Genomic DNA, 56,521 nt, shown 5'->3' with positions numbered 1-56,521 from the left:
TCACACGGTAAGCAGCTATTAACTCTGTCAGTTCCCGCCCATTAAGCAAATTATGGCTGTTGTGCAGCGCCAGCGGATAGTGGCCAAATACCACCACGTTTTCCCCTTGCTGCTGCGCATCCTGCAACTGCTGTTCAATCCACGTCAGCTGCTGCTGCCCTACCGCACCATTCCAGGGGTTGGCCTGCGGCTGTTGCCGTTCAATGAGGTCAGCAAGCATCCTCTCCGCCTGCGCGCGATCGTCACCGTTCAGCGCGTTGCAATAGAGGCTGATATCGTTGCCGTCATAAACAATGAAACGCCAGCCCTGCAGCCCAAAGGCGTAATAGCTTTTCGGCAGCGCGGCGGCGGCGTTGAGGTGCTGGGTGAGAGTCTGTGCATCGTGATTGCCCAGCACCACCGCATGCGGATGTCGAAGGCGTTCGTAAACCGGCAGGATCGCCGCGAAGCTTTCCCAATGACGATCGACCAAATCCCCCAGCGTGACGACAAAATCCAGCGGCTGCGAGTTAAGTGCCTCAATCGCCTGCGACAATTTTTGTAGTGCATGGCGATAGTACAGATTATTGGCGATATCGGCTTCAATGTCGGCATATTGCGGATCGGCAACTAAACCAAACCGTAAAGAGCTGTTGAGCGGGGCTGAACGCACATTGGGCAATGCATATAGCCTGGCAACGTCTCCTAACAGTTCTCGCTGTAACGGGTTCAACGAATACGGATAAGACACCACAAGCACTCCCTTAGCGAATTCCGGCACGCATAAACGATTGAATAAACTGACGCTGAAAAATCAGAAACAGCACCAGCAGCGGTAAAGTTGTCATCAGGGTGGCGGCGCTGACCAGCGCCCATTGCACTCCCTGCTCTGGCGCGGAAAAAAGCTGCAGGCCGACGGTCAGCGGCCGCACGTTTACGGAGTCTGTAATCACCAGCGGCCAGAGGAAATCATTCCAGTGAAAGCTGATTGACACCAGTGTAAAGGCGACATAAATCGGCCTTGCCAGCGGGATGTAAATCTTCCTAAGAATATAAAAGCGGCTGGCACCCTCAACAATTGCCGCCTCTTCCAGCACCAGCGGGATACTTTTAAAGGTTTGTCGCAGCAGAAAAATGGCGAACGCCGAGGAGAAATAGGGCAGCGCGATGCCGGTCAGCGTGTCACGTAACCCCAATGCGCCGATGGTTTTATAATTATTCAGGATCAGCACATCCGGACTTATCATCAACTGCAACAGGATCAGCGCAAAGATCACACCGGCGAATTTCAGGCGAAAACGCACCAGCGCGTAAGCCGCCATCGTCGCCAGCACCAGCTGCACAACCACAATCATTAGCACCAGCAGACCAGTATTAAGAAAATAGCGGGCAAACGGCGCGGCGTGCCAGGCATCCACGAAGTTCTGCAGCGTTAACGGAGGAAGCAATGAAAAACTGGCCTGTTCCGACGCCGGATGAATGGCTACCCAAAACGCCACCAAAATCGGTAAAAACCATAGCAATGCAGCGAAGACAATTACCGTATTCAGGCATATACGACCAAATGAGATTGTCGGCGTCATTGGTAATGGGCTCGCTTGTCCAGCAGGTTGAATTTCAGCAATGCAATAGCGGCCAGGATCACCAGCAGCACCACCGTCATCGCGGCTGCGGCAGGCATATTCCAGAAGCTGAAGGCGGTGCGATAGATATAAAACAGCAGCAAACTACTGCTGTTATTCGGGCCTCCGTTGGTCATGGCGATCACCTGATCCACAATGCGGAATGCATTCATTGAGGCATTGATCAGTACAAACAGCGTGGTCGGCATCAGCAGCGGCCACTGTACCCGACGGAAGAAATAGCGGCGCGAGGCCCCTTCTATCGCCGCAGCTTCACCGAGTCGCGGATCGATTTGCTGCAACGCGGCAAGATAAAAAATCATAAAGAAACCCGCTTCGCGCCATACCGAAACCACCATCAGACAGTAGAGCGCGCTTTGCGGTTCGCCGAGCCAGTTAACTGCCGGCAGCGAAAACAGCGCCAGTAGCTTATTCAGCAAACCGAGCTGCGGCGTGTAGAAAAACAGCCACAGGTTGGCGATGGCGATCATCGGCAGCAGGGAGGGAATAAAGAAGGCGGTGCGAACCAGCGCAGTGGTGCGCATCTGCCGGTTGACCGCCAGCGCCATTAACAGCGCCAGCGTGACCGCTAGCGGAATGGTGATCAGCGCATACAGCAGATTATTACGCAGCGATTTGATAAAAATGTCGTCGTCCAGCAGCCCAAGGTAGTTATCCAGCCCGACAAACTGGGCTGGATGACCGTTGCGCGCCGCGCTGAACAGGCTTTCCCACACTGTCGCTACCGCCGGATAATGGGTGAACAGCAGCAAAAAGCTGAGTGCTGGTAAGATCAGCAGATAGCCATACAGTTGCATCGTCCATAACCGGGGACGGTGAACCGGTGCGACGGTCAGTATAGTGCTCATAATTATTGGTATGACTTGAGCAGACGATCGGCTTGCTTCTGTGCGTCGGCCAGTGCGTCGACTGGCGTTTTCGCCTGTGTCACCGCCGCTTCCACCGCGTGATTCAGCGCATCCTGAATCTGCACGCTGTTATAGGTCGACAGTTCTGGCTGGGCATACTTCAGCTGTTCACGCGCCACTAAGGCCTGCGGAACGACCTTAACGTACTCCTTCATCATCTGAGTATCCCACGCCGCCGCCGAGGTGGCGACATAACCGGTGGCGATACTCCATCGTGCAGCCTGCTCTGGCGATGTTACCCAACGGATGAATTCCATTGCGGCTTTTTGCTGTTCTGGTGAGGTATTTTTAAAGACATACAGATTGCCGCCGCCGGTTGGGCTGCCACGCTGGGTTTTCTCAGGCAGCATAGCCACGCCAAACGGGAACTTAGCATTATCACGCACGTTGGTCAGGTTGCCGGTGGTGGTCACCATCATCGCGGTTTTACCGCTAATGAAGTCCTGCGGCGTCGTGCCCCATGCAATCGCTCCCTTCGGGGAAACCTGTTCTTTTTGCCCCAGATCGGTCAGCCATTGCAGCGTTTCAACGTTGCCCGGCGTATTGAAGTAAACCGCGGTGCCCTTGCCGTTATCCAGATGTCCGCCGTTGGTAGCCGACAGACCCTGGAAGTTCCAGTAACCGTTTGGCGTGGACGGGATCTCGATACCCCACTGGCTGACGCCATTAGCATCTTTGAGGGTCAGTTTCTTACTGAATTCTACCACCTGCTGCCAGTTAGCGGGCGGCGTATCGGCGTTCAGACCGGCTTTCTCAAATGCCTGCTTGTTCCAGTACATCACCACGGTTGAACGCTGGAACGGCACGCCCCACACCTTACCGTCAATGTGACGAAGAAAGGCGGGATAGAAACCGTCGATCCATTTTTTGCCTTCCTCGCCCTGTGCCAAATCACTGGCCGCGACAATCGCTCCGGCATCAATCAGTGAATACGCCTCAATATCGCCAATCACAGCCATTTGTGGTGCGTTACCGCCACGAAAAGCGGTCAGCGCTTTAGTGACAGTCGTCGCATAGTCACCGGTATACACAGGCTGAATACTCACTTCCGGGTGCGCTTTTTCGAAGTCCGCCACCAGCGTATCGACGGTATGGCTAACTTTTCCACCTACCGCAATCGGATAATACATTTGCAGCTTGACCGGATCGGCAGCGAACGCTGAGGTGGCCATAGAGAGCAAGACGACTGAGGACAGACGTGAGTAACGAGTTGCAGACATGATTTTCCCTTGGGCAAATGACAACGGTTAAATGGCGTATTTTTTCTGTGAGTCAAACATCTGTTGTTCGGCGTGTTCGCAGCGCTTACCGCTTTCGCGGTGAAAGAGGTATTGCCGCGCGGCGGACCACTGCAATCCCACTTCGCTGCCCTCGGCAAAGCGTTGCATACCGGGGACCTTGACCGTTAGCGACACATCGAGGCCCGCAAGCCTGCACACCAGTAAGGTATCGGCACCCATATATTCGGCGCTCTCCACGCGCGCGGTCAGTGCAGCCTGTTCTGCGGAGACCAGCTGGATATCTTCGGCACGCAATCCCAGACTGAGCATCGCATCAGGGTATTCGACCACTGGCTGCGTCAGAGGCAGGAGGTAATGATGGGGGCCTTTGTATTGCAGCGGCAGGATATTCATCGGCGGCGCGCCAATAAACTGAGCGGCGAACACACTGGCGGGATGGTTATAGAGCTCATCCGGCGTGCCATGCTGCTCAATATGGCCATTGTTAAGCAGAATAATGTTGTCCGCCATGCTCATGGCTTCAGTTTGATCATGGGTCACGTACAGCATGGTCAGGCCGAGTTTCTTCTGCAGCGCGCGGATTTCACGACGCATGCTTTGCCGCAGCTTAGCGTCCAGATTCGACAGCGGCTCATCCATAAGGCACAACGTGTTGTTGGCGATCACCGCCCTGCCCAACGCCACGCGTTGCTGCTGCCCGCCGGAGAGCTGCGACGGCAGCCGATCCAGCAGCGAATCCAGCTCCATCAACTTACTGACATCCGCCAGGCGCTGAGCAAACGACTGCGGTTCTTCGCCCCGTGCTTTTAAGCCAAAAAGCAGATTTTCCCGCACGTTGAGGTGAGGAAACAGCGCATACGATTGAAACACCATCGACAGCTTACGCTGCGACGGTGGCAGATGGGTTATGTCGGCATGATTGAACTGGATGGCGCCGCGATCGGTGGTTTCCAGCCCGGCGATGGTGCGCAATAAGGTCGATTTTCCACAGCCAGAGGGTCCCAGCAACGCAACAAAACTGCCCTGTTCCGCCTCAAAACTGATGTCATTCAGGGCGATTTTTTCGCCCCAGGCTTTATGAATATGGTGAAGCGAGAGGTGGCTCATGTATCCGCAATCCGACAATCTGAATGGCGGTACGCTAGCGGAAAGGAATGAAGGATTTATGGCGCTGCGATGACGGTTGGGTGATGAAGCTGAAGCGATTGTTCACAATACTGAACGGGGTTCACATCAGCTCAATACCAAAGCGGCGAAGTAAAAGCACATACCTCCGCAACCGGAGTATGCAGTGGCACAATATCCAAGTGACCACACAATACGGCTCTGGCCTCAGAAAGAGGCTTCGATACTTGTCAGATGATACGGGCGGTGAAGTGTATACAGTGGCCCCTTACCATTGTGCAGGTCTGATAAACGCTCTGAAATCCGTGCATAGGGGCTTTCACCACACAAAAAACGCCAGGCGCCACACCTTTTCCGACTGTGATATCCGCAACGCCTTCTTGATGCAGGGCCCCCCGTCAGTCCGTAACCGGAAAATATCAGAAAGGGCTTTGAGTTCTGCATTGGGGCCATGCATGCCGGCAACGTCAATGCGCAGACCTGTCGCGTTCGCAAGCGCCACCCTTTCCCCCATGGTTTTAGTGCCATCCACAAACTCTGTCAGTACCCGCGGGTTCATCCCCGGCCGCCCCTGTGTATACCACGCCATTTTGCCGCGCAAGATTTTGCAGATAGCGCCCTACCGTCACGTCTGTTTCAACGTTTAGTATCACGATATGCTTACGGGCGGAAATTGACTTTGTTGCAATCACTGCTCCCGATTCCGGGTGTCCTGTTGCGTCGATCACTACTTCAACGTCGTCATCCGTAAGCAGAAGATTGATATCATTACTGATCGCAAATTTAATGTGTCGGCGTGCATCGACATAGTGCGCAGGGGTGCTGACGACACGCCAGTATTCTTCTGTGTATCCGGCAACCCGGAGCGCTTCAAAACATTTTTCAAAATCTGAGCGTACAGTAATTGCAACCAGCGACATGGCCGTCATCTGCTGTAGTTGCACGATAAGGTCAGTACCCATCTGTCCGGCCCCAGCAAGCAGGACCCCCACGGATTTAAGTGCCTCAGCCCGCTTTTTAAAGCTTCTAAGAAGGGTATATCATAGAGATGTTACATTAATTGAAAACATTGATTTGATGATTCTTCTTCATAAATGTAATAAATTCGTCAACAGGTAATGGTCTGGAGTAATGAAAGCCCTGCAGGATAACATTCCCCATGTTAAATAAGATCTGTGCGACCTCTTCAGTTTCAACCCCCTCTACGACAACGCTCATTCCAGATTTTTCTGCCATTTCAATTACGTTCTCTATAATTATAATGTTCTTTACATTATTCAGTCCATTTTTCAAAAGCGCTCTGTCTATTTTGACTTCATCGAATGGCATTTCGTTCAAAACATTGAGTGAGGCATAACCAGAACCGAGATCATCAAGAGACCATGACACTCCTTTTTTTGAAAGATCATTCATAATGATGGCTAATTTTTTCTTATCGTAAAGAAAGGTACTTTCAGTGATTTCCAGAGTGATATCTTTGAATGATATTAATTCTTTGCCAAGTATACTTTGGGCATTATAAGTAAAACCTGGCTCCATTAACTGTAAAGGGCTTAAATTAACAGATACTTTAATATCTATGTTATGACTATTCATTGCCCGCATATCTCTGCAGACCTGTTCCAGAACCCAGTACCCTAAAGGTATAATAAGCCCTGAAGCTTCAGCTACGGGGATGAAACTATCAGGCGGTATAAAACCTTTAGTCGGGTGCTTCCATCTCAGTAGCGCTTCTGCTGATCGAATATGTCCGTTATTATCTATCTGTGGCTGATAGCAGACAAATAATTCTTTCCTTATCATTGCCTTAGTAAGCGCGAACTCAATGTATTTCTCATTAGTATAATCACTACGATATATAACAAGAATACCAAATATCAGAAGAAGGCAAAGAGCATAGTTAACATATACGCCATTGATCATTATCGACACGGGAGGATGAAACTTTTCAGAGGTAAAGCTAATATCAGAGACGGAAAAGGTGAAATAAAGCAACAGGCTGAATAGTGGAATAACGTTTTTAAAATAAGCAGATTCATTCCTGAGAAATAACACCCCACCTATTGAATAAACCAGCAAATATGTATGAGATGAACGCGGGATATCAACTAGTGGATAATCAGTAAGGGAGATAATTATGCAGATGAAAAGAATAAGATGGCAGAATATAGAGACATCTCTTTTCCGGAGCCCCTTAAATGCTGTATATAATGAATAAATTCCCAGCATGACAACAGATGAACATATTGCGGCCAGATATAGTTTATCATTATAAATATAAGCGCCAGACCAACCAACCCCACCAACGCAACAAATGATACCGGTAAGAAAAAGCAGGAAACATTGACGTCTTTTATGATTCTCGTGTGGAAGTTGATGAATATATGATTCCACAAAAGATGTCGCATTTTGAATTTTTCCCTGCATAAAAACTCCCTTAACCAGATACTTATTTGATTCAGTTTACAACTATAACTGAATTTCGCGATCAATTAAATTGACCCGCTCCACGTGGATTAACAGACTGCTATGTCTGCAATGACAACACTTGTTTTGAGCGAAACACCTGACTTCGGCTTTTCGCTTATTGCAGACCTTAGACTGTCGTCAGTCTGCTCAGTGCCAGAAGCCCATATCAATAGCCTGCCCAACGCTATCTCGTGCTGATAGCAAGTTTAGCCGCGAAGCATAAAAATAAGCCGCCTGTTGCTCTGTCCATGACTCTGACAACGCGACTTTTCTTCAATACGCCTGACGCAAAATGCGTGGATAAAATAAGGGTGACTGACCACAAAGTCCCCAATGCAACGTGGATGCTGACAAGGATAAAAGTCCATATAAAAGGAGAGTGACCGGCAGGTATAAACTGGGGCAAAAAAGAGACATAGAAAATGCCCACTTTGGGGTTGAGCACATTTCCCAGCATTCCCCTGATGAACCAGTTTCCCTGAGAACCGTTGTTCTCTTCGCCTTCACTGAATGATGATCGCGGGCGTATCAGCAGTTGTAAGCCCAGCCAGCTCAGGTAGAGCGCGCCACACACTTTAAGCACCGTGTAAGCCATCTCTGAAACTGCCAGCAGAGCACCGAGACCTAACGCGACCAGCGCGCCCCATATAAAACAGCCCGCATCAATGCCAAGTGCAGCGTGAAACGCCTTTTTTCCGCCCTCAGCACAGGCGGTGCGCAGAATAAGTGCCGTATCAAGGCCGGGAGTCAGGGTGAGTAACAGCGCTGCGAGGGAGAATGCCAGAAGGGAATCGTTAACAGTCATTTTCTTTCTCCGAAAGAACCGATGCTAATCATTTAGCGCCCTTCAATCAATCCATCAAATATTACTTTTTTCAAACCTCCGCCTGATGCCTGTTAAACCTCTCCGGCTGAAAAGCAGCCTCTTCCCGCACCACTTTTTGCCTTCCAGGCACCTGATAACGTTCACCCTGAGCCATCTCATTAACATCATGTCACGTTTGACACGAGGAAAATTTCAGGGAAATTTAAAAAACCGCCGGGAGCTGCCGATAACCTCAGGTATCGAAACTCTGTACGCAGGAAAAAAAATCCATGTCACCATCCGACATCCATAATAAGCATCAGGAAATTGGCGAAATCACGGCGCGTGCTGGCTTCATCCTGCGGCAGCTTCGCGACAGTCTGCAACAGCTGGGGCTGGATAAAACCATTGCCGATGTGGCGGGAAGTATCCCGAACGCCCGCGAAAGGCTGGGTTATGTCGTCACAATGACCCGCGAAGCAGCAGAAGGCGTTATCAACAGCGTGGAAATTACGCAACCTCTGCAAACCGAACTGGAAGAAAAAGCGGAGAAGCTTACGCAACGCTGGGATGCCACATCCGGGACGTCTTTAGACAAAGAACAGACCCAGGCATTAGCGGCAGATACCGTCGCTTTGCTGGATGACGTGCCCCGAATTACGGGTCTGACACAACAGCAGTTGCACGCAATTATGATGTCACAGGGCTTCCAGGATCTCACCGGGCAGATTGTGCAGGCTATGATGGCCGTGCTGAATCAGGCTGAGCAGCAGCTGATACAGGTCATCCGCGATAACACCGGCTCACATAGCACCGCCGATCGCGCTGCGCCGTCTAAACCCGCTTCCGCATCAGAAACCCCTGCCAGTCAGGATGATGTGGACGACCTGCTCGCCAGCCTGGGCATGTAAGCGACAGGAAGAAAGGCATACTCATGATCAATAAGCATGGAGTCTGCGCCGGGGGAACCCGCAAACCGTTTATTCAGCGTCCGCTTTATGCCAGAAGCGGACACTGCAAATCACAGTGATATAACGACTTAACGCAGACCAGCAAAATACCCCGCTCATTTTCTGAACATTCATACCCGCCTGCCGATAATAAATTAGCGGTATGCCACCAGGTTATTTTCCGCAGAATTCTTTCAACACAATATAAAAATAGTTTCCTGATATATAAGGGTAAATATGTTTCCTGCACGTATTGCTACAAAAATGACATTGGGTGGCGTCCTGTTGTTAGGCGTGACTACCGCGATTGTCTGTCTTGTACTGTTGTTACGTGGGCAACCACGCATTATTGAAGCCAGCAATAAGTTAATTGAGCAAGCCGGTGGAAACCTGGTCAGCAAGCTGGATCAGCAGCTGGCCGGAATTCAGGGAGAGGCGGTCAGCATGGCGCGTCTGGCAGAAGTTCTGCCACACGATGTCTCGCTGTGGCAAAGCAGTTTTCCACAGATGATTGACAGTAACGGCAATCATACTATCGCCGGGGGCGGCATCTGGCCTGAGCCGGAGGCTTTTGTTGCAGGCACTGCACGGCGCAGCTTTTTCTGGGCGCGTGAAGAGAACGGCAAACTGGCCTACTCAGACGGATATAACCAGCCCGCGACCAGCGATTACCACCAGGAAAGCTGGTATACCCAGGCACGCAATGCGCCACGCGATCGCTGTACCTGGTCTGATGTTTATCAGGATCCGGTTTCAGGCGTCAAAATGGTGACCTGCAGCGTGCCCTACTATATCGGGGACCGTATCGCGGGCGTTGCTACACTGGATGTGATGCTGAATAACCTGGCACAGTTTGTGAAAACACAAGGCAATGTAACGGGCGGTTATGCCTTTGCGGCAGACAAAACCGGTACGCTGCTCTACTTCCCTGGCGTGGATAATAAGGTGCTGAATACCCTGTCCTCGGTCGCCCAGAAAGACAGCTGGCTGCAGCCTGTGGTGTCAAAATTAAAAAGCCTCGGGCCTGATGCAACCCTGGCCCGACTCAACGGTGTTAATGATATACATCTGAATCAATCCGCACAGTTCACCCTGTTCCGCATGCCGGGAACCGGCTGGATCATAGGTCTGGTGACACCGGAGAAAGTGGTCGGTGGCATGGCCCGCACGATCATGTGGGATATTTTCATATTCCTTGTGCCTGCCATGATCATTCTGCTTATTCTTACCTGGTGGTTTACCCAACGTATTGGCCAGCGCCTGCGTCATACCTATGATGCCCTGAATGAAATTGCGACAGGAGATGGCGATTTGACGCGCCGCCTTGAGCGTAATGGCCGCGACGAACTTGCCGATATTGCCGGAGCGTTCAACGTTTTCGTTGACAGGATTGCGGGTGTCATCACCCGTGTACAAAGCAGTAGCGAAACGGTAGCAATCAATGCATCAGGCCTGGCCCGCAGCAATCAGTCGTTTTCAGACAAGATTGCAGAGCAGGCAGCCGCACTTGAACAGAGTGCTGCCGCGATGGAAGAGCTGAACGCAACAGTACAGCAGAATGCTGAAAACACCCGGCTGGCTGATACGGTCGCGGAAAACACCTCACAGATAGCACAGACCAGTTCAGGAACCATGGATGAAATGATGCTCACTATGGAAGCCATCCAGAACTCCTCAAAACGCGTAGCCGAAATCCTGGGACTCATCGACAGCATTGCTTTCCAGACCAATATTCTGGCGCTGAATGCCGCTGTTGAGGCCGCTCGTGCAGGTGAACAGGGCAGAGGATTTGCCGTCGTCGCAGCGGAAGTGCGTGCCCTGGCGCAGCGCAGCGCAAGTGCCGCGCAGGAAATTAAAGTGCTCATTTCCGATTCCGACAGTACGGTGATTGCTGGCAGCAAGCTGGTGAAAGGCGCTGGCGAGCAGTTAAACCAACTGGTTAACGACGTGCATCGCGTCAGGCAGGTTGTGGGGGAAATGCGGGTCGCCGGTGACGAGCAGAGTAAAGGTATTTCTGAAATGACGCTGGCTGTCTCACAGATGGAGCGCGGTATTCAGCAAAACCTGTCGCTGATTAATCAGACGGCAGAAAACACCCAGGTTCTGCGTGACGAGGCAGCGCAACTCGCTCAGGAAATATCCGTCTTTAAAGTGGTTAACGGATAGTGCAACGAGCCGTCTTTATCACAGAGCGTATCGGTGATCAGAGTTTGACAGCGATACGCCCGTAAACAGATCTCACGTTAATGCCCGGCCCTGTTATCGGGTGCCGGGCGATTCAGGAACCTGTAGTCATTGCTGCACGTGAAAACACTGTGTTACGGGGATCCGAAGCATTAATTTTTTAAAGTATTTCCCCGGTTTCTTCACTCATCGGCATTTTTTAATCCTCCGTATTTTTCCCCACCTTTAGCTATGCCTGCGCTGCGATCCCGTATCAACCAGCAAGGCCACCGAAAAAAATCTACCTAACAACTGTTAGACAGGTATTGACGCAGGTCGATTTGCCCGCTAAGGTTTGTCTACCTAACGTTAGTTAGGTATTCCAGCCACCCACCTACAGGATCGACCATGACTGCTAAACTTCAGCTTTTTACATCACCTTCGGCCTTTCCTAACCCACAGCGTCTGCGACTTTTCATGCATGAAAAGGGCATCGCTGACCAGTTTGCCGAGACCATCTATGACATGACCCCTGGCGGAGAACAGCGTGGCTGGCGTCATTTGAATATGAATCCGTGGGGCGAAACGCCTACCCTTCAACTGGCTGACGGGAGTTACATTTCCGAAACGGCTGCCATCGTCCGTTATCTCGACCAGACGTATCCCGGTCGCAGGATTATGGGAGAGACCGCACTGGAACAGGGCCTGGATAATATGTGGGATAACCGGGTGTGGGTGCATATCCTGTACCGCATCGTGACAGCGTTCCACGTGTTGCACACCGGCCTCGGCTTCAAGCTGGAATTGACCAAAAACGAGGCCTGGGGCGAACACTGCCGTAAAGAAGCTCTGGCACACGCCGCGCTGGTCAATCGTCATCTGTCAGACGGCCGCGAATGGCTGCTCGGCGGCGATGCCCCGACCTTCTCGGACATTACTCTGGCAACCGCGATCGCCTTCTCAAAATTCCCGGTCAATGCCACTCCACTGGACGAGCGTTTTGAGTTTCTGGATGTGTACTGGCAGCGCTGGACAAAACGTCCTGCCTTCCAGGCGGCCTACGCCGATCGCAACAGCGGCATTCCTGAGCTGGATTCACCAGCCCGGTAATAGCCTCTCAATGGTCACTCCGGTAAGCCGGGATCGTTATCCACTGACTTTCCCGGTAACCAGAGTGATCATGATAGCGTCGGATATTGATGGCGCCACGCTGCCTGAGCATCCTGGATGCGTTGAACTCACTGACAATCTATCTGTCACCCGGTAAGCGTTTGCTGTAAATTAACGTTCCCTGTTTTAGAGATCATCCCAATACCAAAGGCATCAAGATGAGCGCCAACTCCAAAGAAGCCATTCTGCTGGCGGCCCGGAAAATTGCCCAATCGCAGGGCTACAACGGTTTGAATTTCCGCGACCTGGCGCAGGATGTGGGTATTAAAGCGGCGAGTATTTACTACTATTTCCCGGGCAAAGCTGAGCTGGGTATAGCCGTTGCCAGACGATACTGGGAGGACGGTGCGCTCGCGCTCGAAATGATCGAATCAGAAAGCCCTTCCCCCATTGACGCGCTGCGTCGCTTTCCTGAAATCTTCCGACGATCACTTGAGGCCGACAATCGTCTTTGTCTGGGCAGTTTCCTGGGGGCTGAAAAAGACACCTTGCCCCCGGAAATGAATGCAGAAATACAGAAGTTTGCTGATGTGAATATTGCCTGGCTGAACAGGCTTCTGGTGGCTGCGAAGCTATGCGAATCAGGTGAGAGTGAATCCAGAGCACGCGCCATTTTCACGGCCATTGCCGGTGCCCAGCTTATTGCCAGAAGTCGCTCAGATATCTCGCTTTTCGATACACTGGTGGATTCATACCGCGCCTTCGGCCCTCTGCCGGCAGAGTAACTGCCCGCGATCCGGTTCAACGAAGGGGCAACCTTCTGCCTGCATGACGAGCCATGAAAAATGTATTACGTCATGCAGGCATGGTGATTACGCTGGCGCTGGTGGCAGTCATTGTCAGTAACTGGCAAAACGAGCTGATCCCTGTAGATAAAAATTGTTATTCATAACCAGCGGATAAAATAGATCTCATTGCAGGACATCGATGTTATTGAAACCTTAACTGGCCTTAATAAATTTCAGGGACTTCAGTCATAAATTAAATTTTCTGACATGTATTTATTGTTAAAATTTATAAATTAAATTCTTATTCTAAATAAATTACTCACAATGAAAAAAGATAATAAATGTCTATAAATGGTAATAGATCTATCCTGCAGAGACAAATACCAGCATAATGATTTAGCAGGTTAAGAAGAGGATGAATATATTAAAAATGTTAACGTAAATTATTCAAACTATAGTCTGCAAACCTGAAAATAGTCACTTAAATAAAATCGTAAACCACCGATAATTTTAGATGGTAATTTATTTTAAAACAGGAAACTGCATTTATGTCACCGGAAAATTCCAGAAATGAAAATGATATTCATATACTGACCGTTCGCTCATGTGAGATTCTGCGCAACCTCAGAAACAGTCTCAGGCAGCTCGGATTAGATAAAGCGATCGAAGAACTGGCCGGGGACATCCCTGGAGCACGTGAAAGATTGGGTCATGTTGTTACTCTTACACAGGAAGCAGCAGATAGCGTACTTCTGAATGTGGAAACAGCAATGCCCGGACAGGAGCGGCTGTCTGAAGATGCGGACAGCCTGAAGTTACGCTGGAATGCCCTTTCTGAGGGGCCGGAAGATAAAAATCTGGCTTATGAACTGGCAACAGAGACGCGAGCATGGCTGATAAATGTCAGGCAGGTTAACAGCGAAACGTCTCAGCAATTGCATGCCATTATGATGGCTCAGGGTTTTCAGGATGTGACTGGCCAGATTGTCCAGCATATGGTGGGTATCCTTAATCAGGTAGAGCAGCAGTTGATACAGTTACTGCGAGACACTTCACCCGGTATTGTCAGCCCAGGTCATTCAGAGAAACTTTCTTCAACTCCCTCTTCAACTTTACCTGCTAGCCAGGACGATGTAGATGATCTGCTGGCGAGCCTGGGATTATGAAAAAAATATATAGCGTTTCTTTCCTCGTGCTGTCTTTTATCCCCCCATTATGCTTTTCAGCTAATCATGATTTTATTCATCCGGGAGCGTTAAATACTTCAGATGAGTTTAATTTGATAGCGCAAAAAGTCAGAGAGAAACGTAATCCATGGGCGTCTGATTTTGCAATGTTACGTAGTAACAGCCATGACGCCATAACCTACCAGGCTCATCCTGTATCGATAGTTTATCGGGGAACAGCGCCAGGACACGCTCACGAAAATTATGCCAGGCTTTTTAATGATGCTGCCGCCGCGTATGCTCTGGCTCTTGACTGGCGTATCAGTGGAGATAACGCGCGTGCATTAAGAGCTGCGGACATTCTGTTGCAGTGGGCTGAGCAACTGAAAAGGATCGATGGCACTTCAGATAAGTTTCTGGCTTCAGGTTTATATGGTTATCAAATGGCCATTGCAGCTGAAACCCTTAAGGGTTCAACTGCTTTTACTTCACAGGAGCAACAGAAAGTTAAGCAGATGCTGCTAGAAATTTTTGCTCCCATGAATAAATCTTTTCTCGAAAATCATAATGGCGCAAAGATAGATCATTACTGGGCTAACTGGGATCTTTCCAATATTGCTTCACTTATGGCAATAGGTATATTTACTGACAGGAAGGATCTTTATACAGAGGCCAGGGATTATTATCTTCATGGCAAGGGAAACGGTGCAATAATGAATGCGGCCTGGAATCGATACCCTGACGGACTGGTGCAGTGGCAGGAAAGTGGTCGCGATCAGGGACATACGCTTCTTGGAATTGGCCTTGCCGGGGTCATATGCCAGCTGGCATGGAGTCAGGGAGAGGATTTGTTTAGCTCATACAATAATCGTCTTCTTGGGGCTGCTCGTTATGCAGCTGTATATAATTCAGGCGGCAGTGTCCCTTTTACCCCTTACCATAACAGCGACGTTGTTCAGAACACTATCTCTGATACGAGCCGTGGTGACCCCCGGCCAGTATGGGCTCTTTTTTACGGACACTACGTCGAAAAGATGCATCTCAAAGCGCCGGAAATTAAAACCATTATGGAAAAAAGCGGAGACGAAGGTGGTGGTGGCAACTATGGCTCTGCTAGTGGGGGATTTGATCAGTTAGGTTATGGCTCTTTGACGTTCCTTCAATAGAAATTAATAATTACTTCCAGTATTCCACGCGTCAAAAAATACAGGGAAATCAATTTATCTTTTTTCTTGAATCGTACGGGATAATGTATTGTGAAAATTATGCATACACATTATTGCCCTGCCCGTCATAACAATCTCAACCAGAGTGGTTTTATCCTTAACTACGGCCCACTCCACGAAATTTATATCCGCCAGATATGGCCTGAACCTGCAATATACTTTCTGCAAGTGGATATAGTTATTTATAAAAGTATTTGGGTCTTTGTATTTACCTTCACTCAACTGCAGTAAAAGCGCATCAGTCTGACCTTTTATTTCAATAAACTCCAGGTACATCTCATTCATTATTTTCCACTCCTGAACTGACATTGATATCAGCAGCGCATTAAAATTTTTTTATACCAAAGAGACGATAAAATATTTTAAAACCTTAATGCGCCTGTTAACTATAAGTCACAATGAATTTACGACGAGCTACTGGAAAACTACCCGGCGTAAAGATCTGGAGCCCTGCTCTAACCCTTACAAATTCCGGTTGCTGATTAGCTAACCAATAAACCCGAAGTATCTATCTGAATATATTTCAGACACTGAAAATTGATGTGATCTCTTTTAAAAAATGGACCTGCCCGGAAAGTGAACTCAAAGCAGATGTAGATTCCTCAACCAGTGTCGCATTATGCTGGGTCACGCCATCCATTTCGGTAATGGCTATTTCAATCTGTGATATGCCCTGCATCTGCTCTGAAGAAGAAAGTGCGATATGGTCCATAGATTCTGCAAGCACACCTACCTTGCCAACAACACTGAGAATATTTTCGCCCGTTGCCGTAGCTATAATGACGCCACCTTCGACCTGGCTTACAGCCTGCTCAATAAGGATCTTGATGTCCCTGGCTGCATCAGCACTTCTCTGAGCAAGCGTTCTGACTTCTCCTGCTACTACGGCAAAACCACGTCCTTCTTCGCCAGCGCGTGCAGCTTCAACTGCAGCATTCAGCGCGAGGATATTTGTCTGAAAAGCGATACTTTCAATAACGCCTGTAATTTCGCTGACTTTTGTCGCACTTAAGGATATTGCATTCATTGTTTCAGACATAAGTTTGACATCCGATTCCCCCTGTCTGGTCAGGTCTGCGACCGCCCTGGCTGATACCGCGGTTTGTTGTGCAGTTGCCGAATTATTTTTAACAGTTGACGTTAATTGCTCCATGCTGGTTGCCGTTTCCTGGAGGGCAGCAGCCTGCTGTTCCGTCCGGGACGATAATTCTTCATTCCCTCTGGAAATCTCATCTACAGCAAATGCGACACTGACTGATGATTTCTTTATCTGCGAAACCAGTCCCCGGAGACGTGTCTGCATTCCATTTAATGAAGCCATGAGACTAGTAGTATCGCTCTTTTTAATATTGATAAAGGAAGTCAGATTCCCTTCAGCTATAGATGAAGCAATTAACCTGGCCTGGACGGGTTCCCCTCCCAATTCACGCATAATCGATCGGATAAGTGTAATACATGTCAGAATTGAAAAAACAACAGAAATTATTGCGATGCATACCAGTACTGTGACTGCAGCATTTGCATTTTTACGGTTTTCTTCCACCGCGTTTCGCGTATTATCCATCTGCACTGTGGTCATATCGTTCAGGGCGTCCATTAACGCTCTGTGTACTGGACGGTTGACACTAATAAGATAATTCACTGCTTCTTGTGTTCTGCGAGACATGGCCAGTTGTGCGGTGTTTTCAATAGTCATTAAGGCCTTTTGCTCAAGCTGAATTATCTCAGAAAGTTTTTTGCGTCCGGCAAATGTGGAATCTTCTTTCAGAAGTTTCTCCAGCGCGATTCTGTTTTGAATGTAAAATTTCTTCTGACTTTCAAGACGCTCATATTCTTCTTTCACAAGAGCCGGATCCGTGAAGAGAGCCACATTTCTGACAGCGACCGCCATATCCCGAAGATTACCTCTCATGTCGAGAATTAACCCGTATTTTTTCATTTTCACGGTGGCTACGTTGTCCATCCCCTTCTGAGCATGAGATAACGCATGATGAGAAATTCCCACGCAAAGTGCGAAAAGGAGGATGAGAAAACCAAATCCTATTATAAGACGAGTCGATATTTTCATTGTGCATACCCATTTATAGTTAAATATAAAATAACATCGACAGAGCTTCACTTTAATGCAGGTGAATTTTCTTATTTTAACAGGCTTATCAGTCATACAGATGATTAATAAGAAAGCATTAAGATTAGTAAAAATTTACAGGGATCGGATTTTACATGCCTGACGCGATGCATTCTTAATATCAGTTATCCGCAGCGTTACTGAGTGATTCGGTAAGACTGTCTAACATATTCTCAAACATCCTGACAGCGAGTAGTAATGACTGGGCATTGTAGTAAAGCGCTGGATCATTATCAAAGAGATAGTTTTCAAAGTTATTATTTTCATCATGTAAAATCTCTGATACGCAGGCCAAATTAAATCTTATAATATTTACATTGTTAATGTATTCATCAAATATTTTGTACTTCTTGCTATTAAGTTGATGCACCATACCAGAAGAAACCTCAGTAAAAAAGGATAACTCACGGTGTTTATCAATATTAATCAAGGACTTAAACCTATTCACATCGCCTGCTCCATAATTAATATTTATTAATTTATTTCTTTTTTCGAAAGTTATCATACACAGACAAAATAAAAGAACAACCCTGTAAAATTTTATCTTATTTTATTTACGAAATCCTTACACTCCCGCCGCTATTATTATTCGTATAGATGATGTTTATATATTCACTAATTAAATATAACCATCCGAATAGCAGCCAATTTGACTTAGTGGATGTTTATTCTGAATAAGGAAAAGGCTTACACTACCAATTATAATATTTTGCATTATGCTTACGTAGTGGCTGATAATATTACAGGCGTACAGGTGATGAATCTTAAGGATCTTGAATATTTCGTGGCCGTTGCAGAGAAAGGAAGTTTTAGCAGGGCAGCTGAATGCTGTAATGCATCGCAACCAACTATCAGTAACTCGATAAGTCGGATGGAAAAGGAATTAGGTGCTTCCCTTTTCAGACGTTCAACGCGCACACTTGCTCTGACAGATAAAGGAACAGAAATTCTTGCTTATGCGCAGTCAATACTCGTCTGTATGAGAATGATCAGGGAAGTTGCCGATACTGAAGAAGTCATCAACAGATGTATGCATCTGGGTATCACTACATCTCTTTCTCATTACCTCTACACGCAGGTAGTTAACTCGCTGGACGGATTGACTGAACGGCCGGTAAAGGTTCATGAAATCAGTAAGGATAATTTCAAAACCCAGATTGATTCCGGAAAAATGCATTGTATCCTTTCAGCCTGTGACGAAAACTTTTCCCTCTATGAAAAAAAACTGGTTGCTGAATTCCCCTACGTGCTCGCTGTCAGCAGTGAAGACCCCCTGGCTGACAGTAAAGAAATCAGTCTGGATGAACTGAAAGACAGGATGGTTTTAGGGATTCAGGACAGTAATTCTCTTGATACGTCACAGAACAGAATCCTTCTTAAGCATGGACTGAATTTCAAAAAAGACATCATATTTACTACAACAGAAGTTCTTAAAATGGCACTTTTGCAAAAAAGAGAGATCGCTTTAATCCCTCAGTATGCTGTCAGAAAAGATGAAAAGATAAAGTATATCCCTCTCAGAGGTACAGCAATAAAAAAGAAGTTATATCTGATTCACAGAGGAGACACTACTGAAGATGAGGTCTTTGCGCGACTTGCATCAGAAATAGGGAAAGCCATCATACCCGTATCTGAAAGTTTTTCTGATGTGTTTTAAAAATTGCTTCAACTCTGCCGGCAGCATAATAAAAAAAAGCCCGCGGCTATTGCGGGCAAAACACACACGGATAACTGATGTTAAGGGCGTTATGAACTCGCCTTTCAATTTGATTATAGAATTGGGAAAAAATAAGTCAATCTGAGTGGTGACATTTATTTTCTCCTCTGGCTTACATTATATATTTGCTGTTAAAATAATTTCCTGGAATTTATTTATATATCGAACTCATGTGATATCAGTAAATTTCATTTTCATATCAGAATTAAACGTAATATGAGCCAATACACATCAGACTGGCTAATTGATTAAGAACTTAAACAGTCTGTTTCCTTTTACTCTGCACTACGGCTCTCATTAGCTCTGTCAACCTGAACTCATCCGCAGGAGGCCCCTGAGAAACCCGGTATTTTATCACCCTCTGGCAGGCAATATGCCAGGAGCGCTGGTACACCCCTCTAGCCGCGGCTATTTACGTTCTTTCATAGTGTCATAGGGTTACGCAGCAATTGCAGCGAGGATCCCCGGCATATGCAGCGCCGCTGCTTCGAGCCAAAGTCAGTAAAACAGCACTTTTATGGCGTCACCACCTGCGTTGATCACACCCTCTGCTAAGCCATTAATGTTTTGCTCGTCAGCCAGGTCTCAGTGGTTTTGGTTGATGTAGAGAGTTGAAGGACATAATCATTAACAGCAGACGGGCGAATGAATGACGGGTTACGACAAGACCTCCGCTCCAGAACAGTCGGAAAGGGTTTCAGTGCTGAGATGAGTATGAAACTTTCCTGAGGACGGAACGGCGTAACGCCAGTGAATGGCGTCACGCATCCGATTGAAGTACCGGAGTCAGGCGGGAGCTAAGTGGCTTGAACATACTTGCATGCAGCGAGTCAGCGATTACTTAAACATCGCCCGGTAGCTGTCCAAATTGGCTTTGGTCACCACCGTGGCCGGCACCAGAATGGTTTTTGACACGGTTTTGCCCGATGCCAGCGCGTTCAGGGCTTTTACCGCCTCTTCACCCATCTTTTTCGGATCCTGCTGCAGCACGGCCGTGACATAACCGCCATCAATGCCGCTAATGGCTTTTGACGTCAGATCCCAGCCAAAGACTTTGATGTCCTTCTGACGCCCCTGGTTTTCAACGGCAGCAATCGCCCCCAGCAGTGCCGGTTCACCGCTCGCGTAGATAGCGGTTAAATCCTGATTACCGGTAATCAGGTTTCTGCCGCCGTCATCGCAGTACCCTGCACGTTCTGGCCATGAACCACGTCCGCTACGGTAATGCCCGGATTGCTCTTAATGGTTTCTTCAAATTCTTCTTGACGCTGGTTCGGCACGGCCGAGTTCAGCGTGCCCACAATACCCAGTCGCGCTTTGCCGTCCATATTTATCGCCACGTAGTCGACAAAATATTTACCGATAATTTTGCCGCCTTCCAGGTTATCCACGCCCATCTGCGCCGCCTGAGGGCCGCCGGTAATATCCCAACAATCGCAATCACCGGTGTTTTAGCGGCGACCGCTCCTTTTATAGCTGGCATAATCCCTTTGACGTCAATCACATCCACCATAATGCCCTTCACATCCTGTTGAATATAATTTTCGATCGCATCGTTTTGCGACACTGGATTATCGTTGGCGCTAAAGATCACTAACTGCAGGGTGAATAGTTTTGGCAGGCAAATATCGTCTGAATGGCTGCTTCAGCCAGAACCTGAATAAGCGACTTTCTGCACACCGTTCATTATGGTGCACGCGTGAAAGGAATTAATCGGGTTCAGGAGTGACTCCCGGGTAATGCGGTAAACGCCTTTCGGTCCCGGCGAGCCATCACTGGCACACCAGACCGATAAATACTGCCTGCTGAGCCGGTTGGCGGAAGCAGAGGCGCTGTATCGTGCACTGATTAACAACTGGATGAAGTCATGTTTTCCTGAAGAGAAAATGCATACTTTTTCGAATACCCGTACAGCGCTCTCCCTGAAATAACGTTGTGACCTGGTGATTGCAGACGTCAGCCTGAAACAGTCCGCTTAATGACATAAGCGGACGTTGACGTTTCATCCATTGAATCTTACTTCAGCGATTCCGGCAGCGTGACAATCCACAACTCACTGTCTGACTCCGGTTTCTTCAGCGGCTTCAGAGCAATTGTCGTGGCAACCGGCTTATTATCAACCGTAAGCGTCCCCTGCTCCGTTACGCGATAATCCTTGCGCTTCTTGCCTTCCACCGGATTTTGCATGACCGTTTTCACGCCAAAGTCATTGTCATTGGTGACCGCCAGCGTTTTGTTGTCGATCAGCGCCAGTCCTTCTGCCTTCTCCTGCTGCCAGCCGAGCTGACGTAAATCGACCACCAGCTTTTTCGCGGCGAATTTAATGCCACGCTTCACCAGCGCTTTCTCGTCGTCAAACTCCGGATAGTCACCAGATTTATCAAATGCTGAAAGCTCGGTAGCCGGGCTGAGATCTACCTTATAGACAAGGTTGCGTTGCGCATCGTTTTTATCGCTGCCCTGTTCAATCAGCAGGATATGCTGATTGTCGATCGCCACGATATCACCGATTTTTGCGTCACTGTTTTTACTGTAAGCCTCGCTGTCGATAGGGTAACCATACATGGCGGTTTTCCCGGTCGCCGGGTCGAAGCTCACCAGACGAGTAAAGCGCGCCTGCTTTTTACTTTTACCGTCGATATCCAGCGTGCTCTGCACTGCGGCGATGATACGTCCATCCGGCATCCGGGTGATCCCTTCAAAGCCGCGATTTGGCTGACGCCATTTAAGAATATTCGGCAGACCGCCCGCGATGGATTTCTCTCCCTCTGCCGCCTGCGGCCCATGCATCGCGAGAATTTTACCGCGCTCATCAACGTTAATCAGGAACGGGCCATACTCATCGCACAGCCAGTATCCGCCCTTCCCATCTGGCGTAATGCCTTCTGTATCCAGACCGCGGTTATCGCCGTGCAGCACTTTCAACGTATCGCTTAGCGCGATTTCATTGGTTGACCCGATAACGCCATCCTGCAAGGGCAATCCGTTTACGTTGCCCTTATCGTCATGCAATGGCAGGGCATCCGTGGCCTCCGCTTTGCCGTTCTGCACCCGGATATTCATCAGCATCGGGGCGAAATCTGGCGTGACGAAAATTTTTGATTCTTTCTTACCCACATCCGGTGAGTCGGCATTCGGTCCGCGATCGGTGACGGTCACGAAGGTCAGTGCATCGCCCTGCCTGCCAGTAAACTGCAAACCGGAACCGATCCCCATCGGCAAACCCTGAGGAAATGCACTGGCGAAGGCACCTTTGTAGCTCACACGCGTCCCTTCGGGGAAACTGACGATGTAGTGTTCGACCTTCGGCTGTGCCGCTAACGTAGACAGAGAAAGCGAACAACCGATAACCAGAGAAATCGCTTTTATTTTCATATTTTTATATCCATGAAGGAAAGCTGTGAGCCTAAAGAATAAAAATGACAGAAAAATGAAATCACCGGGAAACATGGGTTGTTTACAGGTTGATTATTACCCCGTTACGAAAGCGGGAAGAACTTGTTTGTGGACATCGGCCAGCTGGTTCCCATGTTCGCCGCATCTCTGTCGTGAGAGTATCGCTGAAGGCTGAATGAGGTGCTCTCCCACTTCACTGGCGAACAGGATTTGCTGATGGCAAAGGTGATTATGTGGCTGCAGGAAAGCCAGCCCGACGCGCTGCAGAACAGCGAGACGCGCCATAGGCTATTTTAATTTTAGGTCGATATTCCGGCAAATGACCGCTGAGGCATCAGCATGAGCCTGAGGCTAACCGAGCGCGAGATAGCGACGGTTTAGAACGTGAAAGCACATATCGAAGCGGAGCCGGAGCCGGAGCCGGAGCCGGAGCCGGACGTACCGGAGGAATGCTGGGTGGTGAAATGTGGCTGAACTGCATGAAGTGGATGCCTGGCTTGAGGCGCTACTGGCACAGCTGGAACCGACGGCCCGAAAAAAGATGCTGCGTGAGGTGGCGCATGACTTACGCCGCATTCAGCAGGCAAATTTCACCGCATAGTGTTCACTGAACGGCAGGGCGTGGGAACCGGCACCGCGTCAGCGCACACAACAAAAAGGGCCGAATGCGTAGCCGCATGTTCCCGAGGCTGACTACCACAAAGTATCTTAAGGTGCTGGCAGGTGCAGACGCGGCTGAGGTTACCTTTGTGCCGGGGGTCAGAAGCTGGCGCGCGTACATCAATACGGCCTACGGGACAGGTTAAGCCGTCGCGGTACTATAACTTAAGTACCCTGAGCGCCCGTTGCTAGCTATAAATAGCGAGGTTGCAGAGTCAGTAAAAATGCACCTTATGCAAAGGCTTAATAAGCATGCCAATAAATAAAAACTATTAAAATTATGGCCTTGGCTTTTTTTCTAAGAACTTCGAAAGGAAAAACAATGCAGCAATGCATGATATTAATAAAACTATAGATACTGAGTTGTGAATGCTCCATTCCTTTGCGTCGATAGCCGATAACATTAGTAAAATTACCGATGCAATCCCTAACATTATGGGTTCAATTGCCTCATCAGGACCATTTGTTATTAGCATAAAAGCTAACTGCAAACCGCATGAGATTGCTAAAGCATTAGCTACATAGGATAAGGTTTTAATTTCTTTTATATGATGAAAAAAAAAGATCATTTGACATGTCAAACGGAGAAAATGTGTCGATTACTTCTACAACCCCCTTAAATATCAAGAATGAAGTTAAAGAGATAAATACTAATTTTTGGCAGAAAAACTGGATCCTTTCTGCTGAGCTCTCGCTGTTATCAATAACAGCATGCTTTTTGTCATCATTAGACTGTATGTCAGAGCTTTTTTCATCACTTTTGCTTTTATAGCTTATGACGTTTTTAAAATCTTTTTGAAAAGTATTGCTAATCCGATATGCGACTATTAATAAAATTATAAATAATGACACAAGTGCTATATCGAACGGATTCATAATCATCATATTATTCAATTTTGTGTGATTGTTCAGGCAATGTAATCAGCTTACATCATGTTATTTATTAATGGCAATCTAAAGATATGAATACGAGAATTACCAAAATCATGCGTTTTATCACCAACCTGATTCGCATCGGCACCGTGTCCGAAGTGGAGCCAGTGAACTGCCTGTGCCGGGTGAAAACAGGCGATCTTGAAACTAACTGGATTAACTGGCTCAGCCTTCGCGCCGGTAGCATTCTCACATGTTGGAAGCCCACCGTCGGGGAGCAGGTCGTGCTGCTGAGTCTTGACGACAACATTAACATTGAAACCGCTTTTGCGCTGCCCGCCATTTATTCCGAAGCCGTCCCGCCGCTCGACTACTCCGAAGACGGTACCACCAGCTTGTTTAAAGATGGCGGCTGGTTTCAGTAGGACTCGGAAACCGACGAAGCTATAAAACATTTAACGCATCCGCCAGTACGTGCGCAACATTAAGATCACTCTCGAAGGCAGCCACATCGCCCGGCGTGATTACGGTTCGCTGTTGTCGGTGCTGAATGACCAGCCAAAGAACGACGTGATTCGCCTACAGATTTTCTGGAGGAAAATATTAAGGTGCCGGACCTTGAAGCGTAAAAACCCGCCTGACGGGCTACCCGGTAATGGATTAACAACCTGTCATACAGATGGTAAAGTTCAGGTCTGTTAACCATCGGACGAAAGGGATTTGCAGTCATGGATACAACAGAGCAACTGAATGGTACGTATTATTTCAACGACTTGCCCAATCTGACTCCGCAGGAACTGCTGTTCTGGGTGCTGGTTGAGGAGACACAAAAACAGCTGGGCGTGCAGGATATCGTAGCCGTTACGGGACTAATTTTAGGCAACAATAATATCGATGTACCGGGGAAACCCAATACCGCAACCCCCGGTACTTCCGTTGCGTCTCTCTTTTTCCGCAAACAACTTTCTTACAAATTCCGGCGCCGCATTCTGCCCACGCTGACAGCCAAATCTTTCAGTCTGCGTGGGCTGAAGATTTTCTGGGTGAACAACCTGGGCGCATTCGTTGGCAGGGCCGTACCTGTTGTCGGATGGGTGATTCTGGCAAACGATGTAGCAAAAATCAGTCTCCGCACCGTCCATCATTATAATCTGATTGTGCGGCCGGAGGATAAAATCTGGTGAATAATATGACAGTAACCCCTGATGCGGTGCGCGAATTCATTTTGCGAGAACTGCCGCTGGTAACGACTCTCCTGTTAAAGAAAATTGAACCTGCCGACGATGACATTTTGCAGGAACAGTATGAAGCGGATGATATTGCTGAAATGGCGAAAAAGTTTTTTGATGAGTTTGACGTTCAGCCGGCTGGCTTCAATCTTGCCGCTTATTTCCCCTGGAAAACCTCCTCGCTGTTCTCACGTGCCCCCGTAAAACAGAATAAAGAGCCACTGACCATAAGCATGTTTATTGAGTCAGCCCGTGCAGGACGCTGGCTTTTTTGATTGCTCATAGCGGGTGATAAAGTTGCATGCTGTCGCAGCTGAGCATCCTCTACGATGACGATATGGTGAGACTGGCCTTTTTCAACCAGGCGAGCGGCAGCCAGTAACTGAACGGTTGCGGCTTTCTCTCGCAACCTTTCAGCATGCAGACAATGCAGTATCCCAAAAAGAACAGCAGTATAACCCGCCTGCAGGGATCGAAGTCGCCGGTGACGGGTGTCATGTTCATGCAACCGAAATACGGCCGCGATACTCATTCATAACAATGCGACAGATCACGCAGCGTTCACCCCTCATCTTTGATTTACGCTGTAATATCCCGGAAAAGATGTTTACATTTGGTCAGCAAAATTTTCTGCTGCTCAGCAGAGCGCCATCGCAGGGAAGAACCGTCGTTAACGTCATAAAAATTACACCGCAAACAGAGGCAGGGAAAATATGAGGGAGATTGGGCCCGATGGCATAACCGGGATGCCGTCGCGCACGGCAGCGTATCTTTGCCGTCAGCTTGGGCATCTGGTGAAAAGCGGGAGCCTGACGCCGGAGACCTGCGAGCGTATCTATATGTTCTGTGGTATCAGACCATCAGATAATCAGTGGCGTCAGTTTCTTATCCCGGTGCTTTGCTTTCTGGGATTACTGTCACTGGTTGCCGGTGCGGTGTTCTTTGTTGCCTGGAACTGGGCATGGCTGCCGAAGATGGCGAAATTTGCGCTGGCCGAACTGCTGATCGTCGCGCTGGCGGTAGTGGTCTGGTGGCGCTGGTACAGCACACTGGCGCGCAGTGCCTTGCTGGCTGCCGGCTTAGGATTCGGCGCCCTGTTTGCGCTTTACGGGCAGATTTATCAGACCGGAGCTGACAGCTGGGAGCTATTCCGGGCCTGGCTATGCGTTCTTCTGCCGCTGGCGCTGATTGCCCGCCAAAACAGCCTGTGGTTTTGCAGCTGGCTGGTCGCTAACCTGGCATTCCAGCTCTATTACACGACGTTGCCGACCTCACTACTGGATATCGCCGTGTCTGACAGCTTCATCCGGCTCCCGACGACGGTGCTGCATGGCTATCTGTCGCTGCTGGCAGCCTGCCTGATTCTCCGGGAAGCGCTGGCCTGGCGGGCGATAACGCATCAACCGGAGAGCTGGCTGGCAAGCCGCTGGTTCTCACGCGTCATGGCGGGATTTTTACTGTTGCTGCTGACCACCATCGTGGCTGAAAACGTCTCTGACTGGCACAGTACTAACCACTTTACATCTGTCACGGTCGGCTGGGTGATTACCCTGCTGGCAGGCTATTATCTGTATCGTTATCGCTATGTGGACCTGTGCATGCTGACGCTGGGTATCGCCAGTCTGACTATTGTGGGCTGCGCGCTGCTCATGCAGTTATTCCTTGTGGTCTATGATTCGGGTGACCTGTATCTGACCGGCGTCCTGATGATTTTATGGGTGGTGGCAAATGGTTCGATCCTGCTGAAGTGGCAACGCAAACTGGCTGAAAAGGGGTCAATCGATCTGGCTCCGGCCAGGCTGACATTACTGACAGAGACCCTGCTTCAGCAGGGCTTGCTGAGCGCCTCACAGGTTCAGGATATTCAGCAACGCGGTCATGCGTCAGATCTGCCCTGGTATATGAGGCTGGCGCTGAGCGTCGGAGGCTGGGTCGCAGCTATCATCACGTTATTACTGATGGCGCTGGTACTCTATTCCGCTGACCTGCTCGACGAACCGAATGCTGCCACCCTTGTTCTTCCTTCACTTATGCTCGCCGTCATTGCGCGCGGCCTGTTACGCAGCGGTCGTGACGGTAAATATCACCTCGGACTGGCCTGGGCTATTGCTGCGACATGCGGGCTGATCTTCGGCGTTATGCTGCAGATCCAAAGCAACGACGTCAGTTTTATAATGCTGAGCTCACTCTGCGCATTGCCGATTCTGGTCATGATGGCAGTGGCGATGCCTGACCGCATTTATCGGTTTATGGCCATGACGGCCCTGACATTTTTCCTGGTACTGGCGGGCTATTTACTAGCGCGGCTGTACCTGTCGCCAGCGACGGGTCGCGTTGCTGTTTCAATACTGGTGGCGGCGGTCATGTTTTTGTGGCTCTGGATCGTCAGCCATCAGCTGAGGTTACAGACAAGGCCGTATGCTAATGCGGTGCACCCCCTGCTGTATGGCATCCCGGCGGGCCTGATGTTGCTGAGTTTCCTCGGGATAAACGCGGCGTTTCTCTCAGATTTCTTCTGGCCCGTTGTGCAGTTTTCTCTGCTTCAGTCTGCGACTGGCACAGGGATTGCGGCAGGCTTAGTGCTGAGTGCGCTTAGTCAGAGAAGGAGCGGTCAGCCGCTGTTTTCGCTATTCACCCTGCCCGCCGCCTTTATCTGCGGGGCAGCTGCCCTCTATGCACCGGGTCTTGGGCTGGGCTTGTGGTTGATTCTTATGGCGCGTTATCAGGGCAGTCAGGGACTGCTGGTGGTGAGTGGCGGTTTCATGGTGCTGTATGTCATTGGCTGGTATTACTTCCTGGACGTTGCTCTGCTGCAGAAATCCCTGCTGCTGCTGGCGGGTGGTCTGGTGTTACTGGGGCTGGCATGGGGCGTCAAAAAAGTATTACCTGCACAGATCGGAGGTGCCCGTGAAAATGCGTAAACAGAGCCGATGGCTGGCAGGCGCGGTGATAGCGCTGGCGCTGGTGGCCGTCAATGTCAGCATCTGGCAGAAAGAGCAGTTACTGAAACAGGGCGCAGTCATGATTTTACCCCTTGCCCCGGTTGACCCGCGTTCCCTGATGCAGGGTGATTACATGGCGCTGAATTATGCCCTTACCCGACCTCTGGAGCAGATGTTGTATCAACAGGCCGAAACCTGTGGCGCGACTCTGTCAGCACCATGTCTGCCCACCAGCGGGACCATCATTGTGGATCTCGATGCGCAGCGTCATGCGACTCAGGCCCGGTTCGATCAGGGAGAACCTCTGCAGGCGGATCAGTTACGGGTGAAATATCATCAACACTCCGGCTCGCTAACCGTCGGCACTAATGCTTATTTCTTTCAGGAAGGTCATGGCGCGCGTTTCGCACAGGCGCGTTACGGGGCATTCCGTGTGGGAAGCGATGGCACGGCACTTCTGACGGATCTGCTTGATGAAGAGGGTAAGGTGATTCGGCCTTGAGGGGGCGATAGGGTTATGGGTCTTACCTGTAAAGCTGCCTTAATACCCTTTTGGCCCGGGTGCCCTAGCCAGATTGTCATAATGCTTTTTTGGTCTGCGAAACCGCTTAACCGATCATCATCTCAGCACGCATATTGTTGTGCTGATACGCTTGAGAACACAGGCAATCCCCTCTAAATCATGCTGCTAACAGAGGGGCGAACTGTATGTCAGCTTAATGACGGAAGAAGACAATCATATGCCGCAAAGCACAGCAGCATACTGAATTCTTGCGCTTCTTCAGGCACAGGCTGGTAATGAAAAGACCGGCCACACAGCAGGTCTTCCCCCCGAATACTTTTTATCTGAAGCCATTAGCGAAGAATAATGATTTTCTACAAGGTTATTTCTGCTGGCATATCAGTTACAGTTTTGCGGGGTAATAAGCAGGAAACAACAAGCCCTGTTATTTGGCCCACCGCAGCCAGATAAAAGGCAATTTGTAAGGCATTTTCGAGACTAGTTGCAGAATTTTCCTGATGAAGGCTTACGGTCCCGCTTCCGGAAAGAGCAACCAACAGAGCAATACCAATAGCGTTACCAATATTCAGTGTTGTAGAAGCCATACCTGAAGCAACCCCTTGCTCGTGATGTTTTACGCCTGAGCCAGTAGCTACCCACATTGCCGTCCAGACAATACCCTGGCCTGCTCCTGAAATGACCAGTCCCGGTAATACAGTCAAATAAGATGCACCTGAATAGGCTGATGGTACCAGTGCCAGCGTTCCCGCAATTCCAGTTAAAAAGCCGGTCAGTAAAACTTTGCGTAACGACAGGCTATTTGCAAGTCGGGCTCCGAATTGCGTTCCGGCAAAAATTGCCAGTGAAGGAACTATGAATGCCAGGCCGGTCTGTAAGGCGCTGTATCCCATAATGCTCTGAAACATAACCGTCAGAAAATAAGGCAAAGCACCGAAGGTTCCCATATAAATGAACGTAATCACCATGCCTATCGCCAGACTGTGATTCCTGAATAATCGTACCGGCATTAATGGGTCGGGGCTGCGAAATTCTATGACTGTAAACGCGAGCAGAAATACGAAAGCCAGACTAAGTGATAGGAGAATACGCCCTGACAGCCAGCCCTCTTCTGGCCCCTGAACCAGGGCATAAACCAGCAGAATTGCTCCTATGGTGACTGTCACAGCACCCGGAAAATCGAAGCGGCCGCGATCTTTCTGGAAGCTGTCTTTAGGCAGTACAAAAAAAGCCGCGCATATTGCAATGGCTGCCAGTAAAACATTGATGAAAAATACCGATGGCCAACCATAGACGCTTGTAAGTATCCCGCCAGCGAGCGATCCCAGTGTAAGACCACTTGCCCCTGCGCCGCCCCATACAGCCAGTGCCCGGTTGCGTGACGGACCTTCCTCAAACAGTCTGTTAATAAGCGAAAGCGTGGCAGGAAATAGTAATGCCGCGCCAATACCCTGTATGGCTCGTGCAATTATGATGACAACAGGACTCCATGCTAAACCACCGGCCAGTGAGGAGAGGGCGTAGAGCCATAACGCACCGATAAAAACACGACGTTGCCCCAGTAGATCTGCTGCTCGTCCACCGAACAATAAAAATCCCCCACAGCAGACCGTATAAGCACTGACCACCCACTGGAGCGTGTGCTCCGAAAAACCCAACCCCGATCCAATTTCCGGGAGTGCAACAAACACAATATTGATATCCAGCGAGTACATGAGTTGGGCGAAGGCAAGCAGCGCAAGGCTAAGGTGCTGAAAGCGAGGAGAACCCAATTCCCGTAAGGCAGTAACCATCTAAAAATCTCCATATAAACTAATGTACGAGTACATACGTACATTTAATGTATGTATGTACTCGTACATTAGTCAACTGATAAAATTTAAAGTAGAGTGTTGGTATGTTTCCAACCTGATGAGAACCGTATGCTTTCGAAACACCCTGAGGCGGAACAAATACGTCTTGAAAACGTGCTGACAGCTTTGGGAAATCCATTACGCCTGACGGTGGTGCGAGTGCTGGCGGGCGGTGGTGAGCATGCCTGCAGCGCTGTATTGAGTGGTATTCCTAAATCTACGCTTACTCACCACTGGCGAGTATTACGGGATAGTGGCGTTATCTGGCAACGCCCTTTCGGGCGCGAAAATTTGCTATCGCTGCGCCGGGAAGATCTTGATGCCCGCTTTCCCGGGCTGCTGGAGGCTTTGTTGGTTGCGGTGGAAAGCGATGCATTAACGCAGGAATCAACAACAAAGAATCTGCCGACGCCATCCAAAGAATAAAAGGCTCGTGCAGAAGAGAAGTGAAAAGAACGAAAAGCATGAAGTCCGCTCCTCGCTCCTGGCAGTCAATTTAATAAATCGCGCCCTTAAAAGGCGCGGTTTAATAATCAGAAATGCGTCCAGCCTTCATCTTCAGTTGCCGTTCGGCTTATTGCTGAATCAATATGGAATGCCTGTCTGGCGGGCGTTGCAGTTTCTTTTACACCAACAGGTGTGGCCTGAGAGCCCAGACTGAAGACTGAAACTGCCTGGAGTAGCCGTTCAGCCTGCTCCCTGAGACTTGCAGCCGCAGAGGCAGACTCTTCAACCAGAGAGGCATTCTGCTGCGTGGTGGTGTCCATTTCCGTTACTGCAATGCCTACCTGTTCAATGCCGCGAGCCTGCTCGGCGCTGGCTGAGGTGATTTCCTCTACCGTGTCCGTAAGCTTCCCGACCGCAGACTGAATATCCGACATCGTTTCAGAAGCGTGGACGACGAGTCCGTTACCCTGCTCAACGCTTTGCGCATTTGCCTCAATAAGCTGACGTATTTCACCGGCAGCGGTAGCACTGCGTTGTGCCAGCGACCGGACTTCACTTGCCACGACCGCAAACCCGCGCCCATGTTCACCCGCACGCGCAGCCTCAACAGCGGCATTCAGCGCAAGGATGTTAGTCTGAAAGGCTATCCCGTCAATCACGGCGGTGATTTCGGCAATACGTCCGGAACTTTCTCTGATGGATTTCATGGTGTCAGTAATGGCCCCCGTCGCGCGGCTGCCCTTACTGGCCACATCGCGCACGTTGACGGCCAGCTGACCCGCCTGACGTGCGTTGTCCACATTGTTTTTTACTGTCATGCCCAGCTGCGTCATGGTTGCGGCAGTCTGCTCCAGCGCACTGGCCTGCTCTTCGGTCCGCTGTGAAAGATCGGCATTACCCTGCGCAATCTGGGAGCTGGCTGAAGCGACGCTTTCTGCATTGCTTCTGACCTGACTGACGGTATTGATCAGCGAGTCCTGCATGTCACGGATGGCTGACAGCAGAATGCCTGTTTCATCTTTGTGGCCAGCGCGTATGGTGCCACTCAGGTCACCGCGTGATACCCGGCCTGCAGCCTCTACCGCTTCCCGAAGCGGACGCGTAATACTCCGTGAGATAATCAGGGCAGAAAGGGCCGCCAGCAGAGTCGCTACAATTCCTGAGACAATCAGTATTGTCAGGGCTTCCGAACGGTCCTTGTGGGCCTGTGCTGCAGAACTGACCATACGTTCTTCCTGATGGATCTGAAGCTCCTGGAGTGAAGCCATAAAATCACTCTGTGACTGATAGCGCGGCCCAAAAAGCAGCTGCGTGGCTTCATCACTCTTCCCCTGCTGCGCGAGTGCAACCACTTCATCAATGAATGGCAGAAAAACATTTGCCCGGGTTTTGAGAAGGGAAAATATTTCCAGCCCCTTTGGAGAAGTAACCTCTCTGGTGAGGAGGGCCATCAGACTTTCAGCTGCATCCCTTTCACTGTGATAATCCTGGATAGCTTTGTTTCTCAGTGACACGTCTTTGAGGAGAATGGCATTTCTTGCAAGGCGGCTCATATCTGATGTGTAGTAGCGAAGTGACTGGGATGCAGCAGCTTTACTGTAAGTGCTACCCGATATCTCATCATTCGCATTGCCAAGCGAGTTGATTTTAACCACGCCAATCAGCACCATAAATATGACAAGCAGTGCCATGAAGCCAAAAGCGACACCGAGTCTGATTCCAATTCTTATATTATTCATGCTGTTTCTCTGTTGAAAGATCGGCCCTGATGAGGGTAAACACAGGTTAACGGAACGTTTTCCTGCGAAGCAGAAAAATACCTGAGTGACACGCCGCTTCGCTTGGGAGCGGAGTCATCATTATCGGCATTGATCAAGAAATGTTCAGTTGTGAGCTCTGGCACACGAGAGGCAGGCTTAGTGTGAAGTGCCGGGTGAACAGTGACTTAGGGGGGGAACGAGGCTGGCCTTCTAAGCCAGAATTTTAGTCGGGGGCGAGCAGATAATGGCAATCCTTCGCCATAACAATCTCAATCCTGACGATGAGCAGTCTCCCTGGCTTTCCACAAAGCGAATAGCGTAATCGCCAGCGCGAAACTGACGTACAAAGAAACCCACAGCGTACTGCCCATCTCTTTAAATAACGTAGTGATGATCAGGGGCGCAAAACCACCGCCGACAATGCCCGCCAGGGTGTATGCCAGGGATGAACCCGCGTAACGCACATGTGGAGGGAACTGCTCAGTGACAAACGCTGCCTGCGGTCCGTACATCATTGCGTGAATCAGCAAACCGCCAATCACCGCCAGCACGATCAGCACCGGATGCGAGCTATCGAGCAATACAAAGAACAGAAAAGACCAGACAATCGCCAGCAGCGCACCGGTAATGTAAACCGGGCGTCGTCCCCACTTATCTGAAAGCGCGCCAAACATCGGCACCGTAATCGCGTTAACTATTGCACCGAGCATAGTGGCCACTAACGCCAGCGGACGCGGTAATTGCAGGACGGTAGTGACGTAGGTCAGCGTAAAAACTACCACCAGCGCATAAAGTACGTCGGACCCGATACGCGATCCACCGGCAATGAATAGCTGTTTCGGATAGTTTACGAAAACTTCTTTTAGCGGCGTGTGCGTGGTTTTCTCTTGTTCCTGCATTGCGACAAAGGTTGGCGTCTCTTCCACACCGCGACGCAGCCACAGGCCAAAAATTACCAGTACCAGGCTTAGCAAGAAAGGAATGCGCCAGCCCCACGCCTGAAACTGATCGCCGCTCATCATCACCGTAACCAACGTAATAAAGCCAGTGCCGATCAGCGTGCCACAGGATGGGCCAACCTGCGCAAATGAGGCATTACGCCCGCGTTTATTCGCGTCACCATGCTCCATCGATAACAACACGGCCCCTGCCCATTCGCCGCCCAGCGCGATGCCCTGCACAAACCGCAGTGCGACTAACAGAACCGGGCTCCAGATGCCCCAGACCGCATAGCCCGGCAGCAAGCCCATCAACGCCGTGGTGACGCCCATAATTACCAGCGTGATGATCAACACCGCTTTGCGCCCCGCGACATCGCCAAGATGGCCGAACACGAAGCCCCCTAGCGGACGTGAAATATAGCCTACCGCATAGGTTGAAAACGCCAGAATGGTGCCGACCAGCGGATCGAAGCTGGGGAAAAAGACATGGTTAAACACCAGCGCGGCCATGATGTTGTAAACGGTAAAGTCGTACCACTCGAGCGCGGTGCCAATCGAACTGGCAGCAGCCAGACGCCCGGTCTTCGATTTGGTACGCACTGCGCCTACCGCATGTTGCAGAGAATCGGTATCAGCCATGGGTCAGCTCCTGTTTTGTTAACTGCCAGTTGAGGGCATAACGCTGTATATCTCCCGCAAATGCCTGCGCCGCGGCGGCAGCCAGGCGATCGCAGCACAGTGCATCGCTGCAATGAATCAGCAGCATCGGCTGCATTTTCCGTTGATCCTGGCTTTCCTTCGGTAATGGCGAACTCAGGACGCTGTCTGGCATCAGCACGCTGGAGGAGATGTAGCCCGGTGTCTGGCTTATCTGCTGCTGCCAGGCGCTTAGCGCGCTGTCATTGATTTCTTGCAGCGTCAGCACAGCTAACTGATTGCCCGTGCCTTTGCCATGCTTGTGCACTATCGCGCTCACCCGGCGCATGGGATTCACCATTTTTTGCAGATGCTTCACCGACCATGCCGTCTGGTGTGTGAATGCGGCGTGATAGTCGGCGCTGGTAAAAGCTTCCAGCGAGTCGGTTTCATATAAACCGAGATATTTACGCTCAGCGTTTATTGCCTGATATCGTGTACCGCTTAAAAATCCCGTAATTGCTACACGCTCCTCTACGTGTTCATGGTCATACCACTGGTTAAAGTCAGCCTCATCTTCAGCGCCAATGTTGGTGGCGACATACAGCATGCCGTGGGGTTCAGTCATCATCAGGATCTCCGGTTAAGGGCAGTTTCCACGGCAAGCGACCAGCTGATTAAGCTGGCGTCATCACCATGAATCGAAGCAAGGCTCAGGCCAACCGGAGCAGAACCCGGTTGGTGGCAGGGTAAAGAAAGAGCACAGCCGTCCAGCATGTTGATAATGCTGGGGTTGCGCAGCATCAACGCGTTTATCTCCATATAGCGCTGCGCATCATTGAGTGACGCGATAGTGGGCGCGACAAGCGGAACGGTTGGCATGAGTAACGCATCAAAATCCCCCAGCGCTGCGTTGATGCGTTGTTGCCATGCAGCACGCTGCTGGTAAAGCTCCGTGGCATCCTGTTCGGTGAGATGGCTGCCGCGCTGGACGCGCACCAGCACCTGGGGATCGTAAGCTTCAGGTTGTGCCTGCGCGGTTTTCTTATGCCATTGCCAGGCTTCATAAGCCGTGATGCCGCCTCGCGCATTCATAGCGTTCAGCTCATCCAGCTCAGGCAAAATGATGTCGAGAACTGTCGCACCCGCCTGCTTCAGAAGCGTGATGGCTCGCTGCCAGGCCTGCGCCACATGCTGATCCAGATTATCCAGCACGCGCGTTTGCGGCACGGCAAAGCGCGCGTTACGCAGATCCAGCGACTGTAAATCCAGCGGCCGATCGGCAATGACGCTATCCAGCAACCAGCAGCTGCGCACGTCGTCCGCGATCACGCCGATGCTGTCGAGTGAGGTAGAAAGCGGTAACGTTCCCGTCTGGTTGATGCGTTCTGCCGTGGGTTTGAAGCCGGTCAGGCCACAGAGTGCAGCAGGGATCCGCACCGAACCGCCGGTATCGGTGCCAACGGCACCAAGACACATGCCCTCAGCAACCGCAACGGCTGCGCCAGAGGATGATCCGCCGGGAATACGCTGCTGCTCGCGCTGCCACGGATTGACTGGCGTGCCGTAATGGGGATTGATGCCTAAGCCCGAAAAAGCGAATTCCGTCATAGTGGTTTTACCGACGATGGCGGCGCCCGCCAGCAGCAGCTTATCGACGACGCTGGCATTAGCGGTGGCCACTGGCGCATCGGCCAGTAAGCGTGAACCGGCCGTGGTCACCTCTCCCTGGACATCGAACAGATCTTTGATGCTGATCGGCAGTCCATCAATAGCACTTAACGCCTGCTTCGCCTGCCAGCGAGCGTTTGCCGCGCTGCCGGAAGCTGCATAGCGTTGCGTGAACACCAGTGAGCCCTGTTGTTCAGGATTTTGCGCAGCCCGCAATGCGGATTCAGTAAATGCTTCGGGCATAGCATCGCCGCTCTGCAACTGCTGACTGGCTTGCCAGAGTGTGGTCATCGGCAGTCTCCTTATGCCACCACCGGCAGCGCGCCGGTGGTGTAAGCGTGTTCCAGCGTGCGATTAAGCACCGGATCGTGCAGCGCCATGCGGAACTCGCTGGATGGCCGGATGCCGCCAATGGCACCCAGCGTGCCGCAGGACATAGCAACGCCCTCTTCTGCGACTCCGCCATTAAAATAGCGCGCAAGCAAATCCTGGGGTGTCAGCAGTGATGCCAGCGTGCCCTGCTGATAAATGACCCATTTACCCTGCTCTTTAATCCAGGAGCTGAGTTCAAGCACATCCCAGTGTTCGGTAACGTCGCTCATGCGCCACGCGGCGCTGGCGACCGGCTTGATACACGCCTGCTTAGAGAGCGCAACGCTAAAGGTTTCCAGATGGCGGTCGGTATGATCAGACGTGAGGGAGACCCACAATTCGCCGCGATGCGAGAAGACGAAGGGTTCGGCTTCGCCGGAGGTCTGCTCGCCAACCACTTCAAGCTGTGATTGCTGGCTGAGTTGATTAACCGCTACTCGGTAAAAAAGCGGTACTGCACCGGGTGCGGGCACGCCGAGGGCTTCTAATTCACAAATATGGTGCAATACGGCTTCCTTATCGCGGCCTGCCCAGCCAGCAATAATGAAATGCGTCACGTCAACGTTCAGTGTGGTAGCGGCTTTGCCGCCCGTGGAGAATCGCAACTGCATGGGAAAACCTCCGGTTTAAAATCACAGTGAAATTTCACAGTAATTTTAAACTAGCGATTTTCATGCCAGATTTTTGTGTAAGATGTCTCACAGGTAAAAAAAGGAACGTAGTGATGAGTGAATCAGAGGCGAAAAATGTGAACCCAGGCAGCGCAGATAAAAGCCTTTCTCTCAATGAACAAGCCTATCTGGCTTTCAGGCACAAGCTTATTACGTTGCGTTACAAACCTGGCGAATACCTTAATACCGCTCAGGTGATGGATGATCTGGCGATAGGCCGTACACCGGTTAATCAGGCGGTTCATCGCCTGGCAACCGAAGGTTTACTGCAGATTATTCCGCGTAAAGGCGTCATGGTGGCGCCGTTATCTATTGATGACGCACTGGAGTTGATTGAAGTACGGCTGGTAAATGAAACGCTCTGTATTGAGCTTGGCACCCGGAAAGTGACGGATGCGCAGCTTCAGCGTCTGCGTCATCTTAATCAGCAAATTGATGAGGCGAGCCAGTTACGCAGCCGCGAACAGATGATGCTGCTGGACCGCGAGTTTCATCAGGTATTGGCCGAGATTGCCGGTAATCGCCATCTGGCCGATATCCTTAGCGTGATTCATGCACAAGCGCAGCGCTTCTGGGCCACCACTCTTTCCAACGTGGCGCATATGGATGAAGTGATCGCCGAGCATAATGAAATTATTGCCGCGCTGGAATCAGGCGATGCGCAACGCGCAGCCGAAGCCGCACGTGCGCATATTTTCTCATTTAAGCGCGCCTTACTTTCCGCTTAAAGGCCAAACCGCGTGCCGTCACCAATCTGCCTTCTGACAGCGCCAGTTCAATCAGGCGCTGAACTTATTCCTGCTTATCCGCTACTACGCCGCACCATTTTACCCGCGTCAGCGTGATGGCTGTGGTGCAGACGACCAGATCATCAATCCCTACGTGCTTATTGTGTTGATGTGGCATCGCCGGGGCCGTAATTAAACCATCGACGTCTGCCCAGGCGTGCTGGTGACAATGCCGGCCCATGTGGCCGCCACGAGTGTCTCCTGACGCTTGAGAGGATCCAACAGAGGCCGGTCATTATCCTGTCGGAGAGGGGGTCAAATATGCTACTGCTGCATCCTGACACCTGGCTAAAAAGCAGTTGCCGGTTCGCTGACTTGCCTGGGGCAATCGCGTTTAAACGGGGGAACGTCCGCTTTGTGCCAGAAGCGGACATCGCTAACCTAATGCTGTGTGTATTTAAAGGAGCATGTAAGTGACCATGTTCAGGTTATCGGTTAGCCGTCCGATATATCAGCTAAAGAGGCTAAGTGCGATAAAGGATAATGCATGAGGGAACTGACTGAATTAATTGATCAGCAAAGCTCTGGCTGGCTTATGGTGCAGCAATGGCTGGAAGAAGCGAACAATAATTATGAAGTGCTTCCCTGTGACCCGGCGCTCGCAAGATCTGCCTTACATCAGCTTCAGATTACAACGCTCTCCCCGCTAGGCGCTGTGTTATACGAAACGGGAGGCATCTTGGTTGATAACGGCTGGTTGCGGACTTTAGGCTCTGGTCATCCCAAGCTGGCACGAGCTCCTGCTTCCTGGACGCAATCGGTAACAACAGGCCGGATATTTCAGGCGATCTTCGTTGCTGATGATGTATCAGGGGGCTTTTTTGCACTTAACGGTGGTGAATTCGGTGAAGATCGAGGCGGCGTATATTATTTCGCACCGGATTCTCTGGAATGGGAGAGCCTTGGTACTAACTATTCAGGTTTCCTACAATGGGTTCTCTGTGGCAATTTGGATCGATTCTATCAAGGCGTACGCTGGACAGGCTGGCATGAAGAAACATCTGGAATGAATGGTGACGCGGTTTACTCCTTTTATCCTTTCCTGTGGACCGAGCCACAATTGCCTATAGAGCAGCGTTCACGAGCAGCTGTGTCTGTTGATGAGCACTGGTCATTGTGCATGAACTTACAACATCAATTAACCAACATGCAGGGCGACTGACCTCCTCCGTGCAGATTAATACACAACGCTGTAATTAATACTCTTAACATTGTTAGAACAACTGCAAATGTCCGCTTCTCGCTCAAAGCGGACCTGCCCTCGAATAATCTCCAACTCATGCCCACGTACAAGACAGTTGCTTGCAGCTAGCTTAGCTGGTTTTCCAGGCGGCCCCTAGGCCGCCCCGGCACGTATCAAATACATGTCCGAGAGGGCCCACTTATGGTTTCACTATGAATGTTGACACCTGCAACATCCTGCTTACAAGAAAGTGAAAATCATGCCTGAAACCGATTAAGATTCACAAGTTGTCGCAGCATCTCGATATGAATCGGTTTATCATTAAGCGCCGGTATGTAAGTAAACGATGTACCACCCGCATGCATAAAAATCTCCCTGTTCTGCTCATCAAGCTCCTCAAGCGTTTCTAAACAGTCTGATGCGAACCCCGGGCTGATTACATGCAGGCTTTTTATTCCTTCATTCGGTAGATTTTTAATTGTCTCATCAGTATAAGGCGTTAACCATGGCTCTCTGCCGAATCTTGACTGGAACGTCATCAATATTTTCAATGACGGCATATTGATTGCTTCAATGAGTAATTTTGTCGTTAACTCACATCTTTCCTGGTATTGGTCCCCCTCTTTGACAAACCTCACCGGTATACCATGATATGAAACCAACAATGCATCTGGAATGCCGTTAGCTTCGAAAGATGCCAGAACGGATGCTTTTAACGCTTCAATGTAGGCAGGAAGATCGGCATAGTCATTGATGAAATTTATGGAGGGTGTATACCGGTTCTTCATTGTCTGTAGGTGACGGCTCACGCTATCCCAAACAGAAGAAACGGTCGAAGATGAAAACTGGGGATACAAAGGAATGACGATAATTTTATCGACGCCTTTTTCTAATAGCCTGTCAATTGCACCACCTATACTCGGCTCGCCATAACTCATCCCCAGCTCGACGGGCAAACCTGTCACTTCTTCAAGCGCACGGGCTTGCCTGACGCTGTAAACCATGAGAGGGGAACCTTCCTCCATCCAAATCGAAGAGTATAATTTCGCCACTCGCCTTGCACGTAATGGGATAATCACGCCATGTAGAATGGGGCACCAAATGATTCTCGGTAAGTCGACCACTCTGTAGTCATGCAGAAATTTTGATAAAAATTTCTTAACCGCAGCAGGCGTTGGTTCACTTGGTGTTCCAAGGTTAACAATCAAAACACCCTGTTTATTCGTCATTAGGTGAGGCCCTCAAAGCCATTGTCACTAATTCACTCATGCCAGTCACTCCGTAGCAGCTTGTCTTAAAGGCCTCAATTTGACCTCATTTTGTAGAAATATTCGCAATGCAGATTTACTGTTTCACGGCTTATGATTCTATGAATCTGATAGCAGCCATCGCTTTGACTAAATGATCATGATTTTAGGACATATCATCAGTAAAAACATTACTTTCTCTGTCGTCAGATTTAACTGGTGCGGGGCTACGCGACGTCATTATCGAAGTCGGCGTGTGGGGTTAGTTGGTTGGAGGAGGTGAGAAAAACCGCATCTGGATGCCCGCGCAGATGCATGCCTCAGGCTTTATCTTTTCATGCGTATAAGTGATGAAGGCGGCTGACCAACTCCCTGTTAATTCTTACAGTACGCTTTTAGCAACGTCCGCTACTCGCTCATAGCGAACCTTGTTTAAGACGCACTTCTGCTTTGTGCCAGGAGCGGACCTTGTTACCCACCCGTTTGATTAAACGTTTTCAGTAATCATGTGTGCTGTGCATTGCTCCCACGGATCATTGCGTAATCCATTCTTCCATGGGCGTGAGCGATAGAAACCGGATGCAATTTTTTCCGGTGTGTGTTAGGAAAATAAGAAGCCTGTATAAACGGAACGATAAAGATGCATCTTGATGAAATCCCAGCTTATTTATTGCAACACGACCGTTTTTATCTGACGGCTCCAGACCTGAATCGCTCAGAAGAAATGCAACGTAAACTCAATGAATTTTGTTCGTTTCATCATGAGTTTCTGCTCTGGTCTCCTGGCTTTCATTCGTTTTCTTCAGTCAGGGATAATATGCTGGAGGCAGCAGATAATTTCCTGAATGACAAAGAAGAGTATAAGTTTTTAATTATTGATAGCAGGTCAGATGAGCTATTAGGTTGTATAAGCCTGTTCATAAGGAATCGGGCTATTCCTTATTTCGAGATCGGCTACTGGCTTGCAACGGATGCGATGGGCAAAGGCATAATGCCAGAAGCAGGCAGGATGGTTTCAAAAATAGCCTCGGACTTTTTTAACGCTAAAAGAATCGAAATTCGTACTGCGAGGCGTAACGTGCGCAGTCAGTCTGTTGCATTAAAGTGTGGGTTCAGACTTGAAGCCATATTAGCTTCTGATCGACTGGACAGCGCGGGAGTGATTGACGATACCTTTATTTATAAATATAGCAGCTGAGCGTAATGTGCCCTGAAGCTACAACGTCCGCCATTGGTACAGTCGGATAATGAACAATATCGGTCCGCTCCGTACCAGAAGCGGACGTAAACGGCCCTGCCCGGCATGTAGTAGCTAAGACGCAACTGGCTATGCCTGACCCCGGCTTACTACGCTGTTCCAGACAAAGCATGCAGAAGCCGTTCTGCAATCAGCGGCCAAACATACTCATTATCTTTTGCTTCATATTCCGGACGTAGAATGGCGTGAACTGCGATCTGATATGCGCATCCAGTCCGTTGTCGTTCTGGCCAAGGCGCATGAGATCCACCGCCTGCCCATCCGGAGAGGTATCCGCTGCGACCAGACCCGCACCCCGCATCACCTCTTCCACATCACCGCTCATTTCCACACCCACCAGATAATGCGGTTTATCATCAACTGACGGGTCGTGCATTAACACCATGAATGCACGGCTGACACCGGGACATTTTGCAAACCAGGCAGACAACGCTTTCAGCATCCTGTCCGGCGTAACGGCAGGTACGCCCACTAAAACCTGTGTTTCTTTCTCAACCACCCTGGTCTGCGGCAGGCGACCCGTTCCCTCTGCCAGCATGGTTTCTATTTCTTCCGGCACAAACTCCTTTCCGTAATCTGACCTGGGATTCAGAAACACCCCCTCCCCCCGCGTCATTTCAAAAAAGGCTCTTGCAGGCAACTTCATGTATTCACTTTCCTGGCTTATGGCGCGCTGCAGGGTGGCAAGCGAGCTGAATACCGGAATGACAGGCGTTCCATCCGGTTTTTCCCAGTGCTGAATCGAGATATTTTCACCCGCCTGGAGTTCGACCTCACCCTCACCCGCTTGCCGTCCGGACGTCCCCAGGACGTAGAGAGAAGAATCTAACACTATCCGGTAAAACTCAGGTCGTTCTGCTGGATGATCGGCCGCCAGCTTTAAAGCGGTCTCCAGTTTGATTTCCTTTTCGTCAGACATCAAAGCCACCTTCCACACGGTCATAACAGGAGCAGTTTAATCATGATGTATGAGCATAATAGAGATGAGGAGTGCTGACCAGATTCCTGTAAACGATGGATGTTTCCAGCGATACCGCGTTTTCGTCAATGAAAGCGTGGATCTGAATGGATAAAGTAAGAAAGGCACTGGCGGGATCTTTTCCGTTTCCCAGTGAGTTCCCGTAAACTACACCGCGCAGATCTCATCTCACAAACTTAAACGGCTTCAGCAAACGACGTAAGCTCAGCTTAACCTGGTAAACAACATGCTTCTGGCAAGTACCCGCTATACAAACCCCCTGACTCAAACGTCATTCCAGCCATGAGTCGTCAGCTTTTTATCTCCCTTGATGGCCCCAAGGGCGCCGGTAAAACCACGCTGCTGGAAGCTATCACGCAAGTTTTGAGGACAGACAACAAAAAAGTGGTCCGGCTTAGCGAGAAAAAAAGCGATCCTTTCAGAGCGGAATCCATGGCGCTGGTTAACCGGCTCGCCAGACATCCCTCCGTGGATCTGGAACGGGAGATCTGTCAGCGCTTTGCTATAAGTCGTGCCTGGATTTCGCAGAACGTCCTGGCTCAACAGCCACGCGACAGCATTATTCTGATGGATCGCTGGTATCCGTCGGATGCCGCTTTTCGCCGGATGGTGCCCTTTGCTGAGATTTTGCAGCTTAACATTGAGCACAACGTGAGAACGCCAGATCTGCATGTCGGCGTCGTCACATCACCTGAGATTTCATGGGAAAGAGCCGCGGCGCGCTCGCGGGGTCTGGGAAGTACGGTGATTCACCGGCTGGAAGAACACGTTGCCTGTACCCGTGCGTTTGAGCAGGAAGTGGCCAGTCATGGCTGGTTTTTATGCCGCAATGAAGGAAGCATTGAAGAAGCCACAATGCAGGTGGTTGCTGAAATCAACAGAGTGCTTTGACGTCCCGAAAAGATCGTCTTTAAAAGAAATATGACACGCAACTTCCCTGTCGTACTCGCGAGCCAGTGAGCTGATTATCAGGCTTAAAGACGCGTCAGCTTCATCCTTAACACTCACACCCCTCAGTTTCCCTAAGTGGTACTTATCATTCACTGAACCTTCAGCGAAGAATCGTGAACCAGATCACATAAACCTAATGTTAACCGCACAAACTGTAGCAATAAGTTCATTTTCACTTAACATTAACAAATGTGAACAACTGCTTCTTCAGGCAACTGCGATGCTCAGAATTTCAACAAGTGAATGTTTTTCAGTGGCTATTTCAATGATCACTGTCATGAGCTTTCTCTATCTGTGGTTTACGGCGCATAATTTTTATTAACGGTTACTAATCAATTTTATAAATAATTGAATTAGCTCTACATCTTTTGGGTTACGGAATACCTTTATGCCTCGATTCAGAATTAATAAGCCTGTAATGCCCCGCGTGACCTTTATCCTGTTATTTTCACTCTATATTTCAGTTTTTCTCAATTTCGCCTATTACCGGCAGGCTTATTCGCTCATAGAGATGAACGGGCTGAGTAATATTCTTTTTTTCCTCTCCATGCCCATTGTCGCTTTCAGCGTCATTAATATTGTGGTGACGCTTGCCTCTTTTTTGTGGCTGGACAGAGTCACCATAGCGCTGTTTGTCATTGTTTCCGCGACAGCGCAGTACTTTATTCAGCACTATGGCATCATCCTTGATCGTTCGATGATCACGAATATGGTGGATACGACGCCTGCAGAAAGCATGGCACTGCTCACACCAAAGATGATTGCGGTAATATTTTGCACGGGCATTTTCATGGCTGCACTGGCCTTCTGGCCCACGTTTAAAAAGTCGGTTCCGGTGTGGAAAGGGGTGATTCAGCGCGCGGTAAGTCTGGTAATTTCCGTGGCGCTGATAGCCGTAATAGCCATGTTGTTTTATAAAGATTACGCCTCCCTGTTTCGTAATAATCACGAACTGGTGAAATCCCTGAGTCCGTCTAATTTCATTGCCGCCTCGCTCTCTTACTATAATCACCGCGAACGGGCTAATCTTCCGCTGGTGAAAATGGGTGAAGATGCGCATCAGCTCCCCAGCGTGCTGAACGGCCCTAAAAAGAACCTGACGATTCTGGTAGTGGGTGAAACGTCTCGTGCTGCCAATTTTTCTCTGGGCGGTTATCAACGACCGACCAATCCTTTACTGGCCGAAGATGATGTCGTCTATTTTCCTGACGTCTCCTCCTGTGGCACTTCCACGGCGGTCTCCGTTCCCTGCATGTTTTCGAATATGCCGCGCAGGCATTACGATGATGCTCTGGCCAGCCATCAGGAAGGACTGCTGGATATTATTCAGCGGGCAGGTCTGAGCGTTCTGTGGCATGAGAACGATGCGGGATGCAAAGGGGCCTGCGATCGGGTGCCTAATCAGGATATGACCGCCCTGAATCTTCCGGGAATGTGTATTAAAGGCGAGTGCTATGATGAGGTGCTTTTCCATGGACTGGAAGAATATATAAACCAGCTTCAGGGCAATGGCGTGATCGTACTGCATACGATTGGCAGTCATGGCCCGACCTACAATCACCGTTATCCTCCGGAATTCGGCAAATTCAAACCCACTTGTGAAACCAATCAGATTCAGGAGTGTTCGCAGGACCAGCTGATTAATACCTATGACAATACCATCCTGTATGCGGACTATATCGTCGATAAAGCGATTGAATTACTGAAGGCCCATCAGGATAAATTTACGACCAGCCTGGTTTATCTGTCAGATCACGGTGAGTCACTGGGCGAGAAAGGTGTCTATCTGCATGGTCTGCCCTATGCTATTGCGCCTGAAGCCCAGACCCATGTGCCGCTGCTAATCTGGCTGTCACCCGACTATCAGCAGCGTTATGCCGTGGACTACGCCTGCCTGAGCCATCAGGCGACTACGCAAAAATATTCTCAGGACAATCTGTTTTCAACCATGCTGGGCATTACCGGCGTTCAGACCCGGGAATATGTTGCATCGGACGATATACTTGCGACATGCAGGAATAAACCCGGCCAAAAATAAGTGATGAAGCCCGGTTACATCGACATGTGCCGGGCAGTTTTCAGATGCTGTTCGACAACCGGGGTATGTGCGTCGGCCAGCGCCTTTACATCCGGATCCTTAATCTTCGTCGCGTCGCTCTTCAACGTTGAAAGCACCATCTTATGGTCCATGACGCCGGCGTTTTCCATATACATTTTGTCAAACGCTGTGCCGCTCTGCTTTTCCAGCTTATCGGCCATGGCCTTATGTTTCGTGTCTGGCGCAGTCGGTAACGTCACCTCTTTTTGCTCGGCAACTGCCTGAACTTTTGTCAGGGCACTGCTGTGATCGTCGACCATCTTCTGTGCAAAGGTTTTAACTTCCGCGTTTTGTGTTTTATTCAGCGCAATTCTGGCGGCAGCGATTTCATTAATATTAGCCTGCGCCATATCTTTCAATGCTTTTTCATCACCGGCGCTCAGCTTGTTATTCTTCACAGTCTGCGGTGCATTCCCGCCCTGCGGTGCGCTTGTCTGCGTCTCAGCCAGTACGCTGGCAGTGCTGAACAGAGCGACGACGGTGGATAGAGCCAGCAGCCCTTTATAGATTTTATTGTTTTTCATTTTGTACTCCTGAATATCAAGGGAAAGACCGATATCAGATAAATTCTGCTCAGCCTTGTTGAGAAGTCAGAAACATAGGAGTCCGTGAGTGAAACCGCGTGACCGCCATTCAGGCTTTACGGCCGGAAAGGATGGCAGGACCTCACGGAAGTAAAGAACGGGAGATGCAGGCGCACAGTGTCGGCCAGAACATCCTTTATTCTAATCCGACACCGTTCCTGTAGAACTTATTCACACACTGGCATCCTGCGCTTTGCCCCGGCGACTGACTGAGCCACCTTTACGGCCGGCCTCAACCGCTCTGTCCGGATTATTTTTGAAATTTCCGCTGCTGGCCTTTCCGCCTTTGCTTCCCGCTTCTGCAGCCCGTTGTGGATTTTCCGCGAAATTACCTGATCCGCCTCGATGCGTCGTCATATTTACTCCCTCGCTTAAGGTGTCTTATGTTGCAGAGTTATTAAGCGTCGTAGTAATGTCAGGCAATCGCAAATATAAACAATGCATTGCAGCAGCATAAAAATAACGAAAGGCTGTTCCGTCTCGCTTAAATCCGAATTTTTATCTATTATAAGCAAAGGTTTCAGCATGAAATTTATACGAAATATCAAAACAGCGTACAGCTTTTCACTGAATTGTTTTAAGATAATTCTTAATACCACGGTGCGGTTATCGGCCGTTTAATCCTGGGTAATAACTAAGGTGCGACAGAATAATGTGATGAGGTTCAGCTCAATTACCCTGTTACATCGCCTTTAATTGTCATCGTTCTGATTATTCGGGAATATGAAGGAAAGTAATATGCTCAAATCTCGCGCTTTAAAAGCCGCATTTGCGGTAGTTTTATCCGTTACTGTGCTTGCTGCGCCAGTTTATGCCAATCCGGGCAACGGAAACGGGGGTGGCGGTCAGGGTAATAATGGCAAAAGCGGAGAACATGGAAACAAAGGCCATGGTAATGCGGGTCCGAAAGATAAACACGGAAATCGTAAGAACGCCGGACGACCCGATAATGTCGGATCAGATATCAACTTCTCTTTTGCACGTAATCTTGCCGTTAATAATGGCCTTGTCGGCTATCAGTCTCTGCCGCCAGGCATCGCTAAAAAAGTGGCGCGTGGTAAACCTTTGCCTCCGGGTATCGCCAAAAAAAGTTTGCCGCCATCAATGCTGGACCAGCTGCCCTATTATCCTGGCTATGAGTGGCGAGCCGTCGGTGATGATCTGGTACTGATAGCGCTAAGTACCGCTGTCGTAACCGCCGTCATCAATGGGGTTTTCGACTAAGCTTCTGCACTGTTACGTTCGGGTTACCTTTCCCGGAGGAACGCCAGTCACCCGCTTAAAGGCTTTTCTGAAGGCGCTTTCAGATTCATATCCCAGCGCGGCAGAAATGCCTGAAATCGTCTCGCCTGAACGTTGCAGACGGTCGCTGGCGAGCAGCATCCTCCATTGCGTCAGATACTCTATAGGCGTGATTCCAACCGTCTGACCAAAGTGTTTTGCAAAGGCTGCGCGTGACATCCCGGCCTGTAATGCCAGCGTATTGAGCGTCCACTTTTGTTCGGGATTCTGGTGCATACAGGCCAGCGCGACACTCAACTTTTTGTCTCTCAGGGCAACTAACCAGCCAGCATTCCCCTTCTGATTGTCACTGGCATGCAGCCGCAACGCCTGGATCAAGAGCATAAATGCCAGTTGCTGGACGATGAGCCCGCTGCCAGGCTCAGGCTCCCGCACTTCCTGTGACAACCGTTCAAGTGCCCAGCGCATTGCCGCTTTGTCTCTGTCTTTCCGGATGTGCACAATTTGCGGAAGTCCGCCTAACAGCATCTGTGCTGCCCTTCCTGCCAGAAAAAAATGGCCACCGACCAGCAGACACGACGACTTTTCGACAAGCTTTTCGGCTGTAACTGAAACCATTTCGGCACGGAGCATCTGAAAATCCACGGTCTTTACTGACAGGTCTGTCGCCAGCCTGAAAGAAGGGCCGGGAGGCAACAGATAACAATCGCCCGCAGCAAGGCGTATCGGCTCAGTAATGCCCTCTACGGACAACCAGCACTCTCCCGTGACGACGGCATAGCATTTAACACCTTCATGAGCCGGCCACTGCACTGACATGTCTGCAGTGAGGACAACCCCGCCGGAAGCGAAGCTTTCGGGCTTAAGGAGTGACAACAGTTGAGAAAGAGGATCCATACCGACTCCAGACTATCAGACATAAAAAAGCGACTTTATCACATAGATCGTACTCCTGAACGCACCTAAAGTAGCGGCATCGGGTTGAAACAGCGATTCTCAACAATGCGAAGCAGGAGCTAAAATGCGTATATTTCTGACAGGTGCGACAGGCTTTATTGGCACAGCGATCTCAGCACAGCTGATTGCCGCAGGACATGAGGTTGTGGGACTGACCCGGAGCCAGCAGGGAGCAGAAGTGCTGGCCGCTGCAGGCATCGAACCTTTTTACGGTGATATCGCCGACGTTGACAGCCTGCGTCGCGGCGCAATGGACAGTGACGGTGTCATCCATACCGCATTCAATCACGACTTTTCTGCGTTTATCGCAAACTGCGAAATGGATCGGCAGGCTATTATCGCAATGGCCGAAGCGCTGAGCGATACGCAGCGCCCCCTGCTTATTACGTCTGGCGTGGGTCTGGGTTCATCGGGAGCGGGAATAATCGCCGTTGAAAATCATTTCAATTATCAGCATGTCAACCCACGCAAAGCCTCAGAGCTGGCAGGGATAGAGGCCGCAGAAATGGGGGTCAATGTGTCAGTTATCCGGCTTTCGCAGGTTCATACTCCACAGAAACAGGGATTGATCACCCCACTGATTGAGCTTGCTCGTCAGAAAGGGGTATCAGCATACATCGACGAGGGGCTTAACCGCTGGTCAGCGGTACATCTGAGTGATGCGGCGCGCCTCTATGTACTGGCACTTAACGCCAACATTCCGGGCAGTCGATATCATGCCGTTGCCGAGGAAGGCATCACGATGCGCACCATCGCTGAAACTATCGGGCATGTCATTAATGTCCCGATGGTCAGCCTCAACGCCTCTGACGCTGGTGAACATTTTGGCTGGCTGAGTAAATTTGTTGCCCAGGATATGTCAGCCTCCGGTGCCCAAACGCAGCAGCAACTTGCCTGGCGTCCTGAAGGGCCGGATTTGATTTCCGATCTTGAGAAAATCAGTCGGTAATTAACAGGATTCGGGGCTCATCGCGAAGTGCTTTGAGGCAGCATTCAGGGCAACATTGTTCTGAACGTTGAGTGAACAGACTCAGTCTCCGGAGAGACTGAGTCTGTTACGGGCGCACCACTGTCAGTTTAAAGGGGCCGCTGTTTTCGGCGGCGTGCGTAATAGCATGATTAATCTCACTCAGTGGAAATTCCGTCACCGCGTAATGGCTGAGATCCAGCAGTCCTGACCGGATAAGCCCCACCAGCGTGTCAACAGCCTCAGGTTCATACATCCACTGTCCTTTTATTGTAATGAGGTTGCGCATAATCCACGGATAAGGCAGCGCCAGATCGTCACCGCCCAGCATGCCGACGCCGCCCATCAGCACGGCCCGACCATAAGGTCTCACCGACAAAATGGCGTTGCGCGCCACGGATGCCTGGGCTGAAGGCGGGAGCAGATCGAGCACAGCATCGACAGAACCCCCTGCTGCACTTTTCATCGCGGAGATATCCCTGTCGGCCATGCCGCTGAGCGTGACGGTTTCTATCCGCGAACCAAATCGTTTGCTGAGGTCCTGCAAAACCTGTTGATTGCGTCCGGGCGCGATCACCTTCCTGGCACCCATTGCGATGGCAGCCAGCACGGCTGAACTGCCGAAATTACCCGTGGCGCCACTCACCAGCAGGCTCTCGCCGGCTTTAAGATCCATCGCCAGTAAACCGCCATAAGCCACCAGCAGCGTAGTGATGGCGCACCAGGCTGCGGCCTCAGCCGGATCGATATCACCCATCGGCACCGCGTTTTCAGTGGGAACGCGAATCTGCTCAGCGAAGCTGCCATTCAGATGATATTGCTGTATTTTTTGCCCGCCCTCACCCCGCGCACTCCAGCCCTGCAACACGATTTCAGGCGACTGCGCGTTATCTCTCGAACGCACTGTCGGATCGCAAAAAACCCAGTCGCCCGGCTTAAGCCAGGCTGCATCGGGGCCGGTTTCGCGCACCCGTCCAATAGCTCCGCAGCCGGGAATAACCGGCGGCGGTAGAAGATATTTTCTTGCGCCACTGAACACTTCACTGGCATAGGAAAGAATCGGTGCCGCAACAACATCCACAATCACCTCCCCTGTGCCCAGGATCGGCGGCGGGACATCCTGAATGCTGAGTGGTTTTCCGAACGATTCGAGTACCGCTGCTTTCATCGTGTTATCCCTCATCTTCTGTAGAGAAGGCAACTATAAGAGGGCTTAACAGCGGCGAAAATAGACTAGTTTTATAGGGGTATAAATCACGACCAGGTTAACTCATGCTGCCAAAAAGTGAATTAAGTCATTTCCTGCGCTCCCGCCGTGCCCGGATTAAGCCTGACAGTCGGGATGTTCGTACCAGTGACAGGCGTCGGACGCCGGGATTACGGCGCGAAGAGGTCGCAGCCAGAATGGCCATCAGCACGGAGTGGTACACGAAAATCGAACAGGGACGGGTGGAGTCGCTCTCAGATCGGGTTGTCAGCGCGCTGGGCCGGGCGCTGGAGCTTGATAAGGTTGATGTGCTGCATCTGCAGTCGCTGACCCGGCGGAAAACAGAGAATATCATCGACGAAGCGATCCCTGAGGGAGTAATAAAACTGGTTCGCGGATTAGCCGAGCCAGCTTACGTCACCAATGCTCGCTGGGACGTGCTGATATGGAACAGTGCGGCAGCAGAGCTGATCACAGACTTCAGCCTGTTATCCGATGAAGACAGGAACATCCTGATTTTCATGCTGACCACGCCGGAGGCGCGGACACTGTTCGGCGAGACCTGGCCTAAAGAAGCCCAAAGAATGCTGGGTCTGTTTCATGCTGACTACGACCGAAATGCGCACAACCCCGCTTTCCCGTCACTTATCACCCGGCTTGAGCTCGAGTGTCAGGAATTCAGCGAATGGTGGAACGAGCATGTCATCGCCGCACCCGTCTCCGGGGTGAAATGCCTCACAGGCAGGGATGGCGTGAAGCGAACCTTCAGTTATTCCAGCTTTATGTCGAATGATGCACTTTCGCTGAAGATGTCGATCTATGTTCCTGAAAGTTAACCTCACCCCGCCCTGTTCTTACTGACCTGACTGTTCCGGAATGCGGGCAATCACCTTGATCTCAAAATCAAAACCGGCCAGCCAGGTCACCCCCACCGCTGTCCAGTTAGGATAAGGCGGCTGCGGGAAAATTCGCTGCTTCACCTGCATGATGGTTTCAAACTGATTCTCCGGATCGGTGTGGAACGTGGTGACATCGATCAGGTCGTCAAAGGTACAGCCTGCTGCAGCCAGCGTGGCCGCCAGATTTTCAAACGCCAGTTCAACCTGAGTAGCAAAATCGGGTTCTGGCGTGCCGTCGGCGCGGCTGCCCACCTGACCCGAGACAAACAGGAGATCGCCAGATCGGATAGCGGCGGAATAGCCATGCTGCTGATAAAGCGCATGACGATTGGCAGGAAAAATGGGTTCGCTTGTGATCATAGAATGTCCTTAGCAGCCTCAGTGGGATTACAGGATGCAGCGCATACAGGTTTGATTTAATATACGCGGCGTATGCCACATTAATCACGCATACGCCGCGTATGTCAATTAATATACGGTGCGTATGTGAAAGGAAAATCCATGGCCGTAAAGCGTCGCGTAGAATCAATGGAAGAGAACCGGGCAAAACTGATCGCGGCAGCGCGCGCTGCCTTTGCCGAAAAAGGCTTTGCCGCCGCGTCAATGGATGAGCTGACGGCCAGCGTGGGCCTGACTCGCGGGGCGCTCTACCATAACTTTGGTGATAAAAAGGGGCTGCTCGCAGCGGTCGTCGCGCAGGTTGATGGCGAAATGGCGCAACAGGCTAAAGCGGCAGCGTCCGGCGTGACGGATGAGTGGGAGAAGCTGGTGGCCGAGGGCATCGCCTATATCCGCATGGCGATGGATGCCGAAGTGCAGCGTATTGTGCTGCGTGATGGCCCGGCTTTCCTGGGCGATCCCGCGCAGTGGCCCAGCCAGAACAGCTGTCTGGAAGCCACGCGCGAAACGATTGTGAAGCTGATCGACAGTGGATTGATTAAGCCGATTGACGCCGATGCCGCCGCACATCTGCTGAACAGTGCGGCGCTGAATGCCGCTCTCTGGGTCGGCTCCAGCAGCGATCCGGAAAAAGCATTGCCAAAGATGATCGCGGTGTTTACCCAGCTGGCAGGCGGCCTGCGCCAGAACGTTTCACCCTGAATGCTGAGGCTCTTAGCGCCTGACGGTGTGGGCGCCTTCCACGTTTTCATTCACTGCGACAGCGGAATCAGGCCTGACTCCTGATAGGTCGCAATCAGGCTATCAAAAACGGTTAACTCCTGGCGTGTGCGGGCAATTAACTGCGCGCCAGCAACCGCAGTGTAAATTGCCAGCGCGCGCCGGGCATTTTTCTCTCTGTTATCAGGGTCTTTTTCGCCAAGGACTTCAGTCAGCCACTCAACGTTCGCCTCAACGAAACACTGCACCTCCTGCTTCACTTCCTCCGGCAGATCGTCATATTCCGCTGCCATAAAGCTGGAAAGACAGAGCCGGTTGGCGTCTTCAAGCGACATACGGAAAATCTGCGGATAGCGCTGCAGCGCCTCATCCGGTGAGGCACTTTGCTCGCGGATAGTCTTTAAATTCTGCACCGTATCCTGCCAGTATCGATTGGCGACAGCCGCCCCCAGGCTGGCTTTGCTGGCGAAGTGATAATAAATACTGGCATTCTTAATCCCCACCTCATCCGCGATGCTGCGAAAGTTAATTCCGTTATAGCCATGATTCTGAGCAGCACTCTTTGCTGCGGCCAGGATAGCTTCACGTGCGTTCAGGCTCATAATCCTGTTTTCCTTTTAGAAATGAAGGCTCATTATAAAGAAAAATTTTTTACCTGCCAACTGGTAGACAGGGCTTGACAACCTGAAAGTTCCGCGCCACAATCCAACTACCAATTGACAGGTAGGTAAATTAATCATGACTGATATCAACAATGCATCTGTAGCTGCGTCACTCCCTTCGATGAAAATCTATGACTGGTATGATGGTCCTTATCCTGCACGGGTCAGAATTGCCCTGGCGGAAAAAGGAATGCTTTCTCAGGTCGAATTTATCCCGGTAAATCTGTGGACAGGTGAGCATAAAAAGCCTGAATTTTTAGCCATCAATTACTCAGGTACCCTGCCGGTATTAGCGCTGAATGATGGAACGCTGATCGCAGAGTGCACCGCGATTACGCAATATCTGGACGTGCTGGATGACAACCCTGTTCTGACTGGCGTTACGCCGGTAGAAAAAGGCGTTATCCATATGATGACCAAACGGGCTGAGATCGAATTTCTTGATGCGGTCAGCGTCTATTTCCACCATGCCACCTCAGGACTGGGGCCAGAAGTTGAGCTTTATCAGAATGCGGAATGGGGTGAGAAAATGCGCGAAAAGGCCATCCGGGGCATGCACTACTTCGACGGCGTTTTACGCTCGCAGCCGTATGTCGCGGGCAATACGTTTTCGATGGCCGATATTGCCGTAACAGGCGGAATGATCTTCTCGGCTCTGGTGAACCTTGCTGTGCCAGACGAATGCACAGCTCTGAAAGCGTGGTATTCAGACATCCAGTGCCGTCCCAGCTATCAGCAGTGGCAGGCACTGGTTGAAGCGGGCCGCCCGGTGTTTAATCCTTAATTTCAGGATTGGCGTTAACAGGCTCGTCTGAACCACAAAAGCTGGCTGATAAAAAACCCCGGAAAATCTTCCGGGGTTTTCTGATCATAAAACACGCAACAGCGCCGCAGTCAGACTACGTTGCCGGCCTCACTAACCTGCATTACGTTCAAAGTGGCTGTTCACAAAGGCGCGGCAGCGTGGCGAGATCGGATCGAGGAACACCTGTTCCGGCGAACCCGACTCCTCAATCATGCCCTGATGCAGAAACACCGCTTTGTTCGACACGTCTCGCGCAAAGCCCATTTCATGCGTCACGATAATCATGGTGCGTCCCTCTTCCGCCAGGCTCCGGATCACCCGTAACACTTCGCCCACCAGCTCCGGATCCAGCGCGGAGGTCGGCTCGTCAAACAGGATCGCTTTCGGCTGCTGCGCCAGCGCCCTTGCAATCGCCACACGCTGCTGCTGGCCGCCGGAAAGCTGCGATGGCCAGGCGTCGCGTTTTGCATAGAGTCCCACTTTGTGCAGCAGCGCTTCGGCTTCTTCAATCGCCTCTTTATGGCTGCGTTTCTGCACATGGACCGGCGCTTCGATGATGTTCTGCATGACCGTTTTATGCGGCCACAGGTTGAAGCTCTGAAACACAAAGCCGAGCTGCATCCGCATCAGCTTGATGCGGCGACGCTGCTCGCGGCTCAGTTTCTCCTCGGCGTTATCCAGCGTGACGGTAACGTCGCCGACCGCGATTTCGCCCGCCTGCGGCACTTCCAGAAACGGAATGCAGCGTAACAGCGTACTCTTGCCCGACCCGCTGGCACCAATCAGCGAAATCACATCGCCATCCTGCGCGGTCAGGCTGATGTCGTGCAGCACTTCGTGTCCCGCATAACTCTTTCTGAGATGACTCAGCATGATGGTTGGGGCGGTCATGAGCGTGCTCCAAAATAGTAAGGTGATAAGCGTCGTTCCAGCATTGATACGCCTTTGCTGACCAGCATGGTGAGTATCAGGTAGATCACCGCCGCACTGAGGAACACCTCCAGCGCCCGGAAGGTGGAAGAGACAATCGAGTCAGCAATGCCGGTCATCTCCATCAGGCTGATAGTACTGACCAGCGACGTCGCTTTGATCATCGAGATGATTTCATTGCTGTAGGCCGGTAGCGCCTGTCGAATCGCAATCGGTAAGGTGATCCGGGTGAAGATCTTATATGACGACATACCCGAGACTTTTGCAGCCTCCAGCGACTGCTGACTCACCGCGCGCAGTCCGCCGCGCAGGATCTCCGAGGTGTAAGCCGCATCATTGAGGATCAGCGCCAGCAAGCCGCACCAGTAGGGATCGCGCAGCAGCGGCCAGAACAGACTGTCGCGCACCGCCGGTAAACTGCCGAGGCCGTAATAAACCATAAAAATCTGGATCAACAGCGGCGTACCGCGAAACAGCCAGACGTAGAAACGGCAGAAGAGACTGCCGACGCGCGTCATGCGCAGCAGATTAAGCAGCAGCGCCAGCACGCCGCCACCCAGCAGCGAGAGCAGCGCCAGGTTAACGGTCAGCGGCAATCCTTTCAGCAGCGCCAGCAGCGTCTGCTTTAAAAACATCATATCCACGTGGACTCCTTATCCCTTCACGCGCTGTTGACCGCGCATCGCAAACTTTTCCACGTAGCGGAAAACCATATCGGAACAGGTCGTAATAATCAGGTAGATCACCGCACCCACGCTGTAGAAGAAAAAGGACATCTGGGTGGAGTTAGCGGCGGTAGAGACCTGGTTCATGGTTTCCACCAGCCCGGTCACCGAGACCAGCGCCGACTCTTTGATCACCGATTGCCACTGGTTGCCCATGCCCGGCAGCGCGGTGCGTAACGCCTGCGGCACGATGATGCGGCGAAACATCATCAGCCGCCCCATGCCGGTGACGGTCGCGGCTTCCAGCGTCCCGCCCGGAATGGCGTAAAACGCGCCGCGAAACACACCGCTCTGATAGGCGCCGGAGATCAGCCCGATGGCAATCGCGCCCGCGACAAAACCGTTCACATCGAACGGTCCCTGAAAGCCCAGCGCGGTACCCACGGTGGAAACGACCTGGCGTCCACCGAAGTAGAAGAGGTAGATCACCAGCAGTTCCGGCACGCCGCGAAACAGCGTGATGTAACCTGCCGCCAGACGCTGCTGCCAGCGTGAACCGGCGATCTGCATCCAGCAGAGCACGCTGCCCAG

The 56,521-nt window shown here is 50.6% G+C and carries 55 protein-coding genes and 6 pseudogenes (2 of these 61 running past the window's edge); 28 read left to right on the top strand and 33 right to left on the bottom strand.

The features are described 5' to 3' along the window. From PU624_RS02075 to PU624_RS02040, 10 genes are all read right to left on the bottom strand, one after another. A protein-coding gene (locus PU624_RS02075; protein WP_283544644.1) for a metallophosphoesterase crosses the window boundary here: on the bottom strand, window positions 1–730 show its 5' portion. Its footprint begins 188 nt before the window's first position; the window shows 730 of its 918 coding nt (coding positions 1–730); its start codon is at window positions 728–730; its stop codon lies off the left edge, out of view. A gap of 13 nt (window positions 731–743) precedes the next feature. Then, on the bottom strand, window positions 744–1,562 hold the full coding sequence (locus PU624_RS02070; RefSeq protein ID WP_283544643.1) for a carbohydrate ABC transporter permease: 819 nt from the start codon (window positions 1,560–1,562) through the stop codon (window positions 744–746). Next, entirely contained in the window at window positions 1,559–2,470 is a 912-nt protein-coding gene (locus PU624_RS02065) for a carbohydrate ABC transporter permease (RefSeq protein ID WP_283544642.1), read from the bottom strand. Before PU624_RS02065 ends, PU624_RS02070 begins: the two co-directional genes overlap by 4 nt. A gap of 2 nt (window positions 2,471–2,472) precedes the next feature. Then, on the bottom strand, window positions 2,473–3,750 hold the full coding sequence (locus PU624_RS02060) for an ABC transporter substrate-binding protein (RefSeq protein ID WP_283544641.1): 1,278 nt from the start codon (window positions 3,748–3,750) through the stop codon (window positions 2,473–2,475). Between the two features lie 27 nt (window positions 3,751–3,777). After that, the gene (locus tag PU624_RS02055; RefSeq protein WP_283544640.1) at window positions 3,778–4,878 is read right to left on the bottom strand and encodes an ABC transporter ATP-binding protein; all 1,101 of its coding nucleotides are present in this window, start codon (window positions 4,876–4,878) and stop codon (window positions 3,778–3,780) included. 225 nt (window positions 4,879–5,103) lie between these two features. Continuing rightward, window positions 5,104–5,226, bottom strand: coding sequence for a hypothetical protein (locus PU624_RS22220; RefSeq protein WP_349372151.1), 123 nt, complete (start codon window positions 5,224–5,226; stop codon window positions 5,104–5,106). Next, window positions 5,216–5,410 (bottom strand): hypothetical protein, encoded by a 195-nt coding sequence (locus tag PU624_RS22215; RefSeq protein WP_349372154.1) that lies wholly within the window; start codon window positions 5,408–5,410, stop codon window positions 5,216–5,218. Before PU624_RS22215 ends, PU624_RS22220 begins: the two co-directional genes overlap by 11 nt. Before the next feature lie 4 nt (window positions 5,411–5,414). Then, window positions 5,415–5,888: a hypothetical protein gene (locus PU624_RS02050; protein WP_283544639.1), complete on the bottom strand. Its 474-nt coding sequence runs from the start codon at window positions 5,886–5,888 to the stop codon at window positions 5,415–5,417. Window positions 5,889–5,952: 64 nt separating this feature from the next. Then, window positions 5,953–7,323, bottom strand: a complete 1,371-nt coding sequence (locus PU624_RS02045) for an EAL domain-containing protein (RefSeq protein WP_283544638.1) — start codon at window positions 7,321–7,323, stop codon at window positions 5,953–5,955. Window positions 7,324–7,549: 226 nt separating this feature from the next. Beyond that, entirely contained in the window at window positions 7,550–8,170 is a 621-nt protein-coding gene (locus PU624_RS02040) for a LysE family translocator (protein ID WP_283544637.1), read from the bottom strand. Window positions 8,171–8,460: 290 nt separating this feature from the next. Between PU624_RS02040 and PU624_RS02035 the strand changes: the two genes are divergently transcribed. From PU624_RS02035 to PU624_RS02010, 6 genes are all read left to right on the top strand, one after another. Further along, a complete protein-coding gene (locus tag PU624_RS02035; RefSeq protein WP_283544636.1) occupies window positions 8,461–9,081 on the top strand; it encodes a protein phosphatase CheZ in 621 nt (206 codons plus the stop codon). Between the two features lie 276 nt (window positions 9,082–9,357). Continuing rightward, window positions 9,358–11,286 carry a methyl-accepting chemotaxis protein gene (locus PU624_RS02030; protein WP_283544635.1) on the top strand — a complete coding sequence of 643 codons (1,929 nt, stop codon included), beginning with the start codon at window positions 9,358–9,360 and terminating at the stop codon, window positions 11,284–11,286. A 405-nt stretch (window positions 11,287–11,691) separates the two neighbouring features. After that, on the top strand, window positions 11,692–12,393 hold the full coding sequence (locus PU624_RS02025; RefSeq protein WP_283544634.1) for a glutathione S-transferase family protein: 702 nt from the start codon (window positions 11,692–11,694) through the stop codon (window positions 12,391–12,393). 218 nt (window positions 12,394–12,611) lie between these two features. Next, the gene (locus PU624_RS02020) at window positions 12,612–13,178 is read left to right on the top strand and encodes a TetR/AcrR family transcriptional regulator (protein WP_283544633.1); all 567 of its coding nucleotides are present in this window, start codon (window positions 12,612–12,614) and stop codon (window positions 13,176–13,178) included. Between the two features lie 551 nt (window positions 13,179–13,729). Then, entirely contained in the window at window positions 13,730–14,347 is a 618-nt protein-coding gene (locus tag PU624_RS02015; RefSeq protein ID WP_283544632.1) for a protein phosphatase CheZ, read from the top strand. Then, a complete protein-coding gene (locus tag PU624_RS02010) occupies window positions 14,344–15,513 on the top strand; it encodes an alginate lyase family protein (RefSeq protein WP_283544631.1) in 1,170 nt (389 codons plus the stop codon). Before PU624_RS02015 ends, PU624_RS02010 begins: the two co-directional genes overlap by 4 nt. A gap of 54 nt (window positions 15,514–15,567) precedes the next feature. Here PU624_RS02010 and PU624_RS02005 read toward each other — a convergent pair whose 3' ends face one another. From PU624_RS02005 to PU624_RS01995, 3 genes are all read right to left on the bottom strand, one after another. After that, window positions 15,568–15,858 (bottom strand): hypothetical protein, encoded by a 291-nt coding sequence (locus PU624_RS02005; RefSeq protein WP_283544630.1) that lies wholly within the window; start codon window positions 15,856–15,858, stop codon window positions 15,568–15,570. Between the two features lie 238 nt (window positions 15,859–16,096). Then, a complete protein-coding gene (locus tag PU624_RS02000; RefSeq protein WP_283544629.1) occupies window positions 16,097–17,641 on the bottom strand; it encodes a methyl-accepting chemotaxis protein in 1,545 nt (514 codons plus the stop codon). Window positions 17,642–17,822: 181 nt separating this feature from the next. Next, window positions 17,823–18,206, bottom strand: coding sequence for a hypothetical protein (locus tag PU624_RS01995; protein ID WP_283544628.1), 384 nt, complete (start codon window positions 18,204–18,206; stop codon window positions 17,823–17,825). A 156-nt stretch (window positions 18,207–18,362) separates the two neighbouring features. Here PU624_RS01995 and PU624_RS01990 point away from each other — a divergent pair, with 156 nt between their 5' ends. Beyond that, the gene (locus tag PU624_RS01990) at window positions 18,363–19,358 is read left to right on the top strand and encodes a LysR family transcriptional regulator (RefSeq protein WP_283544627.1); all 996 of its coding nucleotides are present in this window, start codon (window positions 18,363–18,365) and stop codon (window positions 19,356–19,358) included. 897 nt (window positions 19,359–20,255) lie between these two features. Here the strand turns inward: PU624_RS01990 and PU624_RS01985 are convergent. Beyond that, a pseudogene (locus PU624_RS01985) lies at window positions 20,256–21,015 on the bottom strand (substrate-binding domain-containing protein); the annotation flags it as partial. 160 nt (window positions 21,016–21,175) lie between these two features. Here PU624_RS01985 and PU624_RS01980 point away from each other — a divergent pair. Further along, a pseudogene (locus tag PU624_RS01980) lies at window positions 21,176–21,349 on the top strand (hypothetical protein); the annotation flags it as partial. Window positions 21,350–21,434: 85 nt separating this feature from the next. On the opposite strand, the gene PU624_RS01975 reads toward PU624_RS01980, so the two are convergent. After that, entirely contained in the window at window positions 21,435–22,793 is a 1,359-nt protein-coding gene (locus PU624_RS01975) for an esterase-like activity of phytase family protein (RefSeq protein WP_283544626.1), read from the bottom strand. A gap of 201 nt (window positions 22,794–22,994) precedes the next feature. Between PU624_RS01975 and PU624_RS01970 the strand changes: the two genes are divergently transcribed. From PU624_RS01970 to PU624_RS01935, 8 genes and pseudogenes are all read left to right on the top strand, one after another. After that, window positions 22,995–23,111: a phage tail protein gene (locus tag PU624_RS01970; protein WP_283544625.1), complete on the top strand. Its 117-nt coding sequence runs from the start codon at window positions 22,995–22,997 to the stop codon at window positions 23,109–23,111. Window positions 23,112–23,280: 169 nt separating this feature from the next. Beyond that, window positions 23,281–23,740: pseudogene (locus PU624_RS01965) on the top strand (phage virion morphogenesis protein). Window positions 23,741–24,436: 696 nt separating this feature from the next. Further along, window positions 24,437–24,769: pseudogene (locus tag PU624_RS01960) on the top strand (phage baseplate assembly protein V); the annotation flags it as partial. A 40-nt stretch (window positions 24,770–24,809) separates the two neighbouring features. Beyond that, a pseudogene (locus PU624_RS22270) lies at window positions 24,810–24,935 on the top strand (GPW/gp25 family protein); the annotation flags it as partial. A gap of 140 nt (window positions 24,936–25,075) precedes the next feature. Further along, window positions 25,076–25,531, top strand: a complete 456-nt coding sequence (locus tag PU624_RS01950; RefSeq protein ID WP_283544624.1) for an STM2901 family protein — start codon at window positions 25,076–25,078, stop codon at window positions 25,529–25,531. Continuing rightward, window positions 25,528–25,851 (top strand): DUF1493 family protein, encoded by a 324-nt coding sequence (locus PU624_RS01945; protein ID WP_283544623.1) that lies wholly within the window; start codon window positions 25,528–25,530, stop codon window positions 25,849–25,851. Before PU624_RS01950 ends, PU624_RS01945 begins: the two co-directional genes overlap by 4 nt. Before the next feature lie 438 nt (window positions 25,852–26,289). Further along, window positions 26,290–28,497 (top strand): DUF4401 domain-containing protein, encoded by a 2,208-nt coding sequence (locus tag PU624_RS01940; protein WP_283544622.1) that lies wholly within the window; start codon window positions 26,290–26,292, stop codon window positions 28,495–28,497. Then, window positions 28,490–29,020 (top strand): GDYXXLXY domain-containing protein, encoded by a 531-nt coding sequence (locus PU624_RS01935; RefSeq protein ID WP_283545146.1) that lies wholly within the window; start codon window positions 28,490–28,492, stop codon window positions 29,018–29,020. Before PU624_RS01940 ends, PU624_RS01935 begins: the two co-directional genes overlap by 8 nt. A 374-nt stretch (window positions 29,021–29,394) precedes the next feature. Here the strand turns inward: PU624_RS01935 and PU624_RS01930 are convergent, their stop codons facing one another. Further along, window positions 29,395–30,831, bottom strand: coding sequence for an MFS transporter (locus PU624_RS01930; RefSeq protein ID WP_283544621.1), 1,437 nt, complete (start codon window positions 30,829–30,831; stop codon window positions 29,395–29,397). Between the two features lie 129 nt (window positions 30,832–30,960). On the opposite strand from PU624_RS01930, the gene PU624_RS01925 reads away from it, so the two are divergent. Then, window positions 30,961–31,317, top strand: a complete 357-nt coding sequence (locus PU624_RS01925) for an ArsR/SmtB family transcription factor (RefSeq protein ID WP_283544620.1) — start codon at window positions 30,961–30,963, stop codon at window positions 31,315–31,317. 107 nt (window positions 31,318–31,424) lie between these two features. Here PU624_RS01925 and PU624_RS01920 read toward each other — a convergent pair whose 3' ends face one another. The 5 genes from PU624_RS01920 to PU624_RS01900 form a co-directional block, all read right to left on the bottom strand. Beyond that, window positions 31,425–33,077, bottom strand: a complete 1,653-nt coding sequence (locus tag PU624_RS01920) for a methyl-accepting chemotaxis protein (protein WP_283544619.1) — start codon at window positions 33,075–33,077, stop codon at window positions 31,425–31,427. 290 nt (window positions 33,078–33,367) lie between these two features. Further along, window positions 33,368–34,678, bottom strand: coding sequence for an MFS transporter (locus tag PU624_RS01915; RefSeq protein WP_283544618.1), 1,311 nt, complete (start codon window positions 34,676–34,678; stop codon window positions 33,368–33,370). Beyond that, on the bottom strand, window positions 34,671–35,306 hold the full coding sequence (locus PU624_RS01910) for a DUF4286 family protein (RefSeq protein WP_283544617.1): 636 nt from the start codon (window positions 35,304–35,306) through the stop codon (window positions 34,671–34,673). Before PU624_RS01910 ends, PU624_RS01915 begins: the two co-directional genes overlap by 8 nt. Next, window positions 35,306–36,637, bottom strand: a complete 1,332-nt coding sequence (locus PU624_RS01905; RefSeq protein ID WP_283544616.1) for an amidase — start codon at window positions 36,635–36,637, stop codon at window positions 35,306–35,308. The genes PU624_RS01910 and PU624_RS01905 overlap by 1 nt, the downstream gene beginning before the upstream one ends. 11 nt (window positions 36,638–36,648) lie before the next feature. Then, a complete protein-coding gene (locus PU624_RS01900; protein ID WP_283544615.1) occupies window positions 36,649–37,329 on the bottom strand; it encodes a DUF2848 domain-containing protein in 681 nt (226 codons plus the stop codon). Window positions 37,330–37,442: 113 nt separating this feature from the next. On the opposite strand from PU624_RS01900, the gene PU624_RS01895 reads away from it, so the two are divergent. Next, the gene (locus PU624_RS01895) at window positions 37,443–38,117 is read left to right on the top strand and encodes a GntR family transcriptional regulator (protein ID WP_283544614.1); all 675 of its coding nucleotides are present in this window, start codon (window positions 37,443–37,445) and stop codon (window positions 38,115–38,117) included. Window positions 38,118–38,181: 64 nt separating this feature from the next. Here PU624_RS01895 and PU624_RS01890 read toward each other — a convergent pair whose 3' ends face one another. Continuing rightward, window positions 38,182–38,358, bottom strand: a complete 177-nt coding sequence (locus PU624_RS01890) for a hypothetical protein (protein ID WP_283545172.1) — start codon at window positions 38,356–38,358, stop codon at window positions 38,182–38,184. On the opposite strand from PU624_RS01890, the pseudogene PU624_RS01885 reads away from it, so the two are divergent. After that, window positions 38,347–38,474, top strand: a pseudogene (locus PU624_RS01885) (glutamine amidotransferase); the annotation flags it as partial. The gene PU624_RS01890 and the pseudogene PU624_RS01885 overlap by 12 nt on opposite strands. 190 nt (window positions 38,475–38,664) lie before the next feature. Then, complete coding sequence (locus PU624_RS01880; RefSeq protein WP_283544613.1) at window positions 38,665–39,339, top strand: DUF2625 domain-containing protein; 675 nt, start codon at window positions 38,665–38,667, stop codon at window positions 39,337–39,339. Window positions 39,340–39,617: 278 nt separating this feature from the next. On the opposite strand, the gene hemH is transcribed toward PU624_RS01880, so the two are convergent. Next, on the bottom strand, window positions 39,618–40,589 hold the full coding sequence (gene hemH / locus PU624_RS01875) for a ferrochelatase (protein ID WP_283544612.1): 972 nt from the start codon (window positions 40,587–40,589) through the stop codon (window positions 39,618–39,620). A gap of 658 nt (window positions 40,590–41,247) precedes the next feature. On the opposite strand from hemH, the gene PU624_RS01870 reads away from it, so the two are divergent. Next, window positions 41,248–41,805, top strand: coding sequence for a GNAT family N-acetyltransferase (locus PU624_RS01870; protein WP_283544611.1), 558 nt, complete (start codon window positions 41,248–41,250; stop codon window positions 41,803–41,805). Between the two features lie 190 nt (window positions 41,806–41,995). On the opposite strand, the gene PU624_RS01865 is transcribed toward PU624_RS01870, so the two are convergent. Next, window positions 41,996–42,784 (bottom strand): enhanced serine sensitivity protein SseB C-terminal domain-containing protein, encoded by a 789-nt coding sequence (locus PU624_RS01865; RefSeq protein ID WP_283544610.1) that lies wholly within the window; start codon window positions 42,782–42,784, stop codon window positions 41,996–41,998. 342 nt (window positions 42,785–43,126) lie between these two features. Between PU624_RS01865 and PU624_RS01860 the strand changes: the two genes are divergently transcribed. Together PU624_RS01860 and eptA are read left to right on the top strand one after the other, a co-directional pair. Then, window positions 43,127–43,735 carry a dTMP kinase gene (locus tag PU624_RS01860; RefSeq protein ID WP_283544609.1) on the top strand — a complete coding sequence of 203 codons (609 nt, stop codon included), beginning with the start codon at window positions 43,127–43,129 and terminating at the stop codon, window positions 43,733–43,735. 448 nt (window positions 43,736–44,183) lie between these two features. Further along, window positions 44,184–45,833: a phosphoethanolamine transferase EptA gene (eptA, locus tag PU624_RS01855; RefSeq protein ID WP_283544608.1), complete on the top strand. Its 1,650-nt coding sequence runs from the start codon at window positions 44,184–44,186 to the stop codon at window positions 45,831–45,833. Window positions 45,834–45,847: 14 nt separating this feature from the next. Here eptA and PU624_RS01850 read toward each other — a convergent pair whose 3' ends face one another. Both PU624_RS01850 and PU624_RS01845 read right to left on the bottom strand, forming a co-directional pair. Further along, window positions 45,848–46,417 carry a DUF4142 domain-containing protein gene (locus PU624_RS01850; protein ID WP_283544607.1) on the bottom strand — a complete coding sequence of 190 codons (570 nt, stop codon included), beginning with the start codon at window positions 46,415–46,417 and terminating at the stop codon, window positions 45,848–45,850. A 231-nt stretch (window positions 46,418–46,648) separates the two neighbouring features. Then, window positions 46,649–46,834, bottom strand: coding sequence for a con-10 family general stress protein (locus PU624_RS01845; RefSeq protein WP_283544606.1), 186 nt, complete (start codon window positions 46,832–46,834; stop codon window positions 46,649–46,651). A gap of 381 nt (window positions 46,835–47,215) precedes the next feature. Between PU624_RS01845 and PU624_RS01840 the strand changes: the two genes are divergently transcribed. Next, a complete protein-coding gene (locus PU624_RS01840; protein WP_283544605.1) occupies window positions 47,216–47,701 on the top strand; it encodes an anti-virulence regulator CigR family protein in 486 nt (161 codons plus the stop codon). Window positions 47,702–47,713: 12 nt separating this feature from the next. Here PU624_RS01840 and PU624_RS01835 read toward each other — a convergent pair whose 3' ends face one another. Next, entirely contained in the window at window positions 47,714–48,616 is a 903-nt protein-coding gene (locus PU624_RS01835) for an AraC family transcriptional regulator (RefSeq protein WP_283544604.1), read from the bottom strand. 124 nt (window positions 48,617–48,740) lie between these two features. Here PU624_RS01835 and PU624_RS01830 point away from each other — a divergent pair, with 124 nt between their 5' ends. After that, window positions 48,741–49,625: an SDR family oxidoreductase gene (locus PU624_RS01830; RefSeq protein ID WP_283544603.1), complete on the top strand. Its 885-nt coding sequence runs from the start codon at window positions 48,741–48,743 to the stop codon at window positions 49,623–49,625. Window positions 49,626–49,731: 106 nt separating this feature from the next. Here PU624_RS01830 and PU624_RS01825 read toward each other — a convergent pair whose 3' ends face one another. Further along, on the bottom strand, window positions 49,732–50,811 hold the full coding sequence (locus tag PU624_RS01825) for a quinone oxidoreductase family protein (RefSeq protein ID WP_283544602.1): 1,080 nt from the start codon (window positions 50,809–50,811) through the stop codon (window positions 49,732–49,734). Window positions 50,812–50,915: 104 nt separating this feature from the next. Here PU624_RS01825 and PU624_RS01820 point away from each other — a divergent pair, with 104 nt between their 5' ends. Then, window positions 50,916–51,686, top strand: a complete 771-nt coding sequence (locus tag PU624_RS01820; RefSeq protein WP_283544601.1) for a helix-turn-helix transcriptional regulator — start codon at window positions 50,916–50,918, stop codon at window positions 51,684–51,686. An 18-nt stretch (window positions 51,687–51,704) separates the two neighbouring features. Here the strand turns inward: PU624_RS01820 and PU624_RS01815 are convergent, their stop codons facing one another. Further along, entirely contained in the window at window positions 51,705–52,109 is a 405-nt protein-coding gene (locus PU624_RS01815; RefSeq protein WP_283544600.1) for a RidA family protein, read from the bottom strand. Window positions 52,110–52,250: 141 nt separating this feature from the next. Between PU624_RS01815 and PU624_RS01810 the strand changes: the two genes are divergently transcribed. Continuing rightward, window positions 52,251–52,850, top strand: coding sequence for a TetR/AcrR family transcriptional regulator (locus PU624_RS01810; RefSeq protein ID WP_283544599.1), 600 nt, complete (start codon window positions 52,251–52,253; stop codon window positions 52,848–52,850). Window positions 52,851–52,900: 50 nt separating this feature from the next. Here PU624_RS01810 and PU624_RS01805 read toward each other — a convergent pair whose 3' ends face one another. After that, entirely contained in the window at window positions 52,901–53,470 is a 570-nt protein-coding gene (locus PU624_RS01805) for a TetR/AcrR family transcriptional regulator (RefSeq protein ID WP_283544598.1), read from the bottom strand. Between the two features lie 181 nt (window positions 53,471–53,651). On the opposite strand from PU624_RS01805, the gene PU624_RS01800 reads away from it, so the two are divergent. Next, complete coding sequence (locus tag PU624_RS01800; RefSeq protein WP_283545145.1) at window positions 53,652–54,314, top strand: glutathione S-transferase; 663 nt, start codon at window positions 53,652–53,654, stop codon at window positions 54,312–54,314. Between the two features lie 132 nt (window positions 54,315–54,446). Here PU624_RS01800 and PU624_RS01795 read toward each other — a convergent pair whose 3' ends face one another. The 3 genes in view from PU624_RS01795 to PU624_RS01785 are tightly spaced (at most 9 nt apart) and all read right to left on the bottom strand, a layout consistent with a single transcriptional unit that may run on beyond the window. After that, window positions 54,447–55,226 carry an ABC transporter ATP-binding protein gene (locus tag PU624_RS01795; RefSeq protein WP_283544597.1) on the bottom strand — a complete coding sequence of 260 codons (780 nt, stop codon included), beginning with the start codon at window positions 55,224–55,226 and terminating at the stop codon, window positions 54,447–54,449. Beyond that, window positions 55,223–55,909 (bottom strand): ABC transporter permease, encoded by a 687-nt coding sequence (locus PU624_RS01790; RefSeq protein ID WP_283544596.1) that lies wholly within the window; start codon window positions 55,907–55,909, stop codon window positions 55,223–55,225. The genes PU624_RS01795 and PU624_RS01790 overlap by 4 nt, the downstream gene beginning before the upstream one ends. A gap of 9 nt (window positions 55,910–55,918) precedes the next feature. Continuing rightward, a protein-coding gene (locus PU624_RS01785) for an ABC transporter permease (RefSeq protein WP_283544595.1) crosses the window boundary here: on the bottom strand, window positions 55,919–56,521 show its 3' portion. Its footprint extends 123 nt past the window's final position; the window shows 603 of its 726 coding nt (coding positions 124–726); the start codon falls outside the window, past its right edge; it ends in the stop codon at window positions 55,919–55,921.

Source organism: Pantoea sp. Lij88 (assembly GCF_030062155.1).
Lineage (GTDB): Bacteria > Pseudomonadota > Gammaproteobacteria > Enterobacterales > Enterobacteriaceae > Pantoea.
Note: the sequence above shows the minus strand (reverse complement) of the source record. Positions and strands in the feature narration are given on the sequence as shown.

What these genes read in the sequence shown, in the direction of transcription:
- PU624_RS02070 (WP_283544643.1), bottom strand. Translation starts at nt 1,562, where the DNA reads ATGACGCCGACAATCTCATTTGGTCGTATATGCCTGAATACGGTAATT.
- PU624_RS02065 (WP_283544642.1), bottom strand. Translation starts at nt 2,470, where the DNA reads ATGAGCACTATACTGACCGTCGCACCGGTTCACCGTCCCCGGTTATGG.
- PU624_RS02060 (WP_283544641.1), bottom strand. Translation starts at nt 3,750, where the DNA reads ATGTCTGCAACTCGTTACTCACGTCTGTCCTCAGTCGTCTTGCTCTCT.
- PU624_RS02055 (WP_283544640.1), bottom strand. Translation starts at nt 4,878, where the DNA reads ATGAGCCACCTCTCGCTTCACCATATTCATAAAGCCTGGGGCGAAAAA.
- PU624_RS22215 (WP_349372154.1), bottom strand. Translation starts at nt 5,410, where the DNA reads ATGGGGGAAAGGGTGGCGCTTGCGAACGCGACAGGTCTGCGCATTGAC.
- PU624_RS02045 (WP_283544638.1), bottom strand. Translation starts at nt 7,323, where the DNA reads ATGCAGGGAAAAATTCAAAATGCGACATCTTTTGTGGAATCATATATT.
- PU624_RS02040 (WP_283544637.1), bottom strand. Translation starts at nt 8,170, where the DNA reads ATGACTGTTAACGATTCCCTTCTGGCATTCTCCCTCGCAGCGCTGTTA.
- PU624_RS02035 (WP_283544636.1), top strand. Translation starts at nt 8,461, where the DNA reads ATGTCACCATCCGACATCCATAATAAGCATCAGGAAATTGGCGAAATC.
- PU624_RS02030 (WP_283544635.1), top strand. Translation starts at nt 9,358, where the DNA reads ATGTTTCCTGCACGTATTGCTACAAAAATGACATTGGGTGGCGTCCTG.
- PU624_RS02025 (WP_283544634.1), top strand. Translation starts at nt 11,692, where the DNA reads ATGACTGCTAAACTTCAGCTTTTTACATCACCTTCGGCCTTTCCTAAC.
- PU624_RS02020 (WP_283544633.1), top strand. Translation starts at nt 12,612, where the DNA reads ATGAGCGCCAACTCCAAAGAAGCCATTCTGCTGGCGGCCCGGAAAATT.
- PU624_RS02015 (WP_283544632.1), top strand. Translation starts at nt 13,730, where the DNA reads ATGTCACCGGAAAATTCCAGAAATGAAAATGATATTCATATACTGACC.
- PU624_RS02010 (WP_283544631.1), top strand. Translation starts at nt 14,344, where the DNA reads ATGAAAAAAATATATAGCGTTTCTTTCCTCGTGCTGTCTTTTATCCCC.
- PU624_RS02005 (WP_283544630.1), bottom strand. Translation starts at nt 15,858, where the DNA reads ATGAATGAGATGTACCTGGAGTTTATTGAAATAAAAGGTCAGACTGAT.
- PU624_RS02000 (WP_283544629.1), bottom strand. Translation starts at nt 17,641, where the DNA reads ATGAAAATATCGACTCGTCTTATAATAGGATTTGGTTTTCTCATCCTC.
- PU624_RS01995 (WP_283544628.1), bottom strand. Translation starts at nt 18,206, where the DNA reads ATGATAACTTTCGAAAAAAGAAATAAATTAATAAATATTAATTATGGA.
- PU624_RS01990 (WP_283544627.1), top strand. Translation starts at nt 18,363, where the DNA reads ATGTTTATTCTGAATAAGGAAAAGGCTTACACTACCAATTATAATATT.
- PU624_RS01975 (WP_283544626.1), bottom strand. Translation starts at nt 22,793, where the DNA reads ATGAAAATAAAAGCGATTTCTCTGGTTATCGGTTGTTCGCTTTCTCTG.
- PU624_RS01950 (WP_283544624.1), top strand. Translation starts at nt 25,076, where the DNA reads ATGGATACAACAGAGCAACTGAATGGTACGTATTATTTCAACGACTTG.
- PU624_RS01940 (WP_283544622.1), top strand. Translation starts at nt 26,290, where the DNA reads ATGAGGGAGATTGGGCCCGATGGCATAACCGGGATGCCGTCGCGCACG.
- PU624_RS01935 (WP_283545146.1), top strand. Translation starts at nt 28,490, where the DNA reads ATGCGTAAACAGAGCCGATGGCTGGCAGGCGCGGTGATAGCGCTGGCG.
- PU624_RS01930 (WP_283544621.1), bottom strand. Translation starts at nt 30,831, where the DNA reads ATGGTTACTGCCTTACGGGAATTGGGTTCTCCTCGCTTTCAGCACCTT.
- PU624_RS01925 (WP_283544620.1), top strand. Translation starts at nt 30,961, where the DNA reads ATGCTTTCGAAACACCCTGAGGCGGAACAAATACGTCTTGAAAACGTG.
- PU624_RS01920 (WP_283544619.1), bottom strand. Translation starts at nt 33,077, where the DNA reads ATGAATAATATAAGAATTGGAATCAGACTCGGTGTCGCTTTTGGCTTC.
- PU624_RS01915 (WP_283544618.1), bottom strand. Translation starts at nt 34,678, where the DNA reads ATGGCTGATACCGATTCTCTGCAACATGCGGTAGGCGCAGTGCGTACC.
- PU624_RS01910 (WP_283544617.1), bottom strand. Translation starts at nt 35,306, where the DNA reads ATGATGACTGAACCCCACGGCATGCTGTATGTCGCCACCAACATTGGC.
- PU624_RS01905 (WP_283544616.1), bottom strand. Translation starts at nt 36,637, where the DNA reads ATGACCACACTCTGGCAAGCCAGTCAGCAGTTGCAGAGCGGCGATGCT.
- PU624_RS01900 (WP_283544615.1), bottom strand. Translation starts at nt 37,329, where the DNA reads ATGCAGTTGCGATTCTCCACGGGCGGCAAAGCCGCTACCACACTGAAC.
- PU624_RS01895 (WP_283544614.1), top strand. Translation starts at nt 37,443, where the DNA reads ATGAGTGAATCAGAGGCGAAAAATGTGAACCCAGGCAGCGCAGATAAA.
- PU624_RS01890 (WP_283545172.1), bottom strand. Translation starts at nt 38,358, where the DNA reads ATGGGCCGGCATTGTCACCAGCACGCCTGGGCAGACGTCGATGGTTTA.
- PU624_RS01880 (WP_283544613.1), top strand. Translation starts at nt 38,665, where the DNA reads ATGAGGGAACTGACTGAATTAATTGATCAGCAAAGCTCTGGCTGGCTT.
- hemH (WP_283544612.1), bottom strand. Translation starts at nt 40,589, where the DNA reads ATGACGAATAAACAGGGTGTTTTGATTGTTAACCTTGGAACACCAAGT.
- PU624_RS01870 (WP_283544611.1), top strand. Translation starts at nt 41,248, where the DNA reads ATGCATCTTGATGAAATCCCAGCTTATTTATTGCAACACGACCGTTTT.
- PU624_RS01865 (WP_283544610.1), bottom strand. Translation starts at nt 42,784, where the DNA reads ATGTCTGACGAAAAGGAAATCAAACTGGAGACCGCTTTAAAGCTGGCG.
- PU624_RS01860 (WP_283544609.1), top strand. Translation starts at nt 43,127, where the DNA reads ATGAGTCGTCAGCTTTTTATCTCCCTTGATGGCCCCAAGGGCGCCGGT.
- eptA (WP_283544608.1), top strand. Translation starts at nt 44,184, where the DNA reads ATGCCTCGATTCAGAATTAATAAGCCTGTAATGCCCCGCGTGACCTTT.
- PU624_RS01850 (WP_283544607.1), bottom strand. Translation starts at nt 46,417, where the DNA reads ATGAAAAACAATAAAATCTATAAAGGGCTGCTGGCTCTATCCACCGTC.
- PU624_RS01845 (WP_283544606.1), bottom strand. Translation starts at nt 46,834, where the DNA reads ATGACGACGCATCGAGGCGGATCAGGTAATTTCGCGGAAAATCCACAA.
- PU624_RS01840 (WP_283544605.1), top strand. Translation starts at nt 47,216, where the DNA reads ATGCTCAAATCTCGCGCTTTAAAAGCCGCATTTGCGGTAGTTTTATCC.
- PU624_RS01835 (WP_283544604.1), bottom strand. Translation starts at nt 48,616, where the DNA reads ATGGATCCTCTTTCTCAACTGTTGTCACTCCTTAAGCCCGAAAGCTTC.
- PU624_RS01830 (WP_283544603.1), top strand. Translation starts at nt 48,741, where the DNA reads ATGCGTATATTTCTGACAGGTGCGACAGGCTTTATTGGCACAGCGATC.
- PU624_RS01825 (WP_283544602.1), bottom strand. Translation starts at nt 50,811, where the DNA reads ATGAAAGCAGCGGTACTCGAATCGTTCGGAAAACCACTCAGCATTCAG.
- PU624_RS01820 (WP_283544601.1), top strand. Translation starts at nt 50,916, where the DNA reads ATGCTGCCAAAAAGTGAATTAAGTCATTTCCTGCGCTCCCGCCGTGCC.
- PU624_RS01815 (WP_283544600.1), bottom strand. Translation starts at nt 52,109, where the DNA reads ATGATCACAAGCGAACCCATTTTTCCTGCCAATCGTCATGCGCTTTAT.
- PU624_RS01810 (WP_283544599.1), top strand. Translation starts at nt 52,251, where the DNA reads ATGGCCGTAAAGCGTCGCGTAGAATCAATGGAAGAGAACCGGGCAAAA.
- PU624_RS01805 (WP_283544598.1), bottom strand. Translation starts at nt 53,470, where the DNA reads ATGAGCCTGAACGCACGTGAAGCTATCCTGGCCGCAGCAAAGAGTGCT.
- PU624_RS01800 (WP_283545145.1), top strand. Translation starts at nt 53,652, where the DNA reads ATGAAAATCTATGACTGGTATGATGGTCCTTATCCTGCACGGGTCAGA.
- PU624_RS01795 (WP_283544597.1), bottom strand. Translation starts at nt 55,226, where the DNA reads ATGACCGCCCCAACCATCATGCTGAGTCATCTCAGAAAGAGTTATGCG.